The organism is Kamptonema formosum PCC 10802, assembly GCF_000332335.1.
Lineage (GTDB): Bacteria > Cyanobacteriota > Cyanobacteriia > Cyanobacteriales > Oscillatoriaceae > Oscillatoria.
On sequence record NZ_KB235948.1, the window covers coordinates 2788111 to 2845781 of the forward strand.

The window sequence follows — 57671 nt, forward strand, 5'->3', positions numbered from 1 at the left end:
TCACTCCGCAGCCCCGAATATTCCACAAACAAAGGATTCGCCAGCGCCACCTGATTTTCCGACACCGGCTTCACCAGAGAATAGTGCATCAGTTCCGTCAAACCCGCAGCGCGGAAAGCCGATCGCAGCTCGCGAGTCAGCTGCTCCTCCACCGGCAAATAGCCCAACATCGCACTGCCCGGAAGCGTCTCGCAGAAATTATCATAGCCGTACAAACGGGCAATTTCCTCAATCAAATCGATTTCCCGCTCCAAATCCCGATAGCGATACGCCGGCACCGTCACCGCCCACACCCGCTCTTGCGTGCGCTCCACACAGCAACCCAGCGCCGTCAGGATGCGCTCCATTTCCTCCGGTTGCAACTCGCCGGTGGCATCTCCCCGCTTCACCTTTCCCAAAAGCTGATTAACTCGGTCAAGACGCAACTCCACAGAGCGAGTGAAACTCGTCGGTCCCGTGCGGGAAATCGCCTGAGACACCGGCACCCCCCCAGCCAATTCAGCAATCAACTTCAGAGCTCGCCGGCACGCCACCGGCAATTCCGCCTGATTCACCCCCCGCTCATAGCGAGTGGACGACTCAGAGCGCAACCCCTGACTGCGAGACGACCGGCGGATCGCCGCCCCCTCAAAAATCGCTGCTTCCAGCACCAAATTTTGCGTCCCGTCACCGACTTCTGTTTCCTCACCGCCCATAACGCCGGCGAGCGCCACCGGCTTGTCATTGGCCACAATCAGCAGATTTTGTTCTTGCAGCGCCCGCAGCTGACCGTCCAGCGTTTTCAGGGATTCCCCAGCCTTAGCATATCGCACGCCAATTGTCAAGCTCTCGCTGCCGGCGACAGATTGCAAGCGCTCGCGGTCAAAAGCGTGCAGCGGCTGCCCCCACTCCAGCAAAATGTAATTCGTGACATCCACCACATTATTAATAGGGCGAATCCCAGCAGCTTGCAGCCGGCGCTGCAGCCACTCTGGAGACGGGCCAATTTTCACCCCTTCAATCGCCGTACCGATATAAATCGGGCACGATTGCAGTGAATTGTCAACCCTCAAATTGGAACCTTCAGACAGGGTTTCCCCCAGCTCACCCGCTTCTGGAAGCCGCACAGTCGAGCCGGTCAGCGCCGCCACTTCCCGCGCCACCCCCACCATACTGAGAGCGTCAGCACGATTTGCCGTTGCTGTCAAGTCCAGAATCACATCATCCAGACCCAGCAGAGGGCGGACATCGCTGCCCAGTTGGGGGTTTTCCAGCTCAAAAATGTGAATGCCGGCGGACTCCTTAGTCAAACCGAGTTCAGCCAGAGAGCAAATCATCCCTGCCGAAGGCACCCCGCGCAGTTTAGCCGGTTTAATTTTCAAATCCACATTAGGCAGATAAGTGCCAACAGTCGCCACAGCCACATAGATATCAGCCCGAGCGTTAGGCGCGCCGCAGACAATATTGAGCGGTTCGTCCCCCGCCCCAATATCAACCTGGCACACCCGCAGCTTGTCCGCGTTCGGGTGTTGGGCGCAGCTGATCACCTTCCCAAGCACCACGCCATCAGCCCAAGTGCGCCGGTCTTCAATATCTTCCACCTCAAACCCAGCCATTGTTAGCGTTTCCGCCAACTGTTCCGGGCTCATCGTAATGTCTGTCAGTTCCCGCAGCCAATTCAGAGAGATACGCATTTACAGAGATGCCTTTACCTATATCAGCCTGAATCATTTTACCGAATCCGCTGCTAAAATCTCGGGGCGGGTTTCTGAACGCCCGAGCCGGCGGGCAAAAGTCTGTCGCAGTGGACACCCCCTCCCAGCACGCGCCCAACGCCTACCGACTTCTAATTGAGGTGGGAAAATTTTTTTTATTAAGGTTCATTCTTAAACCTCAATTCCGCCGAATTAATATTTCCATACCCCCGACTAATTCTCTCACATTTTTGCACATTTTTGGCGTCCCTTCACGGAGGCGGTTCATTCTTAAAACCCACAGATTGCCCGCCGGCAAGCGCAAGTCCAGCACCCGCCAGCCCGCAACCGGCACCCCCAGAAACTGGACGGCGGCCCGCCGCACAGCCTCTCACCGCCGGCACCCCGGCATCAAACGCCTTAAGATTCGCGATAAAGTGGATAGTGACCAACCAGAAAAAACCTGCTAGATTGTGGCATATATCTGCTGCCGGTTGTGCTGCTGCCGATCTAACCCAAACATCTCATGGACACTATACTGGGACAAACACTAGGTGGACGCTACAAAATCATCAGCTCCTTGGGAGGCGGGGCGTTTGGCCAGACCTATATTGCCGAAGACCACCAACTGCCTGACCACCCTCGGTGCGTCGTCAAGCAGCTCAAACCGCAGGCGAAAGACGAACTGACACTCAAGACAGCCAGACGTTTATTCGACACCGAAGCCAAAGTCCTGCACCGGTTGGGAAGCCACGACCTGATCCCGCGCTTGCTAGCGCACTTTGAGGAACAGCAGGAATTTTATCTCGTGCAGGATTGTATAGAAGGAGAGCCTCTCAGTCAAGAGATTCAACCGGGCAAGCAGCTGAGTGAAGCCTTTGCCGTCGCCCTGCTGAACGATGTTTTGCCGGCACTAGCGTTTGTCCACCGGCAGAACGTCATCCATCGCGACCTCAAACCCTCCAACTTAATCAGACGCGCCGGTGACGGGAAATTAGTCCTCATTGACTTTGGCGCAGTCAAACAAGTCAGCAGCCAGGGGATCAGCGAAGGTGTTACCGTTGCCATTGGCACTCCCGGCTACATGCCCAGCGAACAGCTAGCCGGCAGTCCCCGCCCCAACAGCGACATTTATGCCTTGGGCGCGATTGCCATCCACGCCTTAACCGGCATTGCGCCATCCCGATTGCCGCAAGATCCGGTTTCCGGCGAGCTCGTCTGGCGCGACAGAGCCCGGGTGAGCGAACCGCTGGCCCAGATTTTGGACAAAATGGTGCGCTCGCACTTCAGGGACCGCTACCCGTCCGCAGAGGAAGTCCTCGCCGACCTGGCCAACCTGCCCCAAGGGGACCGCACCGAAAACCAAGGGGAGCCCACCCCCTCCCAAATCAGACCGCCCAACCGCTCAACACCCACCGGCGGTGCGCCCGACACCCCCACTGGGACGGTAGTGCCCCCCCCTGTGCCGCGCCGGTTCAAGCTTTGGCACGTCGGGGCGATAGTGGCGGTGTTGGGATTAGCCGCCGGCAGCCTAGCGTTTTTCCTGCGCCCAGATCCGCTCAGCCAAGCCAATAAATTAATCGACGCCCAGCAGCCAGAAGCAGCGCTCACTATCGCTGACGGGGTGCTCAAAAACCGGCCCGATGACGCAAAAGCCTGGAAAATTCAAGGCGATGCCTACTTTTTTTTAGAGCGCTACGAGCAAGCGCTCCTCGCTTATGACAGAGCGCTGAAAATCCAGCCCGATGACCCCAAAATTTGGAATAACCGGGGCAAGACCCTGTATCAATTGCAGCGCTACGACGAAGCCCTAAAATCTCATGACAAAGCCCTCGAACTCAATCCGAGTGACGTGCAAGCCTTGAACGGTCGGGGACGCGCCCTGATTGGCATGAAGCGCTTTCAAGAAGCGCTCGACGCCTTTGACAAAGCCCGCCAAATCCAGCCGAAAGAGCCCAAATCTTGGGAGAACCAAGCTTTTGCCTTAGAGTATTTGCAGCGCTCGCAAGAGGCGCGCCAAGCCTATCAAGAAGCCCTGGCCTCCTACAGCGACACCCTCAAAGCCAATCCCAAGGATATCCAAGCCCTGGTTGACCGGGGGAATGTGTTAAGTAAATTGCAGCGCTTCCCAGAGGCGCTCAATTCTTTTGAGGGGGCGATTGCCACCGACCCAAACTACTATCCCGCTTGGGTTGGCAAAGGCAGTGCGCTGTTTTTCTTGCAGCGCCCGGATGACGCGCTCAAAGCCTACGACAGGGCGCTGGAAATCAGGCCGAAATTCCATATCGCTTGGCACAACCGAGCCTCTTTGCTCGCTGAATTGCAGCGCTTTGAAGAGGCCATCAAGGATTATGACAGGGCGCGGGAATTCAACCCAGACTTCTATCAGGCGTGGCGAGACAGGGGATTTGCTCTCTTGCAATTGCAGCGCCAGCAAGAGGCAATCGTTTCTTTTGACAGAGCCCTGAGAACCGAACCCAATGACCCTAAATCTTGGGTGGGTCGGGGCATCGCCCTCACCGTCAGCAAGCGCTACGACGAAGCCCTAGCCGCCCTTGACAGAGCCATAAAAATCGCTCCCAGCGATCCGGTTGCCCTGTTGAACCGAGGTGTTGCCCTGGAGGGTTTGGGACGGAACGAGGACGCGCTGGAAGTCTATAACAAAGTGATTGAAATTCAGCCCAACTTCTTGCCGGCTATCCAGCAGCGCAAGCAGTTGCAGGAGAAGTTAGGGCGCTAGTCTAGAAACCGGGTTTCGCAGCAGAAACCCGGTTTCTTATAGCGTTTCTCATAAGCTATAGCGCAGATAATTTGCACTACCCATCTCTATTCTCTCGTTCCGGGGCGGGCACGGGGACCATTGGTGTCAACTTAAGCTGTGTCCCATAGCGGTTGAAACCGCAGCTACACAGACCAAACCCGCCTGCGCGGGTTTTAAAATTGTAGCTATTCTCTTAAGTCCTTGTCATGCGGACTTCGTTTGTCGCAGTGAGTTTCAATCGCCAGGAGCTTAAGTTGACACCAGTGGCACGGGAACCCGCCCCTACCGCCTGGGAACGCAATCTGGAGGCTCTGCCTCTTTTCAACGTAAAAGCAGGTTAAAAGCCAAAGAGCTTATTAGTGAGGGACTGAGAAACCCGGAAGAGGGTGGTCTCCGTGGGTGGCCCGCCCCTACGAAACCGGGTTTCTGGGCCACAGTTCACCACACAGAACTTTCTTGCAGCCCGATCGAGTCCGGGGGGATAAGCACCTTGTCAATCACAATAATCACGCCATTGGTAGCAGGAATAGACGGCGGATTGAGGGTGGCCTGATTAAACTTGATTTGATTGCCCGGCTGGTCAACGGTAATTTTAACTGAATTGCCTTCGACAGTTTTTACTTCCCCTTTCTGGAAGTCACTCTCACTAACCTTGCCGGCAATCACATGGTAATTAAGAATCTTCAGCAGTTTTTCTTTATTCTGCGGCTTCAGCAACTCCTCAACCGCCCCCGGTGGCAAAGCCTCAAAGGCTCGATCCGTCGGAGCTAAAATGGTGAAGTTGCCTTTTCCAGCCAGAGTATCAGTAAGTCCGGCCACTTGCAAGGCTCTAGCAAGCGTTTTGAGTGAATTATTAGCCGTAACTAGCTCCACAACACTGGGCTCTTCATCAGAAGACTCCAGCAATGGTCGCGAACTCGGGTTGAAAAGACTGTACGGATAGTAATACTGCCCCAAGGCGGGCAGACCGATCAGCAAGCTGGCACCGGCAGCGCCCACCAGTCCAGCCAGCATTTTAAAACGGTTTGGGCGATTCTGTGTTTTCATATTGATATCCCTTTGGAAACCCCCTGTTTTTACACCGGGGCGGAAAACGGGGCGGCGTGCCCCTTCCATGAGTGAATCGCATTCATGCCTGGTTTTTAAGTGCCGGCCAGCCTGGAACCTGGCCAAACCTGCTGCTAGTCCCTAAGCGATTCGCGACTTGCCAGCCCTTTGCCACCAAGAGCTCCCCTCTCAAGGCCCCCGAAACCAGTATAGCAAATACCCCCTATATTTTATTGAAGCTCGCTTCCGGGAAAAGTGCCCACTCTGTTTCGCTTTCTTAACTTTTCCCGAAACGCTGCCACTGCGGGGCAGCGGGCGATGGGACAGGGGGCGCTCGGGCATTGGGCACGCTGGCACGGAGAGCGCCAGCTTTCGGACTCAACTGTGCAATAAAGATGCCACTGGACTCGCCCCTAATGATAGGACTGCCGGACAGAAGTGGGGTGCGTCACGCCAGCACCTCACGCACCCCACTAAACCCGAAACCGCCTATCTAACCGGATTTCATCTTACATGCCAGAAACCCGGTTTCTTTAAGAAACCGGGTTTCTACCTTTTCACAACTCGAATAGAAACCCTAGAGAGAATTTCATCCTAGAGAACGTCTTTCCGCTTCTGCACCACCAACAGGAGGCCAAACATGCCCGCCATCAGCAAGCCCAGGGAACTCCAGTGCTGAGTCACATCTACATTGAAAGTGCGGCCATAATCTTTATTGAACCGTTCGAGAGTGCCTTCCGCTTCCCCAATAGCGCTTTCGTATTTCCCTTTCCAATCGCTGTACTTCTCCTGCCAGCTGTCGATGGCTTTTTTGTATTCATCCACCTTCTGATTGTAAGCATTAATATCCTGCCTGAAATTGTCCATTTCCTGCTGGTATTCCGGTGTGGGAATTTCCGGCGCTGTGGGCTGGGGTGGCGGATTCCCCGGATCTTGTGGCTTCTCAGGTTCTGGCTCGTCTACGGCTTGGTTGTATTTACCGCGAATCCCAGGAAACTGACAGCTTTTGAAAATCCTCGGCCCGATACAGGCGCATTTCTTCTGTTCCGAGTCGCTGAGTTTCTTGCGCTCCTCCTCCGGCAGCTGCCAGCACTGGTCATTGGCCACATCTTTGCCCAAGCCGGTGAGCGTCACCAGCGACTCAAACGGCCATTTGCTGAGGGTGAGCTGGTTGATCGCTTTCCCCGGCGGGCCAAAGTTTTCCACGGACAGCATGCCGCCGCCAAAGGTAATCTGCGGCACCAGGAAAACAATCGTCAGCAAAGGAGCCACATTCTGATTTGGGGAAATCGCCGAAACCAGCAAACCCATTACCATACCGGCAATCGTCGCCAGGAACAGCGTCACATACATGCCGGCCAGCACTTCTGTCCCGCCGGGAATGTCCACCGCCAGAACCTTAAACAGCAAGAAAACCGCCGCCTGATACATAGCCAGCACGACGCTAACCCACACCTTTGACAGGATATAAGGAAGGAGCTGCAAACCAATGGTTCGCTCCCGGCGATAGATTTCCTGCTCCTTAACAATTTCCCGCATCGTCGCCAGACTGCCAACCATCACCGCAATCAGAGCAGCCGTGAACAGCATCGTGATCGCCTGACGCGGATCTCCTTGCCCGGCATCGAACAAATCGCGCTTCCAAGTGACAAAATCCAGCAGTCCCAACACCGGCGCGATGGCCAGCATCAAAATCAGGCTAGACCGGTCGCGCATCAAAATCGCCAAATTGCGCTCAGACAGAATCAGGAACTGACCCAAAGCCGAGATGCGCTTCACCTTAGCCCCTGGTCGCTGTTTCTGCGGGCGCGGGCTTTGCCCCCCTGTCGCAGGCGCTTGCAAAGATTGCTGCCGGCGCACCACATATTTCTGATATTGTGGCGAATTGAGGTAGCGCTGCTGCCATTTTTCGGGCGAGATTTCACGCTCAACCAGACGGTAAATTTCATCAAAATCTCCCACCCCAAAGTAGGCGGGGGCTTCTGCCGGCGGCCCGAAGTAGGCCACATACCCTCCCTTCGCCAGAAACACCACTAAATCGCACATTTTGACATTTTTAGTGGCGTGAGTGATCAGCAGGATGGTGCGCCCTTGATCCGCTAGTTGGCGCAGCAACTCCATAATCTCTAGCTCTGTCCCCGGATCGAGGCCAGAAGTCGCTTCGTCGAGAAAGAAAAGGCTGGGTTTAGTGAGCAGTTCCACCCCCATCGACACCCGCTTCAGCTGACCGCCGCTGAGGTCTTTCACCGGCACGTCCTTGCGGTGAGTCAGTCGCAGCTCTTCGATCACCTCCGCCACCCGCTTCTTGCGCTCCGCCCGCGTCGTGTCCGCCGGCATCCGCAACCGGGCTGCGTAGTCCAGAGCTTGCTCTACGGTCAGCTCTGTATGAACAATGTCCTTCTGGGGCACATAGCCCAGTTCTGTGCGGTAAGCGTTAAAGTTCTTGTACAGGTCTGTGCCGTTCACCAGCACCGTGCCGCTAGTTGCCGGTCGGAAACCATTGAGGGCGTCGAGCAGGGTGGACTTGCCGCCGCCACTGACGCCGGCAATCACCACAAACTCCCGCGCTTCGATTGACAGAGATATGTCATTTAAAAGGTTAACGTCCTTGGCGACGACCTTATTCAAGTGCACGGCGTCCAGGCGCAGGTTGCCCTGTTCGTTTTTGCGGACGAGGGTTTCATCGACGTTGAAGACTAAGCTGCATGGCCCGATGCGGATGGTGTCCCCGGCCATCAGCACGCGCTCGGCGTCAATCTGCTTGCCGTTGACGAAGGTGCCGTTTGTCGAGTTGAGATCGGTAATGGTCCAGGAGCCGGCTTGCTTGACAATTTTGGCGTGGAACCGGGACACTGCAGGGTGGTCGATGGCCGTGTCGTTTTGGGGGTCGCGCCCCAAGCTGAGGCTGGTGCGCCCGCGCAAGTCCAGCTGCTCGACTGCAGTTGGCATTACGGTTGCCGGTGCTAGCTCGTAGGTGAGGGTGACTTCCCCACCAATTTGCAATACGTCCCCATCTGCCAAGACCTTGCGGTCGATGCGGTGGCCTTCGCTTAGCAGGCCGTTGGTGCTGCCGAGATCGACGATTTCATAGCCGTTTGACCTCCGTCGCAATTCGGCGTGCCGGCTCGAAATCACCGACGCATCAATGCGAATGTCACAATTGGGGGCGCGACCGATAACGATGGTGTCTTTTGACAGGGGGAAATTCCTCGTCCCCTGCGGCGTTTGCACTCTCAGCACCGACGCGCCGGAGGCTGCGGCTACAACCGTGTCTGGTAAAGTGGAGGAAACATATACTTCGGTCTTTTCTTCTTGTGCGGCCACCGGGCAGAATCGCAGTTCAAATATGTCGATGGCGATTCTGTCACTGTCGGCTAAGGGGTGGGGTTTGTCAGGTTGCAGTTTAATGTCATTGAGCAGCGTGCCCTTTGAGCTCCCTTTGTCGGCTATTGTATAGCCGTCTGCTTTCCGGACAATCTGAGCGTGGTGGCGCGAGACGGTGGGCTCGTTGAGGACAAGGGCGTTTTCCGGTGCCCGACCGATGTCGGTCAGGTCGCGGTCAAGCAGGAACTCTCGCTCAAGGTTGCCGCCTCGATAAATTTCCAATTTGGCAGAGGGTGGGGACATGGCTGGTCTGGCAGTAGTGTTACAATTTTATCCGAGCGGTCAGGATAGCTTTAAGTTATATTTTCACCCCGGGCATTTTCGCCAATGTCAGAGTGAATGGCGCTATCCTATCACCATACCCGGGAAATTGCAAGTCAGCCGCACCAGCAAACCGGACTCTTCGCGCCTCTGTTCCCGACAGACCTTATTTATAAGATTTATTACGCTATGTTAATTTATGTTGATTTCGCCAAAAAGAACATAAAAGATTTTGAAGGGTGAATTTAAACTCGTGAATTCTGTGTTTTATTGACTTTTAATTTCTGACAGTTTATACTTGAGAATAGCACCCGGCATCCGCTTGAACTCGCAGCTGAGTTGTGCCGGCGAGGTCCAGAAAGTCGGAACCTTCAGCCCGGCGCTGGTGTCTGGGAGGATAAGCTTCCTGTGAGGGCGGAACAGCACGGGGAGACGGGATTGGAATTTGGTACTGACTTATGAAATGGCAAACTTTTTTGTGGCTGAGTCGCCGGTTAATGCCACCGGCAGCCAGCAGCATTATATTATATAGCCTGTGGGCGGTGTTTGGGGGGAGCGGCGCACTCGCCGCCGAAAAGATTGTGTTCAATGCTAGCAGGGGGCAGCTATCCCTGTCTGCCGGCGAGCTAGAAACCTTCGCGCAAACCGGCGAAGTTTCGGCTGCAGTTAGAGATTTGCTCAAAGCGACGCGACAAGAGCCTGAAATTGTGCGTCAGGCGCTGACGAAAGAAGTGCCGGTGAGTCTGCGGATTGCCGATCGGGCGCTCAACAGCCAGATTGGGGAAGCTGTGCTGGATAAAGTGGGCGAGGTGGTGCACACTCCCTCGGGAGGAGCGGACCGGCAAGCTTTGCGGGCGGCGTTTGTCCTGTCGGCGAGTGGGGATAATAAAATCAGCCTGCTGGAAGTTATTAAAAATTATCCCACATCGGAGGTGGAAGTAGAAGCCGACCGGCTCGCGGACGGCTTTAAGCAACTGAGCCGGTTTGGGGAAACCCTGCAAAAGTGGAGAGATAGGTTGCCAAAGATAGTCCGCTGAACCACTTGACTGTCACCGGAGAAGTAGGGTGCGTGCCGGTGAGCGCGGAACGCACCCTACTGTTAAGGCTTAATCCCATCACAAAGGTGCCGGTCGCTCTCAGGGAGAGTGGCATTGGTTTTCAGATAGTCACGCGCCCAATCGCAACCGTAACGCAGCAGATCATTTGCCTTCAAGTCCAAATTCCACAGAATCAATCTTCCAGCTTTGTCAGCGGAAGCAAGAGTGTGGCCATCAGGGCTGAAATTGACGCTGAAGACATAATCGTCGTGACCCTTGTAGGTTTTCAGTTCCGTACCATCCAAGCTCCAGAGTTTGACAGTGTTGTCTAAACTGGCAGTGGCAAGGGTAAGGCCATCGGGGCTGAACCTGACTCTGAAGACACCAGCATTATGACCTGTGAGGGTTCTAATTTTTTTACCTTCAGAAGTCCAAAGCACGACAGTTTTATCCTCGCTGGCAGTGGCAATTATTTTGCCGTTAGGGCTGAAAGTGATGCTATGGACTGCATCGGTATGCTCCGTGAGGGTTTTGATTAGCTTACCTTCACGAGTCCAAAGTTTGGCAGTCTTGTCCCAACTGGCAGTAGCAATTGTCTTGCCATCGGGGCTAAAAGTGACGCTATTAACTTTATCGCTATGCCCATTGAGGGTTTTGAGCTCTTTTCCATCTCGGCTCCAGAGTTTGACAGTTTTGTCAGCACTGGCGGTGGCAATCGTCTCACCGTTGGGACTGAAAGTGACCCTCCAGACCCAATCTGTATGACTGTCGAGGGTGCTGATTTCCTTACCTGAGGGATGCAAAAGTTTGACAGTCCCATCAGCAGTGGCAGTAGCAATCATCTTGTTGTCGGGGCTGAAACTGACGTCAGTGACCTCACTGTTATACCCCTTAAGAGTTTTGAGTATTTTCCCATCCAGGCTCCAGAGTTTGACAGTTTTGTCAGCACTGGCGGTGGCAATCGTCTCACCGTTGGAACTGAAACTAACGCTATATATCGCATTTTTGTGCGCCGGAATGATTGGCAGTTCCTTACCTGCCACCTTCCAGAGTTTGACGGTTTTGTCCTTACTAGCAGAGGCAATCATCGTCCCGTCAGGGCTGAAACTGACGCTCCAAACCCAATCCTTGTGTCCGGTCAGGGTTTGGAGGTTATCGCCGTCTAAGCTCCAGAGTTTGACGTAACCGGCTCTTTGGGTTCGGTCTCCCACCGACTCCAAGTTGATAAAGAAAAGCGATGGTTCATTTGAACCGACAGCTCCTCTCTGGAAAGCCCCACGCGCTCTCGCAGGAAGCGGAGCATGCAAATTTGCTCGGAAGGTGACGGCATAGATCCCTCTGATCTAAATCTAAATTTGACTGCATGGCCTAGGTGCGAGCATGGGCCATAACGCTAACTTATCGCTTTAGTGTAAATTTGGGTAGTCAAATTTGCTTGAAAAGTTCGCAAATCAAGAACTATCTGGCCCATCTTTTACGATTTTGCGAGGTTCTAGCCTTGAAAAGGGAGGAAATAAAAGAGCAATGGCTTGCTTGGGGCTCCCCCGCGTGCTACTCTTTTGGTTTAAGGCTGCTGGCATCTTGAAGTGCGGTAGGTGCTGGCGGCCATTAATAGAGGAAGGAGACAATCAGATGCAATATTGGGCTTGGGCTTGGACAAAAGGCGCTATTGCGCTCTCTGCTCTTCTGTGGGGAGTGTCTTGGGGCAGCACCAGCGCATTTGCGCAGCGCATCTGCCCAACTGCTAAGTCCTGCTACGATCGCGGGACTCAAAGCATGATCAGTAAAGAATGGGGGGCAGCAGCCCTTTTCTTTGGAGAGGCGCGCGAGCTTATGAAGCCTAGGTGCGATTCCAGCGTTGAGCACCGGCTGGCGATTTCAGAAGTGCATTCTATACGGGAGGCGTATCAGAGAGAAAAAGCAGGAGGTTCCCCTAGAGCAGAACAGTTTTTCCAGGAGCTGCAGCAGGCGTATCTCGGCAGCTCCAATTTTTGCCCAACCCATGCCGCTTGCATCCGAATTGCGGGGCTGGCTAGAGAGAAAGGAGACTTTCAGACTGCTTTGGTAAATGCCAAGCGCGCGCTGTTTCGCGATCCTGGGAGCAAAGAAGCAAATGGAGAGATCCTTGTTGCAACAATCAAAATTTGCAACAGCAGGTAACTTACACCGGCACCATTCTGGGCATCTGTACTTTGGCCGAGCTTGCAACGCTCTCTTTGATGTCCTCGAACCAGACGCACCAAAGCTGGCCGTAGGGGTAGAACTGTGTGTGCCGGCTGCCCCCGTCTGACTTTGCAATAACTCCATTTGGCCCTGCGGTTACTATCCTGAGCAGGCTGGATGTCCCCGCTCGCCGGCAGAGCTGCGCCGATTCTGCCATTTCTTGTGTCAGAGGGGATGGCGTCAGAAACCCTTGGAGCCCTCCCCACCCATTCTCTACCGCCCAAAGGTGCGCGGCAACTCTGTGCCTGCACGCATTTCCTGTCTTGCTACTACAAGAGGAACACCAGCGCGAGCCTACCTCTCCGTCCGCCGCGCTGCTCGCTTTTACGCGAAGCAGCCGAGGTTCGTGAGATTTGATCGCAACCGGAAGCTGCCTGGCCTCTCCCCACGTTTCTAGAAACTCAAGGAAGTTTGACGTTTTTGCGTAGAGCGGCTCCCCGTCTTTTTTCTCCGCTCGCAAGTAAAGGCCATTAGTGAAGGCAACCGAATTTAAGTTTGATGTGAGGGCCGTCCCTTTCTTCCGAAAGTAGAAGTAAGAAGCAGCAGCCTGGCGGAGCAGCCCCTCTTCTCTCCCCCCAGCCCACAGAGCTGTTAGCAGCGCTGTCACCCTTCCCCTGTTGACAACCAATGGAGCGAGAGGAGACGTGTCTACGATCTGGACATTCCCATCGGTCACGCTCATACCCGCCACTTGACCCTGCCCTTCTGAGGCAAGAAAGATTTGCCCTATTTCTTGAACTGCAGCGGTCTTGAGAAAGGTGCAGCACTTTCCTCTCTTAACTGCAGTTAGCAATGCATCCAAGAAAGGCTGGCGTTCGGACTCTGGATTTTGGGTGTAGAGTTCCTCAAACTGGTCGGCGATTAAGATTAGGCGAGTGCCCGGGTTTTGCTGCACGAGGCTTTCGATGATTTTGTATAAGGCTCGCGGATCTTGCTTCAGTGAGATGGCCAATTCCAGTTCAATTAACCGGCGGGCATTTTCACCGTCACCGCTTTCCCCCGGCTGCTGCAGGCGCTCCCAGCTAGGGGCGAGCGCGACCGCCAAGGCATCAAAAGGATTTTTCCCCGGACGAAAAGAGACAATCTGCCAGTGAACAAGAGTGTCTTTTCGCAATTTGGGCAGGGTGCCGGCAAACATCACGCTAGACTTGCCACTCCCACTGGCACCGATGGCAGCCACCAGCGGCTTTTTTTTCACCGCCGCCACCAAATCCTCGGCGAACGGCTCCCGCCCAAAGAAGAGGTGGGCGTCTTCTTCTCGGAAAGCAAATAAACCCCGATAGGGACAGGGGGGAATCCCGCCCAACTGCAGCCAAGTTGCCGGTTCTACTGCTGGATTTTGGCAAATTACAGGCAGCCAAGAAGCGCCGGGGAAGTCATTTTCTAAACCTTGTAGCTTTCTTCGCGCTTGCTGCGCGGCGAGATATAAAGGAAGTCGCTTTTGTGCGAAGGCTTCCAGAAAATGCTTGCAAAATTCCTGCGCCACGCGATTCGGCACCGGCTCCCGCATGACAATCACTGCGGGAAGGTTCAATTTCTCCAGAGCGAGAGCCAGTCCTAGCCCGTCGCAGGAGTTGAAAATCGCCAGCTTTAAACCGTTTTCAATGGCTTGTGTGAGAGCTTCTTCTAACTGTCCGACGGTCAGGCTATTGTTGGTTTTGTTTTCATTGATATAAAGTCTGCCGGTTTCGCCCTCGGTTTGGCTGTGACCGGCAAAAAAGAGGATGTCCCAGCCCTGGTCGTTCCAAAGCTGGGTGTTCAGTTGCTGGCGCGAGGGCTTGACAAGAAATTCGACTTCTGCATCTGGCAAGTTTTTCAGAAACCGGCTCTCTGTCTCCAGATTGATGCCAGAGCTATTGCCGAGAACGGCCAAGATCCTGACTTTTTCGCGGGGGGCTTTTGGCTGTGAGGGTTGGGTGCGTTTGTACTCGGGTCTGCTCAGAGCCATTTCTGCTTTGGGATAATCGCTAAAGAAATCCCAGCAATGCCAGGGGAATCGCCGCAGCAATTCATCGCCGGTTTCGACAATGACCCGAATTTCTTCTGCTGTGTTGAGTTGCGCTCTCAGTTGCTGTTCAATATGGATAAAGTCTTTAGACTTGAGCCAAGCATTGAGGCTCTCTTCTAACTTTTTGCAGACCTCCTCGAAACCGAGCTGAGAGACGTTGGTTATTCCCCCTTCGTCGATTTCCAGCTCATCGTCATCTTCCTCGCGAGCCGGTGGGGAAAGCAGCTCTTTGCGAGCGCTGAGACTCCTATAAACTAACTGCCAGTTCTGGTACAGTTCAGCCAGAACCGGCGCTGGGGGCAAACTGCCGGTGAATTGCTGCGGCAGGGGGTGGCCCGCTTCTCGCAGCTGAGCGGTAACTCTGGGAAATCCGCTGTTTAAATCGCCGGCTCCCAGATTGATGACCACTGACTTGATCATTTCAGAGTTCAAAATCTTCCTTAACGCTGACATCACTCAGACTGACTTCAAGACTGAAGCGGGTTGCCGGTTTAGCTTTAAAGGATTTCAGCTGAATGTAGTTATCTTGACTTCTGGAAGTGACTTCCTGAAGAGTTTTCCCCGCTTTCGACAGCAAAGTCAATTTGAGATTGGCCGGCAAATACTTTTTCCCGCCCGCCGGATGCAACTGCACCAAAACACCTAATTTCTCCTCAGCCTCTTCTGTGACAGTCACCAGCAGCGCCACGGTTTGACTGCCCAGTTGCATTCCCAGGTTAATGAGTTTACCTCGCTTCGCACCCGACTCAGCATTGCTGGCTCTCAGAGCTAAATTGGCTTCTGGGCTTATCAGTGCGTCAATCGCCTGCCAGTTTTTGTCAAAAACGCCCTGCAACCACTGGCTCAACTTGGTTCTGGTTTCTTCCAGGTATTCCAGCAAGTTTTCTGCCGCCCCTGTTAAGGATGACATGGCTTGACCCTCGGCTGTGGCAGAAAGAGGAATAGCAGCCGGTTCCAAGAAGCGACAGTAGAACAGCAGGTGATTTGGCTCCGCATCAAATTCTGATAGCGGCAGCCTGTAACAGCCATCTCGTGAGGGCTTTAAATTAGCTATACTTAGATAATTAAGCAGCTGGTCGCAACGCTGAAAGCCTCTCACAAGAACTTGTTCCTGTTCGTCCAATACCTCAAGCAACACATAGAAATGAGCTGCCAAGTCCGGTCTGTCGATGGCATCTGCCGGCAGGCTCACCACTTCATCAAGCACGTGTTCTGTCGCAAGCAGATAGAACTTAAATTTGCCAACCATGAGATGGCAAACAGCCTCACTGACCGCAGGATCTCGATTTAATATTTTATCCGGCATGCGGTCACTTAGCCATTCTTCAAAGCCAAGACTCGCCAGTGCGTTCAGATAGGTTTGCCACTGCTCGGCTTCTCCTGTCACCCGCTCGCTAATCTCTCTCGCCCGCTCGAAATGTTCTGGTTCAAGGTCTACGGTTTCAGGCAGCCACACCCTCAAATCCGTTGAATCTACCGGAAAAAACACCATAACCCCATTCCTCATGTTCTTTTTTCAAAATAAATCCGAAGTTGCTGGGCGTAAAAGCTGTTCATCGACCGGCTCTTCCCCGCCCGGATTTCTTCTGCAGCTTCTTGGAAGATTTCTCGATCCGCAAAAGCTTCGATTTGCTCCGCCAGGGTTTTCAGATAGTCCGGTTCAGGGGGAATCTTGGTCAGACCCATACCTTGAGCCTTTTCTAACGTCCTGTCGAGAAATTGCTGCACAGTCCGCTCGCGCACCTTTTTGAGAAGGTCCCCCGGATTCAACACCCGCCTGGCTTGATCCCAACTTGTCATTGCCAACAGGGGAGCAATCTCCCTAAGAGACATGCCCTGACCGTAATAGAGTTGCAAACCAGGAAGGAAGTTTGCTGCTATATTAGCATACCTTTTGCTTTTTTGCAAGTGGGTGAGGCGAGAGGCAATCTCTCGCTCTATTGCTTGGGCCAAAGCTAACTTGAGTTGCTCGTGCAAGAACTCCTGAAGTTCCCGCTGTTCGACATGTTCGACATCGAGTTTACTAAGGGAATCGTGAGGTAAATCCGGTCTGGGTGAGGAATCTCCCGTCTCTGGGTCGTATATTTCCAGAGGTTCCCTGTAGCTCCAGATGTCATACTGTCGCAGCTGGGTTGCTACCTGTTTTAGTTCTTTTAGTAACTCCACCGGCGTGCTGGTGGCGACGCCTCGTTCCTGCAATCCGGCTAGCATTTCTTTAAGCTGAGCGGCTGAAGGATCGGGACATTTCCTCTCTCCCTTTTGCTGCTGGCGTCTGTCCCTACGGTAGACGGCGTGAAAGATTTCGGCGAGGTGGCGCTGGCGCACAGGGAGAAGTTCCAGCTGTTTGGGTCTGGCTCTATTCAGGAGCGCCCAGTCGCTCAAATGTTTAAAGCCAAAGTCCGATAAAAAATCTTTGATCTCTTGATTTTGTTGGGTTTGCAAGTAGGCCCAGTTGTCCAAGCTCATGCTGGATTTGGGGTCCTGCTTAAAGGTTCGCAAAATCTCAACGGCAAAATATTTATAAGCCGCTGGCTTCGCTTCACCACTGTCATCCAGAATAAGTTGAGTTTTACCCTCCCTGTCCAGGAGGATGAGACTTTGACCGTCGTCATTCAGGACAAAGGGCAGCAAATCCCGGTAGCTGAAGGATTTTCCCCCATTGAAGAAACGGGCGATTTTTTGGCAGGCTTTGAGGATGAGGTAAGACACTCTGCACCGCAGGCAAAGTCCAGCTAGAGCGCGAGTTGTGGCGTCAGCAGAAGACTTCTTGGCGTGAAAATAAAAGAGCAGGGCGGCTTGAATCTCCTTATCCCGATGATGAGTGTTCTGGTTCGAGAGAGCCTGTTTTGCCTCTCTTTGCAGAAATTGTTTCTGAAAGAACTCCTGTGCCGCTGGGACTGCACAGTATTCGTATTCAACCCTTTCACTGGCCAGACGGATTCGGTAGATTTTCCCGTACCTGGATGGCGCTTCCATAACCACTGCGATGACCTCACGTTGGCTGAGCTGCTCGTCTACTTGTATCAAAGAAATAGGTGCGCGTGTTTTGAGCTTATGCAGTTCCGGAGCCACCACCCCAGTGCAGCGGGCAGAAATCCAAGACCGGCCTGCCAGTGTGGCCCGCCGAAGCGAAACGAATCAGCAACAAACAGCTGGCACATTAGATTTAACGGTAATTGCTAACTGGGAAATTGTCAAGGGGGGTTGGTTCAGTATCCTGGTGAGTTGCTCAAACGCGCCGGTTTTAGCTCTGTTGCCCAGATAGGTCGTGGTTCAGGGAAGTGCTGGCCCCTTTATAGCGTCAGACCAAGTTCCCCAGAGATGACAGCCCGAATAGTAGTGGAGCCGTTCAAGGATGTGGCCGCCCCACCAGCGAGGAAGCCCTGTGGTCTAGCGGGCTGGGACATCTTGGACATGGGACGGCGCAAGTTCTGCCCCCCACACTTTGCCGGCGGGCACTGGGGCCAGCCGGCGAAAATCCTTGCGGTGTAAAGCTTTTGGGCTGCTTGTCACCCCAAAAGCCGGCGATAGTTCTCCCATTTGCATCTCCAAACTGCATAAGTTGATTTCAGTTCCCCCTATGAGGACGCAGGAGGAGGACAAACAATGTTTACTATAATGGAGGCCAAAATGGCGTCGATAAGAATTACTGGCGGGGTGCGTGGACAGGAAAAAATGGGGGCAAAGCTGCCGGCTTTTTCCCCTCCCCCAGCGATGCTAAGCTGGGTTGCGTGCCGGCTGCCGGCAAAAATGATAAACTCAGAATATAGAGTTTAGGGGAATAGTTGCCATGCAACCTGAGGGAATATTTGGCGAATTGCCGGCGCTCGAAACTGACCGGCTGCTGCTGCGAAAAATGACCCTAGAGGATGCGGCGGATATGTTTGAATATGCTAGCGATACAGCTGTCGCCAAATTCACCACCTGGAGGGCGCACAAGTCTGTAGAAGATAGCAAGTTATTCCTGTTTGCGGTGATCGATGAGTACAGTAAACAGGAGCCGTCTTCTTGGGGAATAGAGGAAAAATTTGAGCGGAAGCTGATCGGCTCCTGTGGGTTTGTTAATTGGAGTCCTTCTGACTTTCGTGGGGAAATTGGCTACGCCCTCTCCAGAAAATACTGGGGGAAAGGATATATGACTGAGGCAGTCCGGGCGGCGATTGACTTTGGCTTTCGCACTTTGCTGCTGAATCGCATTGAAGCCAGATGCGAGATTAAAAATCTTGCTTCCGCCCGCGTCATGGAAAAAGCCGGCATGAAATTTGAAGGGATCTTGCGACAGCACGCCTTTTATAAGGGTGCCTTTCGCGATTTGAAAATGTACTCTATTCTCAGGAAGGAATGGGTGGAGTGAGCCTCGATCGAATACCCAGTTGGCATAGATATAGCAGCAGTCATATAGCAGTAGCCACTTAGATTAGGACGTAGGACCGGCGTCTCGCCTGTCCCAGAGATATTGAGGGCACGGAGGGAACGCCTGCCCTGCGCCTTCCCTCCGATAGCGAAGCGGGACGCGACAGCGTCCTGCCCGTGTCCTAAACTGACTGCCTACTGCTATATTGGTTAGGATAGGGGGAGCAAGGGAGCGGGGGAGCGGGGGAGGCCCGATAGAACTGCTGCATCAACTGATGGTTGCCAGCTCCCTCAAAGGTTAGTGGTGCTATCAAGTTCTCGCCTCTAAAAGCGGCTACTATACTTACTCTTGAGTTGCTGCGACCAGACTTAACGGCGTAAAATCTTTCACTTCTGTCACACCATCCATAGGGATAATCCTCTCGTTTATCTAGACCGAACTCATCAACAAAACCCAGACTGTCTCGTTATTGGCCCTCAAGAGGCGGTAGAAACGCCTTTCTTGAAACCTCATCCCTTTCTGCGTAACCCTAAGTTTTTTTTTCGGGTGAATCCAATTTTTTTTAAGGCGCGACTGAACGTGGAAGGACTGATTTCTCCAGGCCAGGCTTGCACCATTTCTGCTTGAGTTTTTTCTGCGTTGGCCAGGACAAATTGACGAAAAGACTCCAAGTCTTTGATTTTATGTCCCCATCCCTGTTGATAGCCCGAACCCGGTTTCAAGTTCCCCGTCTCGGACTGACGCTTGCGCCACTGGTAAATTGTATTGCGGCTCACGTCAAAGACCCGAGCGGCTTCAGCTATACTCATCCCCCGTTCTACGGCACTGATGACTTTTTGGCGCAGATCGTAGCTATAGGGTGCTGGCATATATCATAGACTCCTAAACGCTTTTTATTACTATTTTAGCATGTTCTGACCTAAATGACAAGTGCTATCCCAATTTGGGATTTTTATAGCAGCAGTCAGATTGGGCACAGACATCAGGCGTTCGCTGCGATCAAAGCTGTCCGCGCCCCAAGTGAATACCGCTATACAGTTCGCCCAGCAAAAAAACCCCGTGTAACCGGGGTTCACTCTTAGGGATTCACCGGCTTTCCGGCAGTATGGCTCGCCCTACATATTGGGCGGCAGAATCACCTTATCGATGACGTGGATAACGCCGTTGCTGGCTTCGATGTCCGCCGCAGTCACATTTGCCTGATTCACCATCACCTTGCCGGCATCAACTTTAACCATAACGGGGCTGCCTTCAACCGTCGCCACGTCTCCAGACTGCAGGCTGCCAGACTTGACGGCACCGGGAACCACATGGTATGTCAAAATCTTGACCAGTTTGTCTCTGTTCTCCGGCTTTAACAGCTGTTCCACAGTGCCCTTTGGCAAAGCGGCAAACGCTTCATCCGTGGGCGCAAAAACAGTGAACGGGCCTTTCCCTGCCAGGGTGTCCACCAGACCGGCAGCTTGCAGAGCCGCTGTCAGGGTCTTGAATGAGTCATTCTTACTGGCGATATCCACAATGCTAGGGCTGGTCGCGGCTGCAGCAGGACCGGCTACCTCAACCTCGACGGCGGAGGTGGGAGACGCCGGCTGAGGGGCGCTATTACAGGACTTCGCCGAAACTGGCATGCTGAGCAAGAAACTGGCACCGGCAACTGCCACAAGGCCAGCTAGCTTTCCGCCCCAGGTTTTAACGCTCTCTACCTTCATAGCTTTCTGGTCTTCCTTGGCCCGATTTTTACGAATTGTAAACTTATGTTTCATTGTATATCATTTCCTGCCGGTCAGCACTGCCAGCCGTGCCGGAAAAATTTCCCCCCTGGCTGAGTAGGAATACTTAGGCATGCCGGAGGGAACCCTTGTGCGGTTCTGATTCGCACGAAATCGGGGCGAGCCGGTGGGGCGAGCCGGCAGCCCCCAGCTTTTAAGCATTTAATTGTTATTTTTTCATGATTATAAAACTAGGCCAGCAAGTAATTTATATTAAAAGGAGCCGTTTTTATTTAAATCGTTTTGAGGGCAAATTGAATGTGCAGGTCCCTAACCCCTAACCCTTAACCCCCAACACCTCACCCCTCACCCCAACCCCTAACCCCTAACAGCTAACGCTGCTGCTGCGTCAGGTTCTTCCTTATGGCAGATGGAACCCCAGTGGCAAATTGATAGGGTAGCAATGGAAACCAATACAGTTCACATTCAAAGTGCGTTCCGCCCCATTTATCCTTGGAGGGGAAAGTTATCAAAAGCTAGGACGTAGTGACAGCCCCAATCAAAGCCAAGAACTTTGATGAAAACAAACTCTGCGTGCAGTTGCTTTTGGTTAAACAGGTGAGTCTAGCCGCTGGCAGTGCCTGAAGCCCAACAAGCCTGGATAAAATTAGCGGAACGCGCAGCGGCGCGGAGTGCGCGCGGTGAGCGATTCCCCCGGGAACGGGAGTGGGGCGCGGGGTTCCCATGAAAAACCCCACCCTACCAACTACAACCATTTACGGGCAGGAGGGTAGCGGTTATTCCTTTGAAACAACTTTTTTGCAGGAGAAAAAATCATGTGGGACATTATTGCTTGGATTGTCTTAGGTCTGATTGCTGGCGCAATTGCTAAAGCCATCTATCCAGGAACCCAAGGTGGCGGTATGGTTGCCACCATCGTTCTGGGTATTTTGGGCGCAGTCGTTGGGGGCTGGGTGGGCAGAATGCTGATAGGGACAAGCGCCGGGGCTTCCTACGGGGCGCTGACGCTCCCCAGCATTGCTTTGGCGGTGCTGGGTGCGATGATTGTCCTTTTCTTGTGGGGTTTGTTCACTCGCCGCGCCGCCTGATAGCAACACCGCCCGCTCTGCGGGTTCGGATGTTTCACTCTCCCCCAGCGCTCAGGCTGGGGGAGCTTTCCGCTTGAGAGTATGGAGGGAGAGCAATGCCCTGGAGCGAAAACAACTATCCAGCCTCGATGAAGAACCTCACCGAGGAGGTGAGAGACAAGGCCATTGAGATAGCAAATGCTTTACTCGAAGAAAAGGATTACGATGAAGGTAAGGCAATTCCGATCGCGATCGCCAAAGCAGAGGAATGGGCCAGCCGGCGCGGCAAGCCGGTGAAACAGCGAGACTATACCGACTGATGCTATTTTCTAACAAGTCAGCGTTCTGCGGCAACCTCAACAAGCTTAAGGAGATAGAAAATGCTGGAACTGTATCAATCTGAACTGTCCCCGTACAGCGAGAAAGTGCGGCTGATGCTGGACTACAAAGGGCTGGCGTACCGGAAAATTGAAGTCACACCGGGAGTGGGACAGCTTGAAGTGTACCGGCTCTCCGGTCAGCCTCAGGTGCCGGTGCTCAAGGACGGTAATGTAGTTGTAGCCGATTCTACAGAAATTGCCAAATATCTCGACCGGCAGTATCCGGACCGCCCCCTGATTCCCGCCGGTGACAAACAGCGGGGGCTGTGCCTGCTGATGGAAGAATGGGCGGACGAGTCGATTGGGGCGAAAAGTCAGAAGCTGCTGTTTTCCGCCCTCAGTTCTGACGGCAGCTTCCGCAGCGCCCTGCTGCCACCGGCAACCCCCGATTTCCTCAGAACCCTCGTGGAAGCAGTTCCTGCGGACTTGCTCAAGGCGCTCGGCACCGGCATCGGCGCGGGACCTGACACCGTGAGCGCCGCAATGGAATCCATCAAGCAAGACTTGGAAGCCCTCTGCTTGCTGCTGCAAGACAGCCCCTATTTGGTGGGCTCCCAGCCGACTCTAGCAGATTTTGCCGTAGCGGGGCTGTCGATATTCCTCAAGTTCCCAGAAGGACCCTATCTGGATATCCCAGAAAGGCTCAAAGGCAAAGGCGTGTCCGGAATTGCTGACAATTACCTGTACGCACCGTTTTTCTCCTGGCGGGCTCGCCTGTACGACCAATATCGCCAACCGCTGACGCCCACCGGCACCACCGGCTCTGCGCCAACTTCGATTCAAATAGAATAGTCGGATCGGGGTGGGTAACGCCAGGGAAGCAACTGATTTCTGCGGGGCGCAAGAGTGAGGCGCGCCGGCACGACTGCTCAGAAGAGCGCCAGTGCGGTGCTTTTCGCAAGCGCTGGCACCCCACTTCTATCCGGTGCCTTGGGTGATGCGAACGGGAGCATCAAGGGTTGTGCGAGCGTTGCCCATATCAATGCGACAGTGATTTTAGCCGGGGGTAGGAGGAGAAGAGTTTTGGCCAGCACCCATCCCGGAAATGGGATTGAAACAACGGCACCCAACCCCAGCAACAGAGCCCACCGGCTGCAAAAGATGCCGGTGGGTTTTGAATTTTCAACCGCCTCCCCTGAAGCGCCCCACGCCCTGACAGAGGCAATTTCCCCTCGCACCGGACGCTCCCGCCCGCCAGCGAGTTCGGGCGGCTCCGCCTCCCATTCTAGCACAAGCCGGTTCAACCCCAGCTCCTGTTTCCAGAGAGACAAAACCTTGCCCCTGCTAGCTATAAAATCAAAATTGATCGTAAGATCAGCCAGAAGCTTGAGAGATTAGAGCGATGAATCTAGACAAACCACTGGGATCGGTTATTCAAGGTTCTCTCAGTGAGGGGGTGGAAGTCCGGCTGCATCCTGATGTCTCCGTTGAAGAGATGCGGGTGGGCAAGTTTTTGGTAGTGCAAGGCGTGCGAGCGCAGTTTTTTTGCCTGCTCACCGATGTCATCCTGGGAACCTCTAGCCCCCGCATTCTTGCCGATCCCCCCCTCGCCAGCGACACTTTGCTGCAGGAAATTCTGGCGGGAAGCAGCACCTACGGCACCCTGCAGCTCGCCCTAATGCTGATGTTCACCCCACCAAACCCGGAAAAAGCCCTCCGCAACTCCGCCCTTAAGTCGAAAGCGAGCAAAGCGGCGAAATCAAAGCTGGCGTCGTTTGAGGCGCAAACCAGCAGTGACATGGAATTGCTGCCGGTGAAAACCATTCCCAGCCATTTCTCGCAGGTGTATGAAGCCACCGAGGAAGACTTTCGCTGCGTTTTCGGTTGGGAAGACGATCCCTACCGGCGCAACTTCGCGATCGGCAAACCCATTGACATGGACGTGCCGGTGTGCGTCGATCTCGACCGGCTCGTCGAGCGCAGCAACGGAATCTTCGGCAAATCCGGCACCGGCAAGTCTTTTCTCACCCGCCTGCTGCTGTCTGGAATTATCCGCAAGCAAGCTGCAGTGAACCTGATTTTTGACATGCACTCCGAGTATGGCTGGGAAGCTGTTTCGGAAGGCAAGCAGTACAGCACGGTCAAGGGGTTGCGCCAGCTGTTTCCCGGTCAAGTTGAAATTTACACCCTCGATCCCATTTCTACAAGAAGTCGCGGCGTGCGCGACGCCCAAGAACTGTTTCTCAGCTACGACCAAATTGAGGTCGAAGATATCGCCCTGGTGCAGCGGGAGTTCAACCTTTCGGACGTCGCTATGGAAAATGCTTTGATCCTGCGCAACGAGCTTGGCAAATCCTGGATTAGAGATTTGCTGGGCATGAGCAGTGAGGACATTCGGGAATTCTGCGAGACGAAGAAAGGAAACAAAGCTTCGATTGGGGCGCTCCAGCGCAAGCTCGTGCGCCTGGAGGAGATGAAATACATGCGCGACGACAAGGCAGCTAAAAATTATCTCACCCATATTTTAAACTCCCTGGATGCCGGCAAGCATGTGGTGATTGAGTTTGGCTCCCACGCGGATATGCTATCATATATGATGGTGACGAATATGATATCCCGGCGGATTCACGCTAGCTATGTGCGCAATTCCGAGAAGTTCTTGCGCACCAAAAATCCCAACGATCGCCCCCGCCAGCTGGTGATTACTATCGAAGAAGCCCACCGCTTTCTCGACCCCTCTGTCGTCGGCTCCACGATTTTTGGCACCATCGCCCGCGAGATGCGGAAATATTTTGTTACCCTTTTGATAGTTGACCAGCGCCCGTCGGGCATTGATAATGAGATTATGTCTCAGATTGGCACCCGCATCACCGCTTTGCTCAACGATCAAAAAGACATTGACGCCATTTTCACCGGCGTTGCGGGAGCTGCCGGTTTGCGCTCTGTTTTGGCCAAGCTGGATTCCAAGCAACAAGCGCTGGTTCTCGGACACGCCGTACCGATGCCGGTGGTGGTGCAAACTCGCCCCTACGACGAAACTTTTTACAGGGAAATTGGCGAGATGGATTGGGAAAATATGCCCACAGAACTTGTGATGGAAGAAAGTGAATCCGCTATGGCGGATCTGGGGTTCTAGTAGGGGCACCGGGCATGGGTCATTGGGCATCATCGCATGGGGAAGGGGGCATCATCGCATGGGGTTAATTATAAACTTCTCTCCTAAAACCTAAAACCTAACCCCTATAGCGTTTTTGATATTCCTGAGGTACTGAAAAGCCCGGTTTCTTAAAGAAACCGGGTTTGGCGCACTCCCCCAACTGAAACCCGCTAAAATGCCTAAAATATACAGCATTTAATTTGCACTTTTCATTTCTATTCTACCGTTCCGGGGCAGGCACGAAAACCCTCCAATACTGGCAAAATAACGCAATCAGGAGGCTCTGCCTCCTTTCAAGGGAAAAGCAGGTTAAAAGCATAACAGCTTATAGCAGTAGCCACTTAGGTCCGTACATTTCGGCCTCTTTTGCACCCCCGCACTCCTGCTCCTATTGTCCTAACCCATATTACTACTGGCATATAGACGTAGGCCAGCGTCTGGCTGCCCTGAAGGTCTAATGTTTTAACCTAAGTGCATACTGCTATAACTGCTGGGCATGAGGCATGGCAATTTTTAGGGGCGGTTTCATCCAAATCTTTGCCCGAAACAGCCAAATATTAATAAACTCAAAACAGCCAATCCTGGCCTCCTGGCCTCCTGGCCTCCGGGCCTCTACAGGACCGGCGCGCCTCACGCCCAAGCTCAACGAGCGTCCTCAAATGTGTCTCACGAGAAAATGCGACGGGTAACAAACTTTCCAGTAACGCCAGCATAATAATAAAGTGCTGTGGAAATTGAGAGTGAGAGTCCACCGGCTCTGGTGCCGGTGCGGTGCTGCCCTCTCTGCTGCCGGCATCTGCCTTTGCCATATCTTTCCGCCAACAATACCATGCCGGCTGCAAATTGTCAATCCCCCGCCCGCTGACCGCAGCGCCGCTTGTGGTGGCGGGCGCAGCGTCACCCAAACGAAGAGCCGGTTGAGCAATCTCACCGTCTGGCTATCACCCTATTTTCCGCCCCCACAGGTTCGGCAATCCCGAGCCAAAGGGACTTCCCAGTTGCCTGTGGCTGCGGCATCATAGAAATCAGGAGGATTCTGCACTGCCAACCAGCAGCTATTAAGCCAGAATGGGACAGATGTTGCGTGTCAGGTCATAAGAAGCGCCCAGTGTCACCCACAACACACTCGCCGCCTGCGGAGTGGCGGGCTGCCTCTCACCGGGGCGGCCTTGCCGGTGCGGAGCGGCCTTCCGAGCGCCTAAATGTCAGTGTTCCCTCATCGGGGAGACCGCCGGCAAATCTGCCCTGCGGGGGATTTGCCCCTGATGCTTTTCCAATTATATGTAGAAAAGCTTAATTTTACCGGCATTTTCGGGAAAGCTTAAGAATATAAGAGTTGAGGAGCAACCCAAGACTGTTTACAGGCGTCTAAATGTGGAATACTGTAAAAAAAGGCAAACTCATACCGACTTCGAGTTTTAAGCACCTGTCACCCCGTACTGTCTGTTGCCGGTGTGGCGGCCAGGGGTGGCCGGTGTAGGGGCGGGCCACCGACGAAGACCGCCCTCCGACGCGAGCGACCTTCTAAGAGCTTCAACCGATTCAAACGCGCTCTCCTGCCCTGAGAGTGGGGCAGGTGAATGAACCTTTAATTTTCATTTAGGGAGTTCACGACTCACTCATGCCCACAGCAAAGAACCGTACCATGACCGCCAACCCCACTTACATGGGCGCACGGCCTTCCGCACCGGCTGATATCGTGCGCACCTATCTGCACGAGATCGGACGGGTGCCGCTGCTGACCCACGAGCAAGAAATTGTCTTGGGCAAGCAGGTGCAGCAAATGATGGCGCTAATTGAAGCGAAAGAAGCGCTGGCCTCCGAGCTCGACCGCGAACCCACTGCGCAAGAGTGGGCCGCTCGCCTGGAGCTTTCGGAAGCCGAGCTGAACCGGCTCGTACACCAGGGACAGCGTGCGAAGCAAAAGATGATTGAAGCCAACTTGCGCCTGGTGGTGGCGATCGCCAAGAAATACCAGAAGCGCAACCTGGAGCTGCTCGACCTGATCCAAGAAGGCACACTCGGTTTGGAACGAGGGGTAGAAAAATTTGACCCCACGCGGGGGTACAAGTTTTCCACCTACGCCTACTGGTGGATTCGCCAAGCCATCACCCGCGCCATCGCCCAGCAGGCTCGCACGATTCGCCTGCCGATCCACATCACCGAAAAACTGAACAAAATCAAAAAAGTCCAGCGGGAGCTCACCCAGCAATTGGGGCGGAGCGCCACGCCGGCTGAAATTGGCCAAGCCCTCGATTTAGAGCCGTCTCAAATCCGGGAGTACCTGACCATGGCCCGCCACCCGATTTCCCTGGACATCCGCGTCGGGGACAACCACGACACGGAACTGCAAGACCTGCTCGAAGATGAAGCCGCCTCGCCGGAGAGCTTCACCACCCAGGAATTGCTGCGCCAAGACCTCGACAACCTGCTAGCCGAACTGACGCAGCAGCAGCGGGAAGTGATCACCCTGCGCTTTGGCCTCAAGGACGGTCGCGAGCTGTCCCTGGCCAAAGTCGGCGAGCGACTGAGCCTGAGCCGGGAGCGGGTGCGCCAGCTGGAACATCAAGCCTTGGCTCAGCTGCGCCGCCGGCAGGCCAACGTGCGGGAATATCTCGCCAGCTAATCGAGCGGTGAGTCGCTGAATTAACTCATCGCCCATCACTCCTCACGCCCGCGCGGCAAAAAATCGGGCTGGGAGCAGCAACTGCTCCCAGCCACATTTTTTGTTAATTTTTGTAAACGAATTCGGCAATCAAAGGCGATGAGCGTGAAGGCTTTCGCTGGCAACTGGGCGCAAATCCGCCCGGATTCTCAACTCAGAAGGTCTTAGTGAAAAACCTAGAGGGAAACAACCAGGGTGCACAACCGGTTTGTCCGCTTTAGTTCGCCGTGGCATAAAATGCTAAACTGGTTTGACAGGCTCCTAGCCGCGCTCCTCCCAGCTTTGGGGCTAGCCGCGAATGGCCTCTGCACCGCACTCACGGCTTCCCACGCCCTTGCGGCTTTTGGCTCAGAGATTGCCCACCCCCCCCCAAAGCAAAGGGTTCACCCCACTGCCGGCGGCGGACCGGTTCTGGCCCCCGCAATGCCTGCTGAGGAACAGCCTTTAGCCGATGGGATTTACCACTACGGCGAGTCCGCTGAGCCCGAACAGATTGGCAAAGCCTATATGGTGTTTGAGGTGCGCCAGGGCTTAGCCATAGGAGCCTTTTACATGCCCAGCTCCTCCTTTGACTGTTTTTACGGCAGCGCTTGGCCGCAGCGACTCGACCTCACCATTGTCAGCACCTACGAACAGACGGCCTACACCTACTCCGTCCCCCTCGACGAGTTTCAGCCCGTCCCCACCGTCAGCGAGAACGACGAGCGGATCTTGAGGGTGTGCACCGGCACCTATCAAGAGCGGGTGTGGGAGCGGCAAACTCCCCAGCGCCTAGCCCCAAGCCCCCTCAATACTCAATCCCCGGTTGCGCCCTGACACCTTGCTCCCGAAACGGATGCTTAATCAGGGTCATTTCAGTCACCAAGTCCGCCCGCTCGATCAGGGCTGCCGGTGCCCCCCTGCCGGTGAGAATGGCGTGCGTGTCCGCCGGCTTTTCTGCCAAACCGGCCATCACTTCCTCAGCCTGCAAATACCCCAGCTTCATTGCTACATTAATTTCATCGAGCAGCACCAGCTTAAACTCCGGGTTGCGCAGAAATGTCAAACCCGTTTGCCAAGCCAGCTGGGCTCTCTCAATATCCCGCTCCCTGTCTTGGGTTTCCCAAGTGAACCCCTCTCCGAGCGCCCGGAACTCTATCTGCGAGCCCCACCGCTCCAGCACCGCCTTTTCCGCCGGCTCCCAGGCCCCTTTAATGAATTGCACAATAGCCACGCGGTAGCCGTGTCCCAGAGAGCGCAGCACCATCCCCAGCGCCGCTGTCGTTTTGCCCTTGCCATTGCCGGTGTGGACAATAATCAAGCCTTTTTCCAGATTTCGCTGCGCCAGTCGCTTCTCCTGCACCTGCTTGCGCCGCTCCATCTTCTGCCGGTACTGCTCTGGCGTCAGCCCTGCCGGTGCCAGGGGCGCTCCGGCATCCGCCTCCAAATTTTCACCGCCGTCCATATCAGTCTTCGCGTTCATACTTACCTGCTGCGCTCCCTTGTCTAGCCCGCACCCCACTCCCACACCGGCCCAGCAACCCCCTCCGAGGTTCCCTCTTCTATATCTTGCGGAAGTGCCGGTCAGACTTGATGATAAACCGGTTAAGCTGAGATTAAAACTGAGTTAAGAAAAACACGGCAGATGAAACCGACTTAACCAGCCATCAGGGCCATTCGCATCAAACTCGTGACAGTCGCCGGCCCGCACGGTGACCAGCGGCAGCAACCCCGACCGGCTCCCAGTCAGGGGGCAGGAAACACACTAACATTAAAAATACATAAAGTATTGTATATAATGGAGAGAAATATGGCAGATTCCAGAGATTTTCTATCTCCTCGAAGCCGCTATCACGGCAAATTCTCGCCGCAAAACTTGGCGTTTGATGCGAACCTGCAGGAGTTCGCTCAAAAAGTGAGCATCATCTGCGCCTTAGAAACAGGTGGCAAGCTCTCCCCAGAACAAGCCTACGAGGAAATTAGGACCCTCTGGCACCGGCTGAAAACATCCAAAAAGCAGCTGGGGATTGGCGAGCCCCCCCCTAAGGGCAGCGAGGAAAATAGTGAGGGATGAGCGGAAAAAGCAGAAAGTCGGGGCACCCACAACGGCATGGGTGCCAACTCAAACTTAATATAGCAGCAGTCATATTGGGCGCGGAGATCGCTGGCCTAGGGATAAAAGGTGTAGGACAGGCGTTCGCTGCGATCCTACTGTCTTAACTTAAGTGAATACTGCTAGAATGAACCGCCAAGACGCCAAGAACGCCAAGAGGAAGTTTCTTGGCGTCCCTTCAAAGGGGCGGTTGATTGTAAGATTGTTGATTGGTGTGAATTCCTGTCAGGGATTGAAATAGGAATCGGGGAAGAAGGCCATGTTGCTGGTATTAGAAGCGGAGTCAATCATTTTCAACTTGGTGCGCACCCCGGATGCCGGGCGGGATGTCGAGAGTGTGGGCTTGCTTGCAGCAAACGGTCGCATTTTAGCCGTGCCGGTGAGCAGCGATCTCGATTTTCCTCACTGGGACAATTCTGCGATGGACGGCTATGCGGTACTCTATGATGATGTTGCGGGGTGCAGCCCTTCTGAACCGGCAACCCTGGATATTATAGAGGAAATTCCCGCAGGTGTCAAGCCCCGGAGAGAAATTCAACCCGGGCAAGCGGCGCGAATCCTCACCGGCTCGATGATGCCGGCGGGTGCGGATACGGTGGTGATGCAGGAGGAAACGCGCCGGGAGGGCTCTCGCGTGTCTGTCTTGGCCCCACCGGCAGGGCGCGGGGCTTTCGTGCGCCACCGGGGGGCTTTCTACAAGGCGGGGACGCCCCTGCTGCCGGAGGGCATCGCCCTGGGGGCACCGGAAATCGCTGTGCTGGCTCAGGCCAGGTTAGCGCAGGTGCCGGTGTGGCGGCGTCCAATGGTTGCGATTCTCTCCACCGGCAGCGAGCTGGTGACGCCCGACCGGCCCCTGCAACCGGGCCAAATTGCCGACTCCAATCAGTACGCTCTGGCGGCGGCAGTGGCGAATGCCGGCGGAGTGCCGCTGCCCCTGGGCATTGTTGAGGACGACCGGCAGGCGCTCGCAGGGGCGATAGCGCGAGCGGTGGCGGGCGCGGATGTGGTGCTGTCCACCGGCGGCGTCTCTGTGGGGGATTGCGATTACGTCGAGGAAATTCTCGAAAAGCTGGGAGCGGAAACTCACATCCGGTCTGTTGACATGAAACCGGGCAAACCCCTGACTGTGGCGAGGTTTCCCGCTCGTGCCTCCGGGCGGGAAGTGCTCTATTTCGGGCTGCCGGGAAATCCGGTTTCCACCCTGGTGACATTTTGGCGGTTTGTCGGGCCGGCACTGAAAAAGCTGGCCGGTCTGAAAGACGGCTGGGGGCCCGTATTTGTCCGGGCGCGCTCGCGACAGGAGTTGCGCTCAGATGGCAAGCGGGAATCTTACCTGTGGGGGAAGCTGGAATTAGTTGATGGCGCTTGGGAGTTTGAGAAAGCCGGTGGGAGTCACAGTTCTGGGAATTTGATCAATCTGGCGCTTTGCTCGGGTCTGGCGGTGGTGCCGGTGGGTGAGACTCTGATTCCCGCTGGGGAGCTGGTGCTGGGAATGCCGGTGGGATGAGCCAAACCGCCCAATGCTCAGAAATGGCACTCTAGCAGTATTCACTTAGGTTAGGACAGTAGGTCGCAGGAGCGCCTGTCCTATAGCAGTATGCACTTAGGTTAGTACATGGGCATTGGGGCAGTGGGCGATGGGGCATCACGCAAAAGCTGGTAGGGGCGGGTTTACTAACATCTGGTAAAACCCAGAGACATCTTGGGTGAACCCGCCCCTACTTACCCCATGCGCATGAGCCCGATGCGCATGAGCCCCATAAGCCATGTCATTAATGTCTTAACCAATATGACTGCTGCTATACGCCTTTTATCCCCAGGCCACTGATGTCCTAAGCAATATGAATACTGCTATATTCTTAAGTCGGGTTAAAACAAGCCTCTTTTGCCGTTCGGCTTTACCGTCAGCCAGTTGGTTTTGGCCATAGCCAGCTGCTCGTCGGTGACGCGGGCACCGGTGAGATTGGCTCCGCAGAGATTCGCCCCCCGCAGGTTGGCGTAACTCAGATAAGCCTCGGTGAGGTCCGCACCTCTGAGATCTGCTCCCTCCAAGCAGGCGTAGCTCATATACGCTTTGACCAAATAGGCGTCCCGCAGACTGGCCTGCTTTAAATTCGCGCGGCCAAAATTGGCATTGGAGAGGTCGGAATTCTGGAAGTTGGTTTTAGCCAAGTTCGCTTGGTGGAAAATGGTTTCCGCCAGACAGGTTCTCGACAAGTCTAGCAGGCTGAGGTCGCAGGTGGCAAAATCTCGTCTGCCCTTGGTGTAGGCGGTTTTCAGACTTAGGGCATCCCACGAGCTGGGAATTTTCGCCTTACCGCCGGAAGCCCCTTTGCCGTCTATCGCCGTCACCCCCCGATTGGACGCCAGACTCCGATTTCCGGTGCCCCCGCTGGGCATGCGGGTAGCGGCGGCGCGGGCTTTGCGGGCGCGAATTTCCTCCGCCAGTTTCGAGGCGGGCGACGCCCCACCAGAAGAACTGCCGGAATCGATTGCGGTGCGGTCTTCTGGCTGAGCGGCAGGTTTGGACTGAGCGATCATGCCCTGGTTGAGGCTGTGCCGGTGCAGCTCTACATCCATCGCTCTGAGGACTTCGCTAGCTGACCCGAAACGATGGCGGACAGAAACTTCCAGCATTTTTTCTAGCACGCGCAGCAAACCGGCACTGACTGTGATATACTCCCGCCAGCGGATTTCGCCGGTGACCGGATCGTGGCCTAAATGACTGGGAGATTTGCCTGTCAGCAGATAGATGCAAGTCACCCCCAGGGCGTAGATATCGCTGGCATACACGGGGCGCAGCGACATCTGTTCCGGTGGCGCAAAACCGGGGGTGCCAATCGCAAAGGAGGTGAGTGCCGTATTTTCTGAGGTGTTGAGGATAGCGGTTTGGCTCACTTGGTCTTTGACGGCCCCAAAGTCAATCAGGACAAGCTTTTGGTCGATGTCGCGGCGAATCATATTGGCCGGTTTGATGTCCCGGTGAATCACCCGATGGTCGTGCAGGTACTGCACCACCGGCAGGATCTCCGCCAGAAATTGTGTGACGCCAAATTCTGTAAAAGGCCCGCTGCGCTTGACTTCTTGTTTGAGGGTCGAGCCGCTGATGTACTCCTGAACCAGGTAAAATTGCTCGCTGGCTTCAAAGTAGTCTAGCAGGCGGGGCACTTGGGGGTGATCGACAAGCTTGCCGAGGGTTTTGGCTTCTCGCTCAAAAAGCTGCCGCGCCATGTCCAAGACCTGCGGCGAGGTGGTTGCCGGGCGCAGCTGCTTGATCACGCAGCTGGGGGTTCCGGGCAAAGAAAGGTCTTGGGCCACAAAGGTCGCCCCAAAGCCCCCTTGGGCCAAAGCTTGTGTCACGCGATAGCGAGCCCGAAGCAGGAGAGTGGCTCCGCACGCTTGACACCGGTGAGCGTGGTCTGGGTTCTCAGGTTGGGGACAGGCAGGATTTACACAGATACTCATATTCACCCGGATGTAGCTCTGCTGTTTGACAGCTTACTGGCTTGCACAAGTAGATGCGTTTGCCCCGTCTGGCCTCAAGCATGCTTTCCTCGGTGCCGCTAAGCTTATCCCCTACCTTAAATGATTTAAGGGGATAAACGGGATCTCTTGGGGGCAACCCCTTGGTCGCTCCAGTAACTCTGCTTGTGTGGGCAAGTTTTTGGACTGCCGGCACCGGCAGCTCACCGGCACCCCGTTCTAAAAAGTTTCTTCTGACATTCAGGCATTTTTCTTATCTTTAAAGTTCCTGAAAACAGGGGGCAAATAACGGTCTGGCGAATTTCTTTACAAAATTTTTACATAATTGTGTTGATTGTGTGAAGCCGGCGCGCCGGTCGGGCAACAGGGCCGGCGGGCCAGAGCGCGGTGAGGGGCGGAGGGGCTGCCGCCACGCTTGGTGCGGCAACCGGGTTTCTTTGAGAAACCCGGTTTCTGGAAAATCCCGCCGGCTCTAGACAAAAACTTAGCCGAATGGTAAAATATACGAGATTTTCTGGAAGACTGGCATCGAGATCGGGGCGGGCCGGCAGTGCCGGTGAGCCAAAATCCTGACAAATCCCTCTTGAATATTAAGATTTGCCGGCCCAATTTTTGCCGCAGGTTATTGCGGTGGCAGATTCCATTTTAACAGAGCCGGCTTTAGTTGAGTGGCTCTGTCGCCAGCCGCAAGCCGGAAACAGGTACGGTGCGTTCCCCCTTGGGGGGAAGCGCCCCTACTGTTCAAAGCTTGTGCGTTCCGGCGCTGGCGAGCGATTGAGCTGTATTTTACCGCAGCATTAAGTTTGCTCTAAAATATAGCGGTTCTCAGTTGGATGAACGTTAGGCCCAGAAACCCGGTTTCTTAAAGAAACCGGGTTTCTCAGTACCTCACAAAGGATGAGAAACGCGATAAACCCTTTAACCCTGTTTTCGGTGCCAGATGAAACTTAGCTTTTGCATTATTGTCAAAAACGAGGAAGCCACCCTGCCCAAGTGCCTGAGCAGTGTCAGAGAGGCGGTGGATGAAATGGTGGTGCTGGACACCGGCTCGACGGACCGGACTCCAGAAATTGCGCGAGAATTCGGCGCGAAAGTTTATCACTTCCCGTGGGGCGGCGACTTCGCAGCCGCCCGCAATGAATCTCTGAAGTATGTCACCGGCGACTGGGTTCTGGTGCTGGATGCGGATGAAGTGCTCAAACAAGAAAGTGTGCCGCAGATAAAGGAGGCGATGCTTAACGAGCGCTATATCCTGATCAATCTCGTCCGCCACGAAGTTGGGGCGGCGCAATCTCCCTACTCGCTGGTGTCGCGGCTGTTCCGCAATCACCCAGAGATTTATTTCTCGCACCCCTATCACGCAATGGTGGATGATAGTGTTGCCGAGCTGTTGCGCCAAAAGCCGAATCAGTGGCAGGTGGCTGACCTGTCGCCGGTGGCGATTGAACACTATGGCTACCAGCCAGGAACGATCGCAGCTCTTGATAAGTTTACCCGAGCGCGGCAGGCGATGGAAGCGTATCTGGCTGAACACCCCTCCGATCCCTACACCTCCAGCAAGCTGGGCGCTCTGTATGTGGCAGCGGGCGAGGTGGAAAGGGGCATCGCGCTGCTGGAACTGGGTCTGGCAGCGCTGCCAAAGCCGGACAGGTCTAGCCCTGCGGCAGCGCCGGTGCTCTACGAACTCCACTACCATTTAGGCATTGCCCACACTCGCCTCTCAAAGCTGTCTAAAGCGAAGTCGCACTATAAAGCGGCGATCGAGCAGCCTATTTTGCCGCAGCTGAAACTTGGCGCTTACAATAATTTGGGCAGCTTGCTGCTGGAAACCGGCGACTTGACGGGCGCAATTTCTGCCTTCGGGACTGCTGTCCGCGCTGAGCCGAATTTTGCTCTCGGTCACTTCAATTTGGGGATTGCTCTCAAGCAGAAGGGGCGTCTGAAGGAAGCGATTGACTCCTACCGGCAAGCGATTGCACTAGACCCTGACTGTGCGGAGGCTTATCAAAATTTGGGGGTGGCGCTGCTGAAAGCCGGCAATGTGCTGGAGAGTTTGGATACTTTTCGAGAGGCGATTTCGCTCTACGAGCAGCGCCAGTCGCCGGCAGGCGGTCATCTGCGCCGAAGTTTGAAGGAAATGGGTTTGAGCGTTTGAATTCTCTCAGGGGAAGTGGGGTGCTTTTCCGGCGGCGGAACGCACCCCGCAAGTCCTGAGATCGGGCACAAGGGCATCACGCATGCATGGCATTGGTCACTGAATTCAGGTTAATCAACCCGACATGGTAGAGCAATAAGATGTTAGGCTTTTAACCTGCTTTTTCGTTGAAAGGAGGCAGAGCCTCCAGATTGCGTTCCCAGCCTGAGGCTGGGAACGCTAGGATAAAAAATAATGTAAATTTAATGCAGCATAGCTTAGACAGTCAGTTGAGTGCAAGGTATCTTACTTGCTAGTAGGGACAGGGATTGGAGGGAACGCCTGTCCTAGGTCCGCGCCCTAAGAGCCCAGAGCTATATAAGGTAGCGGCTTTGCCTGTCTTGACAGTGCAGTCACTGGAGATTATTGCCTGGAGTTGGCCAAGCCCAGCCAGTCCTTGTTCGGATCGCTGCGCGGCACAGGGTTGGTCGCAGGATGAGATCTCGATCCAGAAGCGAGCTTGACCCAACATCCGAGTGAGGGAATGCGCGTTCCCCTTGACAGTTCAAGGGTGGGGAGGGCAATCTAAAATGTGCGATCTCCGGATGTTTTTCCATCTGTGGTGTATCCTGGAAAGAAAAACTGCTTGACAAATAGATGTTTTGATGTTATAATGGCAAGGCTTACTTTATGGCAGGTGGCTTGCATGCTAGCCGGTGCGGTCGCCGGCAACATTGTCAGTTGCGATTTTTCCGCATCTTCTCCCACACCCCCACACATCCAAGACTCACCGCCACCGGTGGGGCGGAATTTTCTACCGCAACACGAGCACACCGGCAAGTTGAGTGCCGGTGGGAGAGGGGCTGAGGTTTTCGCCACCGGCAAAGGCGGGCAGACTCTGGAAAAGAGCCGTGCCGGCACAGTCAAAATCTGGAATTTGGCCTCTCCGGAAGGGTGAGAGCCGGTTAGGGGATATGGTTTCCGGCAAGGCGGGGAAAGCTGTGGGTAGCTCACCTTTGCCCCTGCAAACCTAAAAATTGCCACAGCATACAAGACGAATGCAGCCGGATTTGATATCAGGGGGCTTCAGTCCAGAGAGGTTCCGGCTTGCCGGTGGCACAAGTCAGGAGATCGTCACGACTTTACCGCTGTCCAAGTCGTAACGGGCCCCAACGATTTTCAGCCTGCCCTGTTTGAGCAACTCAGCTAGAATGGGTTGAGAGGATTTTAATTGCTCCACAACCAGTTTGACGCGACATACCTTTTATTCCCGTCCATCAATGTTTGCAGGGCTTCGTCAGGGCTGATGCCGGCGAGAGAATGATCCTTTGCGGCGACACGTTGATGCCCAACCAGCTGGGCTACCAGGGGAGCTCCCAGAGTTCCGAGACTGGCAGCCGCGAGCATTTCCCGGCGGGAAAGCCGTCTCAAATGCTTTCTGTTGTCCATCATTTGCTACCTTGCGCAAATGTTCAGTTAATAGAAGTTTAAATCTACTAGCTGGGAGGGAGCTGATCCTTAAGGTATCCCTCTTCTGTCACGTTGGGGCAATTTGACGAATTTGCGCTATTTCAGGCAACGACAGATCCGGCTTTCACCCTTGTTTGAAAAAAGAGGGGTATAGCAGTATGCACTTAGGTTAGTACATGGGCATCACGCATGCATGGCATCACGCATGCATGGCATCACGCATGCATGGCATCACGCAAAAGCTGTGAGTCTTTCCCATGCGCATGAGCCCGATGCGCATGAGCCCCATAAGCCATGTCATTAATGTCTTAACCAATATGACTACTGCTATAGTCTTTGCAATTCGCTTTTCTGGGCACCTTCGCCCCAGTGAGCGATCGCTTTATCCAATTTTGAATAAAAAACTCAGAAGGTTAAATTTTACTTAACAAACCTTTGTAAATGTTTACATTGGGCGGGAGCTTGGTGTTGGGGAGAGAAAGGGGGAGAGGTTCAATCTAAAATTGAACGGCTTCCCCGATCCAAATTTTGTACATTATTTATATTGCACAATAAATTTGTTTTAGCGGGCGCGCAAGCACCCGCTCAATAAAAGATTGCCAGAGCTTTTATGTCACTCGTTCATATTCCTGTAAGTTGCCACTGCTGAAGGAGATATGCGGCTCAGATAGCGGAATATCCAATACTTAAAGATGGTATCCAAAATCACCGGAAAAGTGGCAATAAACAAAAAGTTAAAGTCCCGACTTTCTGGCAGTCCAAGATGTCTGGATATGCCTTCTAGAATCACTTCCCAGCCATGCGGTGAGTGGAACCCCACGAAAATATCTGTCAGAAGGATAATAATAAACGCTTTAGCACTGTCGCTGAGGCCGTAAATTATCTCGTCCATAAAAGATTTCAAAATAGCGATTTCTCGCTTACTGGTGAAAACTACTGTGGCAAAAACAGCCGCCGATATCAGGTCAGCAAAGACATTTTTTATGGCGCTGTTACCTTCGGCTCTGTACTCTTCAGCAATTTCCTCAGCTTTGTGTTTGACCCGCTCCTCTAGCTCTTCTGTGGAAAGGTGAGGTGCCGCGCCTATTAAAATTTTAAATTTCAGCTGCTCTTCAAACCGCGCCAAATCTTCAAAAGCTTCTTTCTCGAAATCTTCGTTTATAAAGATTTCCGCTGAACTTTCTTCTCGGAAGTGGTCTACTACCGGCCCGACGAGGAAATTTTTTGAGAGCTGCTGCGTCAGGAGGGGAATTAGAACAAGCAAGAGGATAAACCTCAGCGAAATAACAGTCTTATTTTTGGAATTGCGGAAATTTTGAATAACTTCCTCTTCTGCTTTTGGGTCGAGGTCTTTCTTTAGCTTTTGAACGGTTCTCAAGATTGAGCGCGGTAAAAAGCCAGTTTTATCAGAAATTGATTCAGACATTTTTGCGAATTTTTCGGCTGAATAAGGGACTGTACTGTTCTGTGAGAGGTAGCCTGATTGGGAAGGCTGCTCGCTCTGGCTGTAAGCTACCAATAAGGAGGGAGATGAGGGGGGATAAGTCACTGGCACTGGAGAAGTGTACTTAGCCAACACCCCATCAATAAACGTCAGCTTTTCTAAAGTAATAGAAGCTTTCTCTCTCAGCACGATATTAGTTGAATCCTGAAAGGACTCGGAAGAATCAATAGAAAATTCTTTCGGCTGGCCTAACTTGGTAGTGGTCAGAAGTGAGTGGCTAATCTTGAAAGCGGACAAGTTGAGTCTAGCAATATTGAGGTACTTGGTTAACTGACCCTCAAAATACTGAATGACACTCTCACTGTAGTGAGCTGTTTCTGCTGAAATCTTTTGGCCGTTAAAATGCTGATCCTCGATTGATTTGATGGTCAGGGCTGCATTGTAAGCTTCCTCCAGGGCTCTCTCTGGTGTTGCGGAAAACCACTTGCTGGCATCGCGGAAGTATCCTTGGATGTTTGTGAACTGGGGTTTTTTCATGTCGCGGCTTGTCTTGGGGATATAAGGCGTTGCAAGGGAGCGAAAGGAGCGAAGCCAGAGGGCGAAGATATAAGAGAAGAAGAGAGAGTGTGAGGGGGAGGTGACAACCTGTTTACCCCTAGGATTTTCCCCTCTCTCTTAAGCGCTATCTCAAGGAACCAGCTCTACTTGGCCGGTGGCCAAGTCGTAGCGAGCGCCAACAATTTTCAGCTGGCCCATTTGAACCAAGTCAGCCAAGATGGGTTGGGAAGATTTCAATTGCTCAACAACCATTATAATATTCGCTTTGACCGCGTTGTCAAGGGCATCACCGGCTTTGCCTTTTGCCTTGTCTACGGCTGGTTTGATGGCATCGACAAAACTGAAAATGTGGCCAGGGACTGGCTTGCCGTCTAGCGCCGCCTTCACCGCACCGCACCGTTCGTGCCCCAGCACCATAATTAAAGGCACACCTAATACCGCTGTGGCATATTCGATGCTGCCGAGAATAGCGTCGTCCAGGATATTACCCGCCACCCGAATCACAAACAAGTCCCCCAGTCCTTGGTCGAAGAGAATTTCCGGCGGAACTCGCGAATCAGCACAGCCGAGCAGGATCGCAAAAGGATGCTGGCCTTTTGCAACCTCTGCGAGACGCATTGGCGTCTGGTCTGGATAAGTGCGCTTTTGCTCAACATACCGTTTATTCCCTGCCATCAATTTTTGCAAAGCTTCGTCACCCGTGAGTGGGGCGGCTTCTTGTGGTATTGCTGTTTCAGGAATAACGATTTCGGCCATCGCTATAGCAACTAAACCACTGGCACCAGTTAGCGCCGGTAAATCGGCTTTATAGTTTACCTTTAACTGCTGTGTATTTGGCATCGTTTGCTGCGAGTTAAAATTTAGCTGTCCCGGGAGGGATGTAATTTATTCTAGGATTTTTTCAGCTGAATCGAGCGGTATTCCGGGAAGTGGAGAGAAGGGGGGACGCTTTTACGAACCTGTCAAAACAGCCCCCGGGTTGGGCTGCACAGTGGCAGCCCGAGCGGGAGTTAAGTTGGCGGGATCTCAGCGGAGGTTCCCCCTAAGCGCGAGAGCCGGTTAATGGATGATTGACTGCACGTCAGAAAGCAGGCAAACACCGCCAAACTTCTTGAGTAAAGGTCTGATGATTTCCACAAATTCAGTGGCTTTTTCTTCCGTGCAAATACTCATCACATAACCATTGCTGAACGCGGCACCCATTTCTAAATCATTGGACACGACCCCTCGCTCGCCCTTACCTGTCACCTCCCGAATGATGGTATAGCCAGAAACGCCCACCTCTTCTAAGGTTGACAGCACTTTTTCCAATTCCAATGAGGTGATGATGATTTCTACCTTTTTCATCCGGTTCACAGTGTCAACCTCCCAGGGTTTTAATCATTTCCAAGTACACAGGAATCCCCACTATGATATTAAAGGGGAACGTGATGGCTAGAGCCATCGAAACGTAGAGACTTGGATTGGCTTCGGGAACGGTCATCCGCATGGCTGCGGGAACCGCTATGTAAGAGGCGCTTGCCGACAGTACGGCAAACAGAAGAGAATTCCCCTCGGAAAGCCCCATCAATTTTGCGAGCAGGATGCCGATAAGAGCATTCAATACGGGGATGCAGACAGCAAAGCTAATCAGGAAAGATCCTGTTTTCTTAAGGTCTCTTATCCTTCGGGCAGCAACCATTCCCATGTCCAGCAAAAAGAACGTCAGGACTCCGTAAAAAATTCCTTGGGTGAATGGCTGCATCTTCTCCCAGCCTTTCCCCCCTGTCAGCGCTCCTACTAAAACGCTCCCAATCAAAAGAAAGACCGAGCCATTCAGGAAAGCTTCTTTGAAAACTTCTGACCAAGAAAATTCGGAATTTTCTTCTGTCTTTTTGCCAAAGATCCTGACCAGGAGAATGCCCACAATGATGGCCGGCGATTCCATGAGGGCGAGAGCGGCTACCATGTAGCCGTCAAAATGAATGCTGAGTTTGTCCAGGAAAGAACTGGCACTGATAAAGGTGACGGCGCTGATTGACCCATAGGTGGCTGCAATAGCGGCAGCATTATAAACGTCTAGTTTGATTTTGAGGATAAAAAACGTGTAGAGAGGGACAGCACAAGCCATGATGATGGCTGCTAGGAGAGTGATGATAATTTCCAGACTGATTCCACTCTCGTCCAGTTCATAGCCTCCCTTGAACCCTATAGCCAGGAGAAGATACAGAGAGAAGAGTTTGGGCAAAGGCTGAGGGATTTCCAAGTCAGACTTAAGAAAAATCGCCATCATCCCCAGAAAGAAGAAAAGAACCGGCGGGTTCAGAAGGTTGAACAGAATAAGGCTTGAATCCATCTAAGCTCCTAAAATGTGTAGCAATCAACACGGAAAAATATTGGCCAAACGAACCGACTAACTCAGCCCTGACTCAGTTATGACAAATTTATAGGAGTTAGGCGTGTCGGAGGTATGTCAGTAATATGAATATGCTGTGACACCGGCACTGGCCCAGATCGCTTTCAATCTGGGCCTTCCCCACCCTCACCCGTTGCGGTGTTCGAGTCTGTGCCGGCGCACCCTTGCGGGCAGGGCTGGCACCGGCGCTCTCATATCCGCCTGTCCCTGAGCCCCACTCACCCCTGCGGTGGGGCGCTGCCGGTGGGCCTGAACGGAAGCGCCTCTGGGTAAAGAAAAATTACGAATTGCCGGCTGCCGGTCGAGCCGGTGGGGTGAGGGGGAGGCGAATCGTGGAAGTGGCCCCCTTGCGAGCACTGCTGCTAGCGGCGATCTTCCCGCCGTGCGCTTCCACAATGGGCTGCGCAATGGCCAGCCCCAAGCCGGTGCCGCTGCCTTTGCGCGAGCGATCTGCCGTGTAAAACTGCTCAAAAAGGTGGGGGAAATCGGCTTCGCTGATGCCGGCTCCCCAATCTTGGATTTGCACAGCCACAAAGCCACCTCCCACACTCCCGGAGACGAAAACCTCAGAATCCGGCGCAGAATATTTAATCGCGTTGTCCAGCACATTCAGGAAAGCTTGCAACAGCCGTTCTGGATCGCCCTTGAACTCAACGTCGGGAACGTCCAGCTCGAAGCCAGGACTGGCGGCTCGCATGCGGGACTCCATCGCCAGCACGCAGCGATTGAGCAACTGTTGCAGGCTGACCGGCTGCTCTTGCAGCGGCAGGACACCGGCTTCCAGCCGCCCCAGTTCCAGCAAGTCCTGAATCAGCCGCGACAGGCGGGCTGTTTCCTCCAGCGCCGTCTGGATGAAGCGGTTCCGCAGCTCTTGCTCCTCACCGGCACCGCTGGAGAGCGCCTCCAGCGTCACTGACCCGTTTCTCATATAAATAAGCCAATCCTGTGACACATTCGCCAGGAACGACCGCCGCTAAAGCTCCAGCGCCGCCAGGCGCACCTCACTAGAATGAGACGAGGGGTCAAATCGGCGAAATCATCGTTTTGAGGGATATTCAGCTTGTCACCCAAATGACCTGCCTCCAGCCGGATGGCAAAGTTGCGCATCGCCTGGATGGGCGTGGCGATGCGGCGGGAGAACCACAGGCTCACGCAGGCGCAGAGCGAGAACGTCACCAGCACCGTTCCCAGCACCGTCCAAATCACGGCTTGAAACTGGCGCTGGAACTGGGCGAGGGCTGACAGCAGCAGGCGATTTGCTAACATCTTTCAAATTCTGCTATACTTTGCTCAAGACAGTCGCCTAAACCTGAGAACCATCCGGCAAGTTGCTGCTCTGAAAAAAGCTCGCTCGCAATGCCTCTTCCTCATCAACCAGTAAGACGTGTTGCATGATGGGTTTACCTTGCCTGCAGTCAGCTACTGTACTTTTAATAGGCACCTCCTCTCGATCTCATCCCCCCTCTGGGAGATTTTTGCCTGCCTGTCAGGGAAGGTGACATATTTATTTCATCTCCTATTAATTAGGATTTAATTATTTCGGCCTCCTTGGGAATGCGATTGAGAGCGGGGCGGATCGGTTTTAAGCTCTTAGGCTTTTAACCTGCTTTTACGTTTAAACGAGGCAGAGCCTACAAATTTCGTTTTCAGCTTTATATTGAAACGAAAAATAGAGATACATAATGCAAATAAAATGCGCTATATCTTGCTGTCCGGCAGGCAGCCGGTGCCTGCCGGATTGGTGCGGCAGCTGTCGGGAGCGCTGCGGCAGTGTTTCACCAAACACGCCGGTGTGCGGCGATCTCCCCAAAACCCCAGAGGCTTCCCGCAGCCCTATGCCGGCAGCCGCAGCCCCCCTCGCGCCCCACCGCCTCCATCTACAGGCTGCAGTTGAGAAATTCTCCTACTTTCCATGAAAAAGTGTAAATTTTATGGGAGCCGGCTAATCTTAATTATTTCTTTATGATTGGCGCGAACCCCTTGTGATATGCGGCGGTCAAGCCGGGGGTGATGTGCCGGGGATCGCCCTTCCTGCGGGCGATCCCATTGACAGTCGGCACAAATGCTGAGATACTGTAATATATAAGTGAGTCTCGGCTCGCCAAAGGGATACGTTTGGGTGCAGATTGTTAAAAACTGTAAAGTGGGAGACTTTCTGTCTCATTTTGTAGAGGCTTCGAGAAACAGGTTGAACTGAGAGGTTATAACATGCACGCAAAACAACAAATCCGCTGCCCCAACTGCGGCAGTCATGCTGAGCGCGACTATCTGGCCAGCAGTGAGCTGACTCGGACTCAATGCCCCAGCTGCGATTACTTGATGGTTGCCTGCTCCCGCACCGGCAGAGTCAGAGAGGCCTACGCTCCGGGGATCTACGCCCGCCGCTAAGGAACGCCTGCGCAAAACCCCCCTCTGCCACAAGAAACCGTCACAGCCCTTCCGGATCGGGCTTGGGGAGTGGGGGCGGGGCGGGGCGCGGGTTTGTCAAGCTCCTTCCCTGCGCCACAAATATGCTGTTAGGCTTTTAATGCGCTGATTGGAGAAAGGAGGCAGTCGCTTCGGAATGGCGCACACCGCCACATCTTTCTTCTTCATTCTTGGCGTCCTTGGCATCTTGGCGGTTCATAATTTTAATAAACCGCCAAGACGCAGAGAGCGCCAAGGAAAGAAAAAGAATTTCACAAATCATTTACAACTGCTGTGGGAGCTTCGTATCTGCCTCCAGCCCGAGAAGCCCGCAATTGCCCGCAGGCGGCGTCAGCTTCCAAGCCCCGAGAATAGCGCACGCTCACAGCGATGTTGTGCTTCTTCAAAGCGGCAGTAAAACCTTCAATCCGCTCGCGGCTGGGGCGCTGGTAGTCAGCTTCGCTGATCGGATTGTAGGGAATCAAATTGACGTGACTCTGAAATCCCCGCACTAGATTAGCGAGTTCTACTGCGTGTTGCGGCAGATCGCTCACACCGGCAAGCAGGATATATTCAAACGTCAGCCGGCGACCGGTTAGCTTGACATATTCCCGACATTCTGCTATCAGCTCATCTAAGCGATAAGCGCGAGCGCTGGGAATGAGCTTTTCCCGCAGCGCCTGATTGGAGGCGTGCAGGCTGACGGCGAGGGTGAATTGCAGTTTGTGTTCTGCCAGCTTGCGGATGCGATTGCGGATTCCCACCGTGGAAATGGTGATATTTCGCTGCCCAATTCCGATATCTTCGTTAATAGAGCGCACCGCTGCTAGAACACTTTCAGCATTGAGCAAGGGTTCGCCCATGCCCATAAAGACAGTGTGGCTGACGCGCCGGCCAAAGTCTTCCTGAACCGCCAGCACCTGATCGACAATTTCGTGCGCCGCCAGATTGCGCTTGAAGCCGCCAAAGCCGGTGGCGCAGAAATCGCACGCCATCGGGCAGCCCACCTGGGAGGACACGCATACCGTCAGGCGTTTGTCTGTGGGGATGCCGACAGTTTCCACAATCAAGCCATCCGCCAGCTTCAGGAGATATTTGACTGTGCCGTCTGGGGCAACTGAGCGGTAGTGTGTGGCAGACCGGCCAATAGGGACATCCGCCACAGTTTCCCGCCACTGTTTGGGGAAAACGGTAATCTCCGCCAGCGAGCGAGCGCCTTTTTCATAGATCCACTGGTGCAGCTGCTTGCCCCGGTAAGCCGGTTGCCCCTGCTGCTGCGCCCATTCGGTTAATTCTGCAAGAGTTGCCCCCAACAGCGGGGTCGGGGGTGTTTGAACTGCTAACATAAAAGTGTGCCGGCTACTGATCCATTTACATGATGACATTTTGAGCCGATAAACGCTGAGTTAACCCAAATTCAGACTTTCTTAACTGTTTGCCTAATGGGAATTTCAATCCAAAACTCCGCACCCTGTCTGGGATCAGATATAGCAGTAGGCACTTAGGGAAAGGACTTGGGGTTTAACATGATGTAGGGGCGGGAACACCGACAAAGAGTGCCACACAGGTACAACACCGATAAACCCGCCCCTAACCTCTGATATAGCAGCCGGCAATTGGGCCATAGCGTGTCCTATGTCCTACCCAATATGACTGCTGCTATACTGCTCTATAGACGTATGTACGGCGTCCGCCGAGCCTGAAGGTTTAATGTCCTAATCTAAGTGGCTAGTGCTATACTTTATCTTTTTCTGCTGCAAGATGTTTATAATTTTCTAACAAAGTTGAGCGTGGCGCAGACAAAGGGCAGCCTTTTCTCCCCCGCTGCCGGTGGCGGAAATCACTGAAGCGCCTGTCATTTAAGTGACAGCCCTACGCCCCAATTGGGAGAGAGAACCTCTCCGACTTCCGCACCCCAGTAACCCAGACCTGTAGCTGCCCCACAGCCAATTAACTCGCCTTCAGCGCTGCGTGAGCTATCCGCACGATGGGAATCTCAATAACAAACTCTGCCCCCTGTCCGAGTTGCGAGCAACACTTCAGTTGCCCGCCGTGCTTTTGCACAATAATATCATAGCTGATAGACAGTCCCAAGCCGGTGCCTTCGCCCACCGGCTTAGTAGTGAAGAAGGGGTCAAATAGCTGTCCCATAACATCAATATCTATCCCGGGCCCATTATCTTTGATACTGATTCTCACCCAATCCCGGTTCAGAACTTGGGTGCGAATGGTAATGGTACTGGGGCTGTTTTTAATCTCGTCTGAGGAGCGTGTCTTATCGCGCTCGTTCAGGGCGTCAATTGCATTGCTGAGGAGGTTCATAAAGACCTGATTCAAAGAGCCGGCATAGCATTCGACTGCCGGCAAATCCCCGTATTCTTTGACGATTTGAATAGCGGGACTCTCAGGCTTTGCCTTGAGCCGATTGTGCAAAATCACTAGAGTGCTGTCGATGCCCTCATGAATGCTGACCGGCTTCATTTCAGCTTGGTCAACCCGGGAGAATGTGCGCAACGTCATCACAATCTGGCGGATGCGCTCAGCTCCCACTTTCATAGAGCACAGCATTTTGGGGAGATCCTCTCTAAGAAAATCAAGCTCAGTCTCCTCAATTAAAGCTAGGATTTTAGGGTCAGGATTGACATAGCACTGCTGGTAGAGGTCGATTAAATCCAGGAGAGCCTGAGTGTAGTCCCCAACATAGCTGAGGTTGCCGTAGATGAAGTTGACGGGGTTGTTAATTTCGTGGGCGACACCGGCAACCAGCTGCCCTAAGCTCGACATTTTCTCGTTCTGAATCAGCTGAGCTTGAGTGCGCTGCAAATCTTGCAAAACTCGTTGCAGCTGAATCGCTTTTTCGCGCTCTCGCGCTTCCGATTGCCGCAACTCCTCCTCTTGTTCTTGCCGCAAGCGCAGGTTTTCTTTCAGCTGTCGCACGCAGTTCAGGGTTTTGCTGATAGTAATTTCTAAATCCTGAAAATCTATGGGCTTGGTGAGAAAGTCAAATGCCCCGCAGTTCATTGCCTTTCTGATATTTGCCATGTCGCTATAGGCGGAAACTACCACTGTTTTAATCAGCGGCGCTATCTCATTCAGTTTAGCCAGCAAAGTCAAACCATCCATAACCGGCATATTCAGGTCGGTCAGCACCATGTCGAGGTCGGGGTTATCTCGCACCTTTTCCAGCGCTTCTGCGCCATTGCGGGCAAAAACCAGCTCCAATTCGCCGGTGCGAATCTTTTTTCTATATTTTTGGCAAATCAGAAGTTCTAAATCCGGCTCGTCATCCACAAAGAGTATTTTAGCTGCCACAGCACTTATCCTTTTTTGGATTTTCTTTAATAATTATAGCAGCAGTCATATGGGTTAAGACAATAGGAGCTTCGGGAGCTCTGGAGCAAGGGAGGCCGGAATGTACCTTCCCTAAATGCCTACTGCTATATAGACGTAGGGGGGGCGTCCCGCCCCCCTGAAGGTCTAATGTCCTAATCTAAGTGGCTACTGCTATATATCATTTGCTGGCTATTCCAACCCGTAAAAACGATTCTTTTGGAAAAAGTTTCGCTCAACTGATCGGGACGATCCGGGGGGCAGATAGGTGGGGATTATAGGGGCCTAAAACAAGCTGAATATTTTTTGTTTCAGTCCCAAAAAGTTAACTGGCTTTGTAATATAGTCATCTGCCCCCAAAGTCATTGCAGTTTTGTAATTTTGAGGGTCTTCGTAAGCGGTAATCATAAAGACTTTTAAGCTGGCCAAATCTTTTTTAATGATTCTGAGAAGTTCTAGCCCATTCATTCCCGGCATGTTAATGTCGGAGAGAATCAGCACAGCGGACGCTTCTCCCCGCTCGTGCAGGTAGTCTAGCGCCGCCTCCGCCGATAAGAAGAAAATAAATTCTATTTGACCGGCTTTGATTTCCTTTCTAAATCTTTGCTTGAACAGGAGCTGGATATCTTCCTCGTCGTCAACCACTATGACTTTCATTTATTTTACCATTCCCTTGAACTTGACAGTATTTACCCCGCACAACCCATGTTCAGTTTTAAAATCCCAAATCCCAAATCCCAAATCCCAAATTGATATCATTCATGGGCTTGCTTTTTTGGTAAGATGATAATAAACTCTGCATAGCTGCCTGCTTCCGTTTCCACCTGGAGTTCTCCTCTGTGCTGCTGCACCACAATATCGTGACTGATAGACAGACCCAAACCAGTCCCTTCTCCCGCTGGCTTTGTAGTAAAAAAGGGGGTGAAAAGTTTATCGCGCACCTCTGGCGTCATACCGGAGCCGTTATCGCGAATGCGGATTTCAACGCGCTCGCCCAGATTTTTAGTTCGCACGTTCAGGAGCGGAGAAAATTCACTGCCCATTTCTTGTTTCTTTTGATGGGCTGCATAGCAAGCGTTGTTGATAATGTTCAGGAAAACTCGGCCCATGTCTTGCGGCACGACTTCTACAGAGCCAATAGACTCGTCACAGCCGGTTTCTATGGTAATATTAAAGGAAGCATCCTTGGCCCGCATCCCGTGATAGGCGAGATTGACATACTCGGCCAATACACTGTTGATATCCGTCGCCTCCCAGTGACCGCTTTTTCCGCGAGAGTGCAGCAGCATACTGCTAACGATACGGTCAGCTCTTTGACCGTGATGGTTGATTTTTTGCAGATTTTGTCTCAGGTCGCTTAACAGGTCGGCAATCGACTCAATGGTTTCGGGATCGAGCCTGCCGGCTTGATTTTCAATTTCTTCAAATAGCTCTTCCGCCAATTCAGCGGAAAGCTCAGAGAAGTTGTTAACAAAGTTTAAGGGGTTCCTGATTTCGTGGGCGATGCCGGCTGTCAAACTTCCCAGAGAAGCAAGCTTTTCTTGCACGACAATTTGTTTTTGCATGGCTCGCAGATTCTCTTCGACCCGCCGGCGCTCGTTTATTTCCACCTGCAATTGCTCAACAGTCTGGCTGAGTTCAGAGGTGCGCTCCTCAACTTTTATTTCTAGCTGCTCATTAGCTTTTTGCAGCGCCTCCCGGGCTCGCACGCGCTCGGTCATGTCGCGCAGAATCACCACATATTCTTGCAGGTCCCGATTGGTTTGCGATGCGTTTTGGGAGAATCGGTCTGAGATGGCAACTTCCAGGATAAGGGGATTTGGCCCGTGCGGGTTGAGGGTTTGCTCGCACCGGCTCGGCCACTCATCGGGATGATTCCCCAATCCGGGCAGCAGCTGATTGAGGTGACGTCCGGCCAGCTGGCCGGCGCTCACCCCAAACAGGCGCTCAGCTGCAGGGTTAGCCTGACGAATCATGCCATTTTCATCGAGCACGGCAATCGCGTCCAGGGCAATGACAAACAGCTGTTCCGCCGCCTCTCGCGCTTCGTCCATCGAGACAACCTGAGGCAAGCTCGTCCAGCAGGCAATCGCCACTCCGACAAATGCCACACCCTGAATCAGCACCAGCAATAAATTAGAGTTGGCCCTGGGGACGGCATTTAATTTCAGGCCCAAAACCCAGCCGGCGGCAACGGCGCTGCAGACCAGCAAGATCAGGACTGTCACCTGAAGGGCCACAAAATCTTCTATCGGTTTCTTGGGCCTTTGCCGGTAGCGCTCAATCCACCAGGCGGCGTGAAAGGGCGCAAATTGAAGGCGGCGCATCGCAGCGTCCACAGCCAAAACAGCGAGGGGAAACAGGAACCCGATGAGAAAGTTGTTCCAGCCCCAAGCACAGCCCCCAACGAACAGCACAACCACCTCTACCAAAAAGAAGCCCAGCGACGGCCAGGGCCAGCGCACCTCTGGCCTGGCCCGGCCCAGCCACAGTCCCCAATGGAGGGCCATGAAAGACACCAGCCAGCAAGTATTGGTGATTGCCACGATTTGCGAGACATTTCCCCAAATCAGACAGATGACATTGAGGCACAAGGTAAACACCAAGGCCGGTCCGAGTACGCCCCGTCGGGACACAGCGGCGAACACGGATGACAGGTGTCCGTCAAGGCTGAGTTGGTACAAAATGCGGGGGCAATTGGAAACTGCGGTGGCGCAACTGAGAAGGAAACTCGCAGAGAGCAGGAATGTGACCATTCCGGAAGCAGACGCCCCCCAGAACGGCTTAGAGGCAGCTAGCAGATTTAAGAACGTGTCCTCCCCCAGTCGGGGCTCGGTAGCGAGGCGCATCAGCACCCAGGACCCGCCCAGAAACACCGGCGGCATCAGACAAGCGGCAACCGTCAGAAAGCGCAGCGTTTCAGCCGGGCGTTTGCTGTCGCCGACAAACGAGGAAGCGGTTTCGCCGGCGTTGGTAACGTAGGTAACAAGGAAAAACCACTTGGCCCACTCCACAAAGGTGAGGGGCGATGAGCGGCTCGGAAAAAAGCCCGGGCTCGATGGGGAGAAAGCCAGCCAGCCCAGACCTTGCAGGCAAAACAGCAGCAGCAGTCCGAACGCCGGAATCACGAAACATAAATGCAGGATGCTCAAAGCGCGGGTGCCGCTAAACGCCACAGTAAAGATAACGGCCACAAAGCCGATTTTCATCAGGGTATCGGGACAGGCCACACCCAAAGGCTCCAGGTTCCTCTCAATCAGCTTGGTCAGGATGATGGCGGCCACCGGCACATTCGATATCCAGCTAATGTAATATCCCAGCGCCGCATAGCGGGCAAGCCCTGGATAGCTCTTCAGCAACCGGGCGGCATAGTTGGGCGTTCCACCGGCCATTTCGGGCCATTGTTCGCCCAAGCGTTTCACTTGCAGGTTTAGCAAGATGCCGGCGATCGCCCCAGGCAACCAGACCAACAGGGCACTGGGCCCAGTAGCGGCGTGGATCGCTGGAGCGATACTCAGCCATGTGACGTGACCTGTTAGACCAAAGCCCCAGGTTTCCAAGGGTGTCAGGGTTCGCTGCAGGCGCATCCGCGACCTCTCCCTGAGATTCCCGCCAGGGATTGGTTGAGACGGTTCTGAGTGGGAGCCGGAAGCCTGCTCCTGTTGGGTTTCTAGCACCATCTATTTAATAGACCGTATTCAGTGGTTGGCAGCTCGCACCCAAACGGAGAAACACACGGCTTCAACCTCTCAAGGGTTAAGATGCCGGTTGCTGTTCCCCCCTGATCTCTCGCACAGGCGGCACGCTTGTGCGGTTCACTGGCAGCGTCAGGATTCATTTTCGAGGTTTAGAATTCCCTCTAGGTGTTTCCTCCGTAACACTTCAATGCCTATTTTGCCTGCCGGCACAACGTTTTTAACAGAATTAACATTTTTTTTAGAATGTCTTCTTCTCATTTGCGCAACAAACTTAATAATGGGCCGACGCCCAACTACAAACCGATCGCCGAGATCTGGCCCTATCCCCGCTCTTTGGATTGCAAAAGGGCCGGCCTGCGGGCTTGTCGTCTTCTCGTTTGAGCAACAAACTTAATAATAGGCCGCCGCCCAACTACAAACGGCTTGTCGTCTTCTCGTTTGAGCAACAAACTTAATAATGGGCCGCCGCCCAACTACAAACCCCACGACAGCACCACCCAGCCGGTACGAGACGCTCGCCGCTTTTGTGGCCCTTTTCCGCGCTCGCCGGCTGCCGGCGCGCCCCCGAAGCCGTTTAAAATCAATATTTATGGATATTCCCACCCTACCGTTAGCCTTTCAATTCGCCTCCCCAGGGCCAATCATCTTCCAACTGGGGCCACTGGTCATCCGCTGGTATGGCCTTTTGATTGCCTCAGCGGTGCTGCTTGGCATCACCCTCTCCCAGTACCTGGCGTCCCGCCGGCACCTGAAGCCAGAACTGCTGGGCGACTTGGCCATCTGGCTCGTCCTGGCGGCTATTCCTTCCGCCCGAATCTACTATGTCCTGTTTCAGTGGCAAGACTACGCCTCAAATCCAGGCGACATCATTGCCATTTGGAAAGGCGGCATTGCCATTCACGGTGCCATTCTCGGCGGCACCGCCGCCACCTTAATTTTTTCCCGCCTCCAGAAAATTTCCTTCTGGCAACTCGCAGATTTGGTCGCCCCCTCCCTGATTTTGGGTCAGGCCATTGGCCGGTGGGGAAATTTCTTCAATTCAGAAGCCTTTGGGGGTCCCACGAATCTGCCGTGGAAACTCTATATCCCCCCCAGCAACCGCCCGCCGGCGTACATCACTTTCGACTACTTCCACCCCACTTTTCTCTACGAATCCCTGTGGAATTTGATGGTATTTAGCTTATTACTTACCCTATTCTTTCGAGATTTAAAGGGGAAGCCCCGCCTGAAAACCGGCACCTTGTTTTTAGTTTACATGGCGGCTTACAGCTCAGGTCGATTTTGGATTGAGGGATTGAGAACCGACAGCTTGATGCTGGGGCCGCTGCGCATGGCTCAGATGGTCAGCTTAACCGGCATTGTTTTGGGGCTTGCCGGTTTGGTGTGGCTTTACCTCCTCCACCGGCCTCTGCCAGATGTTGTCCCCGCCAACCGGCAGCAGCAGGATTATCGCTCTTCCTCTGCCGGTCCGCCCAACAATTCTCCGTAAAGGCATTTTAAGGCATTTTAGAGTTTAGAGTTTAGATTTTAGATTTTAGATTTTAGATTAAATTTACTTTTTAGGAATCTGAAATCTAAAATCTGACTAGGCTACTTGTGGGCGCAACAGCGAAACTAATTGCTCAATCCCCTTTTGAATCCGCCGCGTCACAGTCATCGGGCTGACGCCAATCCTCTCCGCTACTTCCTTGCGGGGGATATCATTCAAAAACACAAACTCAATCACTTCTCGGGTTTTTTCTTCCAGCTGGCTCAACGCCCCTTGCAGTTGCTGGCGCTCCTCTTCAGCATTTTGCAGCGCTTGGTAGTGCGCGTCGAGCAGCGTATCTCCCAGCGTCACCGGCATGTCCACTTGCTGGCCAATTGTGGCATCCAGACTCAGGGGGGTAGAATTTTGCGTGGCCAACTGGCTTTCCCGCCACTCTTCGAGAGAAACCCCCAGCTTTCTAGCAATTTCAGCCTCGCTAGGAGAGTAACCGAGAGACGCTGTTAATCGCTCGCGAACTTTCTGGCCTTCTTTTTGCAGCTCTTGCCAGCGGCGGGGAATTCTCACCGGATTGCCCTTGTCGCGCAAGAAGTGCAGCATCTCGCCGCGAATGTAAGGAACGGCAAACGAGCTAAAGGCGCATCCCTGGCTGGGGTCGAAGCGCTCAATGGCCCGAATTAAGCCGAGATAGCCGATTTGTTCCAGGTCTTCGTAGGGTTCAGCGCACTGGTGGCTGACTCTGTGAGCAATCTTGCGCACCAAGCCTGCATTCAAGCGCACCAGCTGATTGCGAATTTCGACAGAGCGGTTGTGGTGATAGGAAACCAGCAGCTCCATACCACGGGAGCGGACAGAGGATTGAATTGCCATCCTTAAAAAGCCCTCAACGGTAGAAACCCCTTTGTTTCAGGGAGTTGGGATCGTTAACTCATCAGACCAGACGCACCCGACGCTGAAAAGCAGCTGTACTTATTCTCTGTGGCTCCCCCAAGCCGCAACTATGGTTGTTCTACGGAATTGACTGGGGCGATCCTGCCGCGTCTCAGCACAAACACGTAGGTTTCTACCCCAAACGCCGACTCGCTTTTAGCTTTTCTTAAGGATTAAAGGCTGGCACCGGCGGGCCGCCTAGGCAGGGCCGGCGAAACATAGGTGAAAATAAGCAGTCCCCAGCAATTTCTTGCCCGGACAATCCGAGGAAAAAGGTAGGGTGCGCTACCGAAATGTCTGGGCCGTCTCTGCCGGTGGCCGGTGAGGGTGGCCACGGGGGTTGCCCCTACAGCTTCTGGCTCGGGTTGCGAGACTGCCGGCGAAAAATTCCGTTTGATTATTTCGTTTTATAACAAACCGCCAAGACGCCAAGAACGCCAAGGAGGAAGAAGAAAGAGGGAGAGGGAGAGAAAATTTAATAGGGGCAATTCACCGGAATAGATAGTTGGAGAGGCTGGCGGGGGGAGAAGCGTGCCGGCTGTAACTTAAGAGGATTGACCGGCACCCCACAGGACTCAATCAGCCGGTCGCACCTGGGTCAGGCACCCTGTTGCTGCGGGCGGTCTCGCTGCGGGCCGCCGAAATATAAGTGAAAATAGGTATAGCCAGCAATCTTTTGCCTTGCTAATCGGATGAAAGAATATGAGCAATACGAGTAATTTCCGCCAAGCCATGCGGGAGGCCAAATACCAGCCGCTGGTAGGCCCAAATGTGATTGCCAACGCCCTGCCCTACCTGGGGGGCGGACTTGTCCTCACCGCTGCCGGTACTTACGGCGGGCTGAGGGTTTTAAGTGCCAACCCGGGGCTGTTCATGCCCACTTTCTTGGTGGCTGTGATTCTGGAGTTGGTTCTGTTCTTTGTGGCCCAGAGGGTGGCCGCACAGGGCAACAACAGCACCGCTCTGCCCCTGCTGGCCACTTACAGCCTGCTGACCGGCTACACCCTCACCGGCTTGGTGTTCCTGGCCTTGCGGACAGCGGGAGTTGGCCTGCCTGGAGTGGGGTTTGCCGCCTTGGGGTGCGGCGTCACCTTTATCGCCGCCCGACAAATTGGCTCTAACCTGTCGGAAGAAGACGGCATGGCCGTCACCCGAACGGTACAGCTCGGCATCATTGCCCTGCTGGTCGTCCTCGTTGGCCAATTATTGCTGTCCCTGTTTGGGGTTTACACGCCCACCTGGCTGGAAGTTGCCATCTCCGGCGTCGGGGTGTTTCTGTTTGCCGGTGCGGCGGTGGTTGACTTCTTTATCCTGCCTCGCACCTATCGCAACGAGCAGTACCTGAGCGCCGCCCTGTCGATGTATCTGACGTACATCAACTTGTTTATTTTTATCCTGCGCTTGCTGATCGCCCTCAATAGCCGGGATTAATCCCGCAGGGGCGGGGTGGCTGCAGGTCCGTTGCCCAATCCTGTACAGCGCCTGCAATCCCCCCCTTAAATAGAACCGGGGGTGCGTGACGACTTTGGCGTCACGCACCCTAATTTTCGGGAAATGTGCTATAATGCCGAATGCGGTCAGTTCCTTAGTGTGACTCCCTCTCAGGGCTGGCAGCAGCAAGCGATTTGCCACCATATGCTGAGCTATGCTATATTTTGCTCAAGACAGCCACCACGACCCGAAAACCAAAGGCGGGTGGTTGCTCTGAAAAGTCCAAAACAGCTATCTAAATCCGATTTCCACTCGGTAGGTGGCTGTGTCTAAATCGCCTGAAAGCCCGAACCCCAAAGGCAAATGGCCTTTAGACTTGATGGAGACAGCTTCTTTCTCAAAGGAAGTCACTTTGTCTGGAGTTTGGACGTTGTACTCGCGGGTTCCCTGCGGGCATTGGTTGATACGCCTTGGCTATCGAGCTTGCCTCCTGTGCTTATGTATTTGTTACCAATTGACAGCAATTGATAGCAAAAATGTATCGGATTGAAAGATAATGGAAGTCCTAGACATCAAACGCGAAATCGAAACGCTGTCCTACCGCCTGGGGAAAACCCAGGACTATCTTTGACATACCGGCACTGACAGCCCAGATTCAAGACCTGGAGCAGCTGGCGGCTCAGCCGGCGTTTTGGGACGACCAAGCCGCCGCCCAGCAGACGCTGCAACAACTGGACGGACTGAAATCCCACTTGCAGCAATACGACCGCTGGCGAACCAGTCTGGAAGACGCTACGGCAGTTTTGGAACTGCTGGAGCTAGAGCCCGATGAGGCGCTGCTGCTGGAGGCGGAAACGAATATAACCCAGCTCAACCGCGAACTCGACCAGTGGGAGCTGCAGCAGCTGCTCTCCGGACCCTACGACGAAAAAGGTGCGGTGCTGAGCATAAATGCCGGTGCCGGCGGCACAGACGCTCAAGACTGGGCCGAGATGCTGGTGCGGATGTACACCCGCTGGGGGGAGCGTCAGGGGTACAAGGTGCACCTGACCGAAATTTCAGAGGGGGATGAAGCGGGGATTAAGTCCGCCACCCTGGAAATTGCCGGTCGCTATGCCTACGGCTATCTGAAGGCGGAGAAAGGAACGCACCGGCTGGTGCGGATTTCCCCGTTTAATGCCAACGGCAAGCGGCAAACCAGTTTTGCCGGCGTGGAAGTGATGCCGGCGATCGACACCTCGGTGCAGCTGGAGATTCCAGAGAAGGATCTAGAAATTACGACCTCCCGCGCCGGCGGTAAGGGCGGGCAGAATGTCAACAAGGTGGAAACCGCTGTGCGGATTGTTCACATCCCCACCGGCCTTGCGGTGCGCTGCACCGAAGAGCGCAGCCAGCTGCAAAATAAAGAAAAAGCCCTGGCCATCCTGAAAGCGAAGTTGCTGATCGTCGCTGTTGAGCAGCGGGCCAAGGAAATTGCCCAGATCCGGGGGGATATGGTGGAAGCCGCGTGGGGCAACCAGATCCGCAACTATGTGTTCCATCCTTACCAGTTGGTTAAGGATCTGCGCACCGGCGTGGAAACCACCGCCATCACCGACGTGATGAACGGCGAGCTCGACCCGTTTATCGAAGCTTATCTGCGCCAGGAAAACCAGATTGCCGAAAGCCAGCCGGCATAATACCTTCGGGCGCTGCACAGTAGCGGGATGGGAATGTCTGGAGGGCGGCTGCCGACACGGAGGCTGCCCTCACCGTTTAGGGGCAACGGCGGGGGGATTGCCCCGGGAGCATCCCGTTTTTGCAAAGACTGTCACCCTCTTCCCCCCCATCCCCAGAGGGGGCCCCGAGCCCCCCCTAACCCCCCTCTCCCATTAAGGGAGAGGGGGGAAAAATCAAGAATTCTCCCCTCTCCCCAAAGTGGGAGAGGGGCTGGGGGTGAGGGGGATTACAAAAATGGGATGTTCCCGATTGCCCCTGCATTTTCATTCTTTTGATGCGCAACGCCCGCCCAAGTCTTAGCGGAATACGATCTAGCGGTTCTCAGTTGGATGAACTATGGCCAGAAACCCGGGTTGTTAAAGAAACCGGGTTTCTCAGTACCTCACAAAGGATGAGAACCGCTATAAATGCTGCAACCCTCTTGACAGAGAGGGTTGTTCTGTTCTATAACTAGCGCAAAATTTAATGATTCTTTAGCGGTAGCAGAGCAGATACAGCAAGGGTTGCTAAGACTTTTTAAGGTATCGCTAGCACTGCAAATGGATATCAGATTTAACCAAAGTTACCGGGAGCGATCCCGGGATCTAGGTTTAGAAACTCCGCTTTTGGAACAAGGTGTTTTGCCGTGACTCATCCCCGTGTTATCTGCCTCGGTGAAATTTTGTTTGATTATCTGGCTGACCAGCCCGGGCACTCCCCAAAGCAGGTTGAGTCTTGGACACCCCATGCGGGAGGCGCACCGGCCAATGTGGCCTGCGCTCTAGCCAAGTTGGGGACGCCGGCGGGATTTATCGGCTGTGTTGGCCAAGATGAGCCCGGAGACTCCCTGGTGCGGGTGCTGTCTGGTGCCGGTGTGGGTGTCACCGGCATCCAGCGCCACAAAACAGCACCCACAAGGGCAGTTTACGTCCTGCGCTCAGAAACCGGCGAGCGGGAGTTTGCCGGTTTTGGTGAGCGGGACACCACAGAATTTGCCGATACCTATCTCCAGAGTGACCAATTGCCAGAGGAACTGTTTGAAAATGCTGAATTTCTGGTTTTGGGCAGCTTGGAAATGGCTTATCCCGACAGCCGCAAGGCGATTGAGCGAGCGATCGATCTCGCCGAGCAGCACTACGTCAAAATTGTGCTGGATGTTAATTGGCGACCGGCGTTTTGGCCCGATCCCGCCGACGCCCCCCAGCTGATTCTGGATCTGCTCCCTCAGGTCGATTTCCTCAAGCTTTCCGAAGAGGAAGCTGAATGGCTCTTAGGCGCGACAGATGCCAGTTCCATATCCTACAAGCTCGACTCAGTGGAGGGTGTGCTGATCACCGCCGGCGAGCACGGTTGCTCCTACTGTCTGGGAGACACTTGCTCGCAGGTGCCGGCTTTTCCTGTGAAGGTGGCAGACACCACCGGCGCGGGG

At 53.8% G+C, this 57671-nt stretch carries 51 protein-coding genes (2 of these 51 only partly in view); 24 read left to right on the forward strand and 27 right to left on the reverse strand.

What is annotated here, in order from left to right; genetic code table 11:
- Positions 1-1673, reverse strand: the 5' portion of a protein-coding gene (gene pheT, locus OSC10802_RS0111900; protein ID WP_017716992.1) for a phenylalanine--tRNA ligase subunit beta. The gene continues 757 nt to the left of window position 1, outside the view; 1673 of the gene's 2430 nt are visible here — the first part of the coding sequence; the start codon lies at positions 1671-1673; its stop codon lies beyond the left edge, outside the window.
- A 272-nt stretch (positions 1674-1945) separates the two neighbouring features.
- Entirely contained in the window at positions 1946-2125 is a 180-nt protein-coding gene (locus tag OSC10802_RS49570) for a hypothetical protein (RefSeq protein WP_155967603.1), read from the reverse strand.
- A 74-nt stretch (positions 2126-2199) separates the two neighbouring features.
- Between OSC10802_RS49570 and OSC10802_RS0111910 the strand changes: the two genes are divergently transcribed.
- On the forward strand, positions 2200-4413 hold the full coding sequence (locus OSC10802_RS0111910) for a serine/threonine-protein kinase (RefSeq protein ID WP_017716994.1): 2214 nt from the start codon (positions 2200-2202) through the stop codon (positions 4411-4413).
- A gap of 459 nt (positions 4414-4872) precedes the next feature.
- On the opposite strand, the gene OSC10802_RS0111915 is transcribed toward OSC10802_RS0111910, so the two are convergent.
- Both OSC10802_RS0111915 and OSC10802_RS0111925 read right to left on the reverse strand, forming a co-directional pair.
- Entirely contained in the window at positions 4873-5481 is a 609-nt protein-coding gene (locus OSC10802_RS0111915; protein ID WP_026098396.1) for a fasciclin domain-containing protein, read from the reverse strand.
- 594 nt (positions 5482-6075) lie between these two features.
- Positions 6076-9108, reverse strand: coding sequence for an FHA domain-containing protein (locus OSC10802_RS0111925; protein WP_017716996.1), 3033 nt, complete (start codon positions 9106-9108; stop codon positions 6076-6078).
- A gap of 476 nt (positions 9109-9584) precedes the next feature.
- On the opposite strand from OSC10802_RS0111925, the gene OSC10802_RS0111940 reads away from it, so the two are divergent.
- Positions 9585-10163, forward strand: a complete 579-nt coding sequence (locus tag OSC10802_RS0111940) for an alpha/beta hydrolase (protein WP_017716998.1) — start codon at positions 9585-9587, stop codon at positions 10161-10163.
- Between the two features lie 62 nt (positions 10164-10225).
- On the opposite strand, the gene OSC10802_RS0111945 is transcribed toward OSC10802_RS0111940, so the two are convergent.
- Positions 10226-11374 (reverse strand): WD40 repeat domain-containing protein, encoded by a 1149-nt coding sequence (locus OSC10802_RS0111945; RefSeq protein ID WP_017716999.1) that lies wholly within the window; start codon positions 11372-11374, stop codon positions 10226-10228.
- A gap of 421 nt (positions 11375-11795) precedes the next feature.
- Here OSC10802_RS0111945 and OSC10802_RS0111950 point away from each other — a divergent pair, with 421 nt between their 5' ends.
- Positions 11796-12323, forward strand: coding sequence for a J domain-containing protein (locus OSC10802_RS0111950; protein WP_155967607.1), 528 nt, complete (start codon positions 11796-11798; stop codon positions 12321-12323).
- Position 12324: 1 nt separating this feature from the next.
- Here OSC10802_RS0111950 and OSC10802_RS39855 read toward each other — a convergent pair whose 3' ends face one another.
- From OSC10802_RS39855 to OSC10802_RS0111965, 3 genes are read right to left on the reverse strand one after another with little or no spacing between them, the layout of a single operon-like run.
- Positions 12325-14814, reverse strand: coding sequence for an nSTAND1 domain-containing NTPase (locus OSC10802_RS39855; RefSeq protein ID WP_017717001.1), 2490 nt, complete (start codon positions 14812-14814; stop codon positions 12325-12327).
- 1 nt (position 14815) lies between these two features.
- Positions 14816-15886 carry a DUF1822 family protein gene (locus tag OSC10802_RS0111960; protein WP_026098399.1) on the reverse strand — a complete coding sequence of 357 codons (1071 nt, stop codon included), beginning with the start codon at positions 15884-15886 and terminating at the stop codon, positions 14816-14818.
- 11 nt (positions 15887-15897) lie between these two features.
- Positions 15898-17370, reverse strand: a complete 1473-nt coding sequence (locus tag OSC10802_RS0111965) for a hypothetical protein (RefSeq protein ID WP_017717003.1) — start codon at positions 17368-17370, stop codon at positions 15898-15900.
- A gap of 70 nt (positions 17371-17440) precedes the next feature.
- Between OSC10802_RS0111965 and OSC10802_RS0111970 the strand changes: the two genes are divergently transcribed.
- Entirely contained in the window at positions 17441-17659 is a 219-nt protein-coding gene (locus OSC10802_RS0111970) for a hypothetical protein (RefSeq protein ID WP_017717004.1), read from the forward strand.
- A 125-nt stretch (positions 17660-17784) separates the two neighbouring features.
- Here the strand turns inward: OSC10802_RS0111970 and OSC10802_RS49580 are convergent, their stop codons facing one another.
- Positions 17785-17934: a hypothetical protein gene (locus OSC10802_RS49580; RefSeq protein ID WP_155967609.1), complete on the reverse strand. Its 150-nt coding sequence runs from the start codon at positions 17932-17934 to the stop codon at positions 17785-17787.
- A gap of 66 nt (positions 17935-18000) precedes the next feature.
- Between OSC10802_RS49580 and OSC10802_RS49585 the strand changes: the two genes are divergently transcribed.
- Together OSC10802_RS49585 and OSC10802_RS0111980 are read left to right on the forward strand one after the other, a co-directional pair.
- Complete coding sequence (locus OSC10802_RS49585; RefSeq protein ID WP_017717006.1) at positions 18001-18171, forward strand: hypothetical protein; 171 nt, start codon at positions 18001-18003, stop codon at positions 18169-18171.
- A 13-nt stretch (positions 18172-18184) separates the two neighbouring features.
- Positions 18185-18748: a GNAT family N-acetyltransferase gene (locus OSC10802_RS0111980; protein ID WP_017717007.1), complete on the forward strand. Its 564-nt coding sequence runs from the start codon at positions 18185-18187 to the stop codon at positions 18746-18748.
- Between the two features lie 509 nt (positions 18749-19257).
- On the opposite strand, the gene OSC10802_RS0111985 is transcribed toward OSC10802_RS0111980, so the two are convergent.
- From OSC10802_RS0111985 to OSC10802_RS49595, 3 genes are all read right to left on the reverse strand, one after another.
- A complete protein-coding gene (locus OSC10802_RS0111985; protein ID WP_017717008.1) occupies positions 19258-19617 on the reverse strand; it encodes a helix-turn-helix domain-containing protein in 360 nt (119 codons plus the stop codon).
- Between the two features lie 246 nt (positions 19618-19863).
- Entirely contained in the window at positions 19864-20511 is a 648-nt protein-coding gene (locus tag OSC10802_RS0111990) for a fasciclin domain-containing protein (RefSeq protein WP_017717009.1), read from the reverse strand.
- Between the two features lie 6 nt (positions 20512-20517).
- Entirely contained in the window at positions 20518-20679 is a 162-nt protein-coding gene (locus tag OSC10802_RS49595) for a hypothetical protein (protein ID WP_017717010.1), read from the reverse strand.
- Between the two features lie 614 nt (positions 20680-21293).
- Between OSC10802_RS49595 and OSC10802_RS0112005 the strand changes: the two genes are divergently transcribed.
- The 3 genes from OSC10802_RS0112005 (at position 21294) to OSC10802_RS0112015 (ending at position 22717) form a co-directional block, all read left to right on the forward strand.
- Entirely contained in the window at positions 21294-21566 is a 273-nt protein-coding gene (locus OSC10802_RS0112005) for a GlsB/YeaQ/YmgE family stress response membrane protein (protein ID WP_017717012.1), read from the forward strand.
- 95 nt (positions 21567-21661) lie between these two features.
- The gene (locus tag OSC10802_RS39860; RefSeq protein WP_044170090.1) at positions 21662-21865 is read left to right on the forward strand and encodes a DUF2188 domain-containing protein; all 204 of its coding nucleotides are present in this window, start codon (positions 21662-21664) and stop codon (positions 21863-21865) included.
- Positions 21866-21925: 60 nt separating this feature from the next.
- Positions 21926-22717 (forward strand): glutathione S-transferase family protein, encoded by a 792-nt coding sequence (locus OSC10802_RS0112015; RefSeq protein WP_017717014.1) that lies wholly within the window; start codon positions 21926-21928, stop codon positions 22715-22717.
- Between the two features lie 77 nt (positions 22718-22794).
- On the opposite strand, the gene OSC10802_RS0112020 is transcribed toward OSC10802_RS0112015, so the two are convergent.
- Entirely contained in the window at positions 22795-23196 is a 402-nt protein-coding gene (locus tag OSC10802_RS0112020) for a hypothetical protein (RefSeq protein WP_017717015.1), read from the reverse strand.
- Positions 23197-23267: 71 nt separating this feature from the next.
- Between OSC10802_RS0112020 and OSC10802_RS0112025 the strand changes: the two genes are divergently transcribed.
- The 4 genes from OSC10802_RS0112025 to OSC10802_RS44290 all read left to right on the forward strand — a co-directional run bounded on the left by OSC10802_RS0112025 (position 23268) and on the right by OSC10802_RS44290 (position 28503).
- The gene (locus OSC10802_RS0112025; RefSeq protein ID WP_017717016.1) at positions 23268-25001 is read left to right on the forward strand and encodes a helicase HerA domain-containing protein; all 1734 of its coding nucleotides are present in this window, start codon (positions 23268-23270) and stop codon (positions 24999-25001) included.
- A 743-nt stretch (positions 25002-25744) separates the two neighbouring features.
- Positions 25745-26044 (forward strand): hypothetical protein, encoded by a 300-nt coding sequence (locus tag OSC10802_RS49600; protein WP_155967611.1) that lies wholly within the window; start codon positions 25745-25747, stop codon positions 26042-26044.
- Between the two features lie 599 nt (positions 26045-26643).
- The gene (locus OSC10802_RS0112035) at positions 26644-27648 is read left to right on the forward strand and encodes an RNA polymerase sigma factor, RpoD/SigA family (RefSeq protein ID WP_026098401.1); all 1005 of its coding nucleotides are present in this window, start codon (positions 26644-26646) and stop codon (positions 27646-27648) included.
- Between the two features lie 276 nt (positions 27649-27924).
- Positions 27925-28503 carry a hypothetical protein gene (locus OSC10802_RS44290; RefSeq protein WP_017717019.1) on the forward strand — a complete coding sequence of 193 codons (579 nt, stop codon included), beginning with the start codon at positions 27925-27927 and terminating at the stop codon, positions 28501-28503.
- On the opposite strand, the gene cobO is transcribed toward OSC10802_RS44290, so the two are convergent.
- Positions 28475-29131, reverse strand: a complete 657-nt coding sequence (cobO, locus tag OSC10802_RS0112045) for a cob(I)yrinic acid a,c-diamide adenosyltransferase (protein WP_017717020.1) — start codon at positions 29129-29131, stop codon at positions 28475-28477. The two genes, OSC10802_RS44290 and cobO, sit on opposite strands and share 29 nt — an antisense overlap.
- A 345-nt stretch (positions 29132-29476) precedes the next feature.
- Here cobO and OSC10802_RS0112050 point away from each other — a divergent pair, with 345 nt between their 5' ends.
- A complete protein-coding gene (locus OSC10802_RS0112050; RefSeq protein WP_044170094.1) occupies positions 29477-29740 on the forward strand; it encodes a DUF7219 family protein in 264 nt (87 codons plus the stop codon).
- A gap of 298 nt (positions 29741-30038) precedes the next feature.
- Entirely contained in the window at positions 30039-31286 is a 1248-nt protein-coding gene (locus tag OSC10802_RS0112060; protein ID WP_017717023.1) for a molybdopterin molybdotransferase MoeA, read from the forward strand.
- A gap of 362 nt (positions 31287-31648) precedes the next feature.
- On the opposite strand, the gene OSC10802_RS0112065 is transcribed toward OSC10802_RS0112060, so the two are convergent.
- Complete coding sequence (locus OSC10802_RS0112065) at positions 31649-33244, reverse strand: serine/threonine-protein kinase (protein ID WP_017717024.1); 1596 nt, start codon at positions 33242-33244, stop codon at positions 31649-31651.
- Positions 33245-34202: 958 nt separating this feature from the next.
- Here OSC10802_RS0112065 and OSC10802_RS0112075 point away from each other — a divergent pair.
- Together OSC10802_RS0112075 and OSC10802_RS0112080 are read left to right on the forward strand one after the other, a co-directional pair.
- Positions 34203-35417 carry a glycosyltransferase gene (locus OSC10802_RS0112075; RefSeq protein ID WP_017717026.1) on the forward strand — a complete coding sequence of 405 codons (1215 nt, stop codon included), beginning with the start codon at positions 34203-34205 and terminating at the stop codon, positions 35415-35417.
- Between the two features lie 652 nt (positions 35418-36069).
- Positions 36070-36354 (forward strand): hypothetical protein, encoded by a 285-nt coding sequence (locus OSC10802_RS0112080; protein ID WP_017717027.1) that lies wholly within the window; start codon positions 36070-36072, stop codon positions 36352-36354.
- Between the two features lie 269 nt (positions 36355-36623).
- Here OSC10802_RS0112080 and OSC10802_RS0112085 read toward each other — a convergent pair whose 3' ends face one another.
- The 7 genes from OSC10802_RS0112085 to OSC10802_RS44295 form a co-directional block, all read right to left on the reverse strand.
- A complete protein-coding gene (locus OSC10802_RS0112085) occupies positions 36624-36848 on the reverse strand; it encodes a hypothetical protein (RefSeq protein ID WP_155967617.1) in 225 nt (74 codons plus the stop codon).
- 631 nt (positions 36849-37479) lie between these two features.
- Complete coding sequence (locus OSC10802_RS0112090; RefSeq protein WP_017717029.1) at positions 37480-38847, reverse strand: proton extrusion protein PcxA; 1368 nt, start codon at positions 38845-38847, stop codon at positions 37480-37482.
- A 150-nt stretch (positions 38848-38997) separates the two neighbouring features.
- Positions 38998-39708 (reverse strand): carbonic anhydrase, encoded by a 711-nt coding sequence (locus tag OSC10802_RS0112095; RefSeq protein WP_017717030.1) that lies wholly within the window; start codon positions 39706-39708, stop codon positions 38998-39000.
- Between the two features lie 219 nt (positions 39709-39927).
- Positions 39928-40215 (reverse strand): P-II family nitrogen regulator, encoded by a 288-nt coding sequence (locus tag OSC10802_RS0112100; RefSeq protein ID WP_017717031.1) that lies wholly within the window; start codon positions 40213-40215, stop codon positions 39928-39930.
- A gap of 13 nt (positions 40216-40228) precedes the next feature.
- Complete coding sequence (locus OSC10802_RS0112105; protein WP_017717032.1) at positions 40229-41203, reverse strand: sodium-dependent bicarbonate transport family permease; 975 nt, start codon at positions 41201-41203, stop codon at positions 40229-40231.
- 340 nt (positions 41204-41543) lie between these two features.
- Complete coding sequence (locus tag OSC10802_RS39875; protein ID WP_082218276.1) at positions 41544-42191, reverse strand: sensor histidine kinase; 648 nt, start codon at positions 42189-42191, stop codon at positions 41544-41546.
- Positions 42188-42529, reverse strand: a complete 342-nt coding sequence (locus OSC10802_RS44295) for a HAMP domain-containing protein (RefSeq protein ID WP_052334306.1) — start codon at positions 42527-42529, stop codon at positions 42188-42190. The genes OSC10802_RS39875 and OSC10802_RS44295 overlap by 4 nt, the downstream gene beginning before the upstream one ends.
- Positions 42530-42956: 427 nt before the next feature.
- Between OSC10802_RS44295 and OSC10802_RS0112115 the strand changes: the two genes are divergently transcribed.
- Positions 42957-43157, forward strand: coding sequence for a hypothetical protein (locus tag OSC10802_RS0112115; protein WP_017717034.1), 201 nt, complete (start codon positions 42957-42959; stop codon positions 43155-43157).
- A 314-nt stretch (positions 43158-43471) separates the two neighbouring features.
- A complete protein-coding gene (locus OSC10802_RS0112120; RefSeq protein ID WP_017717035.1) occupies positions 43472-43651 on the forward strand; it encodes a hypothetical protein in 180 nt (59 codons plus the stop codon).
- A 290-nt stretch (positions 43652-43941) separates the two neighbouring features.
- On the opposite strand, the gene rlmN is transcribed toward OSC10802_RS0112120, so the two are convergent.
- On the reverse strand, positions 43942-45015 hold the full coding sequence (gene rlmN / locus OSC10802_RS0112130) for a dual-specificity RNA methyltransferase RlmN (RefSeq protein ID WP_017717037.1): 1074 nt from the start codon (positions 45013-45015) through the stop codon (positions 43942-43944).
- Between the two features lie 378 nt (positions 45016-45393).
- On the opposite strand from rlmN, the gene OSC10802_RS55570 reads away from it, so the two are divergent.
- A complete protein-coding gene (locus OSC10802_RS55570; RefSeq protein WP_255349132.1) occupies positions 45394-45516 on the forward strand; it encodes a hypothetical protein in 123 nt (40 codons plus the stop codon).
- A 103-nt stretch (positions 45517-45619) separates the two neighbouring features.
- Here the strand turns inward: OSC10802_RS55570 and OSC10802_RS0112135 are convergent, their stop codons facing one another.
- The 3 genes from OSC10802_RS0112135 to OSC10802_RS0112150 all read right to left on the reverse strand — a co-directional run bounded on the left by OSC10802_RS0112135 (position 45620) and on the right by OSC10802_RS0112150 (position 50679).
- Positions 45620-46981, reverse strand: a complete 1362-nt coding sequence (locus OSC10802_RS0112135; protein ID WP_017717038.1) for an ATP-binding protein — start codon at positions 46979-46981, stop codon at positions 45620-45622.
- 303 nt (positions 46982-47284) lie between these two features.
- A complete protein-coding gene (locus OSC10802_RS0112140) occupies positions 47285-47656 on the reverse strand; it encodes a response regulator (RefSeq protein WP_017717039.1) in 372 nt (123 codons plus the stop codon).
- A gap of 98 nt (positions 47657-47754) precedes the next feature.
- Complete coding sequence (locus OSC10802_RS0112150) at positions 47755-50679, reverse strand: ATP-binding protein (protein ID WP_017717041.1); 2925 nt, start codon at positions 50677-50679, stop codon at positions 47755-47757.
- Between the two features lie 607 nt (positions 50680-51286).
- Between OSC10802_RS0112150 and lgt the strand changes: the two genes are divergently transcribed.
- Complete coding sequence (gene lgt / locus OSC10802_RS0112155; RefSeq protein ID WP_017717042.1) at positions 51287-52186, forward strand: prolipoprotein diacylglyceryl transferase; 900 nt, start codon at positions 51287-51289, stop codon at positions 52184-52186.
- A 96-nt stretch (positions 52187-52282) separates the two neighbouring features.
- On the opposite strand, the gene OSC10802_RS0112160 is transcribed toward lgt, so the two are convergent.
- Positions 52283-53053 carry an RNA polymerase sigma factor SigF gene (locus OSC10802_RS0112160; protein WP_026098407.1) on the reverse strand — a complete coding sequence of 257 codons (771 nt, stop codon included), beginning with the start codon at positions 53051-53053 and terminating at the stop codon, positions 52283-52285.
- A 762-nt stretch (positions 53054-53815) separates the two neighbouring features.
- On the opposite strand from OSC10802_RS0112160, the gene OSC10802_RS0112170 reads away from it, so the two are divergent.
- The 3 genes from OSC10802_RS0112170 to OSC10802_RS0112180 form a co-directional block, all read left to right on the forward strand.
- Positions 53816-54544 (forward strand): Bax inhibitor-1/YccA family protein, encoded by a 729-nt coding sequence (locus tag OSC10802_RS0112170; RefSeq protein ID WP_017717044.1) that lies wholly within the window; start codon positions 53816-53818, stop codon positions 54542-54544.
- Between the two features lie 556 nt (positions 54545-55100).
- Positions 55101-56223 (forward strand): peptide chain release factor 2 gene (gene prfB, locus OSC10802_RS0112175; protein ID WP_155967623.1). Its coding sequence is split into 2 segments (ribosomal slippage): positions 55101-55172 and positions 55174-56223, totalling 1122 coding nucleotides; the frame shifts between segments, so codons are not numbered across the junction.
- Between the two features lie 665 nt (positions 56224-56888).
- On the forward strand, positions 56889-57671 hold the 5' portion of the coding sequence (locus tag OSC10802_RS0112180) for a carbohydrate kinase family protein (RefSeq protein ID WP_017717046.1). 198 nt of this gene lie beyond the right edge of the window; the window shows 783 of its 981 coding nt (coding positions 1-783); its start codon is at positions 56889-56891; the stop codon falls past the right edge of the window.

Coding starts and splice junctions, on each gene's coding strand:
- OSC10802_RS49595 (WP_017717010.1), bottom strand. CDS start 20,679: ATGCTTAAAAGCTGGGGGCTGCCGGCTCGCCCCACCGGCTCGCCCCGA.
- OSC10802_RS0112150 (WP_017717041.1), bottom strand. CDS start 50,679: ATGGTGCTAGAAACCCAACAGGAGCAGGCTTCCGGCTCCCACTCAGAA.
- OSC10802_RS49585 (WP_017717006.1), top strand. CDS start 18,001: ATGTTTACTATAATGGAGGCCAAAATGGCGTCGATAAGAATTACTGGC.
- OSC10802_RS0111950 (WP_155967607.1), top strand. CDS start 11,796: ATGCAATATTGGGCTTGGGCTTGGACAAAAGGCGCTATTGCGCTCTCT.
- OSC10802_RS0111990 (WP_017717009.1), bottom strand. CDS start 20,511: ATGAAACATAAGTTTACAATTCGTAAAAATCGGGCCAAGGAAGACCAG.
- OSC10802_RS44295 (WP_052334306.1), bottom strand. CDS start 42,529: ATGTTAGCAAATCGCCTGCTGCTGTCAGCCCTCGCCCAGTTCCAGCGC.
- OSC10802_RS0112100 (WP_017717031.1), bottom strand. CDS start 40,215: ATGAAAAAGGTAGAAATCATCATCACCTCATTGGAATTGGAAAAAGTG.
- OSC10802_RS0111980 (WP_017717007.1), top strand. CDS start 18,185: ATGCAACCTGAGGGAATATTTGGCGAATTGCCGGCGCTCGAAACTGAC.
- OSC10802_RS0112015 (WP_017717014.1), top strand. CDS start 21,926: ATGCTGGAACTGTATCAATCTGAACTGTCCCCGTACAGCGAGAAAGTG.
- OSC10802_RS39860 (WP_044170090.1), top strand. CDS start 21,662: ATGCCCTGGAGCGAAAACAACTATCCAGCCTCGATGAAGAACCTCACC.
- OSC10802_RS0111985 (WP_017717008.1), bottom strand. CDS start 19,617: ATGCCAGCACCCTATAGCTACGATCTGCGCCAAAAAGTCATCAGTGCC.
- OSC10802_RS0112080 (WP_017717027.1), top strand. CDS start 36,070: ATGGCAAGGCTTACTTTATGGCAGGTGGCTTGCATGCTAGCCGGTGCG.
- OSC10802_RS0111915 (WP_026098396.1), bottom strand. CDS start 5,481: ATGAAAACACAGAATCGCCCAAACCGTTTTAAAATGCTGGCTGGACTG.
- OSC10802_RS0112075 (WP_017717026.1), top strand. CDS start 34,203: ATGAAACTTAGCTTTTGCATTATTGTCAAAAACGAGGAAGCCACCCTG.
- OSC10802_RS0112025 (WP_017717016.1), top strand. CDS start 23,268: ATGAATCTAGACAAACCACTGGGATCGGTTATTCAAGGTTCTCTCAGT.
- OSC10802_RS49580 (WP_155967609.1), bottom strand. CDS start 17,934: ATGGGAGAACTATCGCCGGCTTTTGGGGTGACAAGCAGCCCAAAAGCT.
- OSC10802_RS0112065 (WP_017717024.1), bottom strand. CDS start 33,244: ATGAGTATCTGTGTAAATCCTGCCTGTCCCCAACCTGAGAACCCAGAC.
- OSC10802_RS0111965 (WP_017717003.1), bottom strand. CDS start 17,370: ATGGAAGCGCCATCCAGGTACGGGAAAATCTACCGAATCCGTCTGGCC.
- OSC10802_RS0112050 (WP_044170094.1), top strand. CDS start 29,477: ATGGCAGATTCCAGAGATTTTCTATCTCCTCGAAGCCGCTATCACGGC.
- OSC10802_RS0111940 (WP_017716998.1), top strand. CDS start 9,585: ATGAAATGGCAAACTTTTTTGTGGCTGAGTCGCCGGTTAATGCCACCG.
- OSC10802_RS0111925 (WP_017716996.1), bottom strand. CDS start 9,108: ATGTCCCCACCCTCTGCCAAATTGGAAATTTATCGAGGCGGCAACCTT.
- OSC10802_RS0112005 (WP_017717012.1), top strand. CDS start 21,294: ATGTGGGACATTATTGCTTGGATTGTCTTAGGTCTGATTGCTGGCGCA.
- OSC10802_RS0112160 (WP_026098407.1), bottom strand. CDS start 53,053: ATGGCAATTCAATCCTCTGTCCGCTCCCGTGGTATGGAGCTGCTGGTT.
- OSC10802_RS0112170 (WP_017717044.1), top strand. CDS start 53,816: ATGAGCAATACGAGTAATTTCCGCCAAGCCATGCGGGAGGCCAAATAC.
- OSC10802_RS39875 (WP_082218276.1), bottom strand. CDS start 42,191: ATGAGAAACGGGTCAGTGACGCTGGAGGCGCTCTCCAGCGGTGCCGGT.
- OSC10802_RS39855 (WP_017717001.1), bottom strand. CDS start 14,814: ATGATCAAGTCAGTGGTCATCAATCTGGGAGCCGGCGATTTAAACAGC.
- cobO (WP_017717020.1), bottom strand. CDS start 29,131: ATGGACGGCGGTGAAAATTTGGAGGCGGATGCCGGAGCGCCCCTGGCA.
- rlmN (WP_017717037.1), bottom strand. CDS start 45,015: ATGTTAGCAGTTCAAACACCCCCGACCCCGCTGTTGGGGGCAACTCTT.
- OSC10802_RS0112090 (WP_017717029.1), bottom strand. CDS start 38,847: ATGAAAAAACCCCAGTTCACAAACATCCAAGGATACTTCCGCGATGCC.
- OSC10802_RS0112115 (WP_017717034.1), top strand. CDS start 42,957: ATGCGCTATATCTTGCTGTCCGGCAGGCAGCCGGTGCCTGCCGGATTG.
- OSC10802_RS0112060 (WP_017717023.1), top strand. CDS start 30,039: ATGTTGCTGGTATTAGAAGCGGAGTCAATCATTTTCAACTTGGTGCGC.
- OSC10802_RS44290 (WP_017717019.1), top strand. CDS start 27,925: ATGCTAAACTGGTTTGACAGGCTCCTAGCCGCGCTCCTCCCAGCTTTG.
- OSC10802_RS0112035 (WP_026098401.1), top strand. CDS start 26,644: ATGCCCACAGCAAAGAACCGTACCATGACCGCCAACCCCACTTACATG.
- OSC10802_RS0112120 (WP_017717035.1), top strand. CDS start 43,472: ATGCACGCAAAACAACAAATCCGCTGCCCCAACTGCGGCAGTCATGCT.
- OSC10802_RS0112105 (WP_017717032.1), bottom strand. CDS start 41,203: ATGGATTCAAGCCTTATTCTGTTCAACCTTCTGAACCCGCCGGTTCTT.
- OSC10802_RS0112085 (WP_155967617.1), bottom strand. CDS start 36,848: ATGATGGACAACAGAAAGCATTTGAGACGGCTTTCCCGCCGGGAAATG.
- OSC10802_RS0111910 (WP_017716994.1), top strand. CDS start 2,200: ATGGACACTATACTGGGACAAACACTAGGTGGACGCTACAAAATCATC.
- OSC10802_RS0112095 (WP_017717030.1), bottom strand. CDS start 39,708: ATGCCAAATACACAGCAGTTAAAGGTAAACTATAAAGCCGATTTACCG.
- OSC10802_RS0111960 (WP_026098399.1), bottom strand. CDS start 15,886: ATGGTGTTTTTTCCGGTAGATTCAACGGATTTGAGGGTGTGGCTGCCT.
- lgt (WP_017717042.1), top strand. CDS start 51,287: ATGGATATTCCCACCCTACCGTTAGCCTTTCAATTCGCCTCCCCAGGG.
- OSC10802_RS0112140 (WP_017717039.1), bottom strand. CDS start 47,656: ATGAAAGTCATAGTGGTTGACGACGAGGAAGATATCCAGCTCCTGTTC.